The sequence below is a fragment of the Pontibacter chinhatensis genome (assembly GCF_900113285.1).
Taxonomy (GTDB): domain Bacteria; phylum Bacteroidota; class Bacteroidia; order Cytophagales; family Hymenobacteraceae; genus Pontibacter; species Pontibacter chinhatensis.
The window spans coordinates 576,717-634,387 of the sequence record NZ_FOOT01000001.1 but is presented as its reverse complement, the minus strand read 5'-3'; the positions used below and the strand labels follow the sequence as shown (position 1 = coordinate 634,387).

General features: G+C 49.1%; 52 protein-coding genes (1 of these 52 only partly in view). 18 read left to right on the top strand and 34 right to left on the bottom strand.

Annotation, left to right across the window (positions count from 1 at the left end; all coding sequences use genetic code 11):
* Positions 1–109: 109 nt before the first annotated feature.
* From BM040_RS02770 to BM040_RS02750, 5 genes are all read right to left on the bottom strand, one after another.
* A complete protein-coding gene (locus BM040_RS02770; protein WP_092098784.1) occupies positions 110–898 on the bottom strand; it encodes a metal ABC transporter ATP-binding protein in 789 nt (262 codons plus the stop codon).
* A gap of 13 nt (positions 899–911) precedes the next feature.
* Positions 912–1,841 (bottom strand): metal ABC transporter solute-binding protein, Zn/Mn family, encoded by a 930-nt coding sequence (locus BM040_RS02765; RefSeq protein WP_092098783.1) that lies wholly within the window; start codon positions 1,839–1,841, stop codon positions 912–914.
* Positions 1,842–1,859: 18 nt separating this feature from the next.
* Positions 1,860–2,519, bottom strand: a complete 660-nt coding sequence (locus BM040_RS02760; RefSeq protein WP_092098781.1) for a metal-dependent transcriptional regulator — start codon at positions 2,517–2,519, stop codon at positions 1,860–1,862.
* Between the two features lie 91 nt (positions 2,520–2,610).
* Positions 2,611–3,609, bottom strand: coding sequence for a 3-oxoacyl-ACP synthase III family protein (locus BM040_RS02755; RefSeq protein ID WP_092098779.1), 999 nt, complete (start codon positions 3,607–3,609; stop codon positions 2,611–2,613).
* Between the two features lie 67 nt (positions 3,610–3,676).
* On the bottom strand, positions 3,677–4,822 hold the full coding sequence (locus BM040_RS02750) for a glycosyltransferase (protein WP_092098777.1): 1,146 nt from the start codon (positions 4,820–4,822) through the stop codon (positions 3,677–3,679).
* Positions 4,823–4,874: 52 nt separating this feature from the next.
* Here BM040_RS02750 and BM040_RS02745 point away from each other — a divergent pair, with 52 nt between their 5' ends.
* Positions 4,875–5,687 carry a 2,3,4,5-tetrahydropyridine-2,6-dicarboxylate N-succinyltransferase gene (locus tag BM040_RS02745; protein WP_092098775.1) on the top strand — a complete coding sequence of 271 codons (813 nt, stop codon included), beginning with the start codon at positions 4,875–4,877 and terminating at the stop codon, positions 5,685–5,687.
* An 81-nt stretch (positions 5,688–5,768) separates the two neighbouring features.
* On the opposite strand, the gene BM040_RS02740 is transcribed toward BM040_RS02745, so the two are convergent.
* From BM040_RS02740 to BM040_RS02730, 3 genes are all read right to left on the bottom strand, one after another.
* The gene (locus tag BM040_RS02740) at positions 5,769–7,175 is read right to left on the bottom strand and encodes a T9SS type A sorting domain-containing protein (protein ID WP_092098773.1); all 1,407 of its coding nucleotides are present in this window, start codon (positions 7,173–7,175) and stop codon (positions 5,769–5,771) included.
* A 325-nt stretch (positions 7,176–7,500) separates the two neighbouring features.
* Positions 7,501–8,523, bottom strand: a complete 1,023-nt coding sequence (locus tag BM040_RS02735) for a glycosyltransferase (RefSeq protein ID WP_092098771.1) — start codon at positions 8,521–8,523, stop codon at positions 7,501–7,503.
* A 79-nt stretch (positions 8,524–8,602) separates the two neighbouring features.
* Positions 8,603–11,551, bottom strand: coding sequence for an InlB B-repeat-containing protein (locus tag BM040_RS02730; RefSeq protein ID WP_092098769.1), 2,949 nt, complete (start codon positions 11,549–11,551; stop codon positions 8,603–8,605).
* 1,017 nt (positions 11,552–12,568) lie between these two features.
* On the opposite strand from BM040_RS02730, the gene BM040_RS02725 reads away from it, so the two are divergent.
* The 7 genes from BM040_RS02725 to BM040_RS02695 all read left to right on the top strand — a co-directional run bounded on the left by BM040_RS02725 (position 12,569) and on the right by BM040_RS02695 (position 23,252).
* Entirely contained in the window at positions 12,569–14,233 is a 1,665-nt protein-coding gene (locus tag BM040_RS02725; RefSeq protein ID WP_092098767.1) for a polysaccharide lyase family 20 protein, read from the top strand.
* A gap of 257 nt (positions 14,234–14,490) precedes the next feature.
* Positions 14,491–15,204, top strand: coding sequence for a polysaccharide lyase family 20 protein (locus BM040_RS02720; protein ID WP_175490955.1), 714 nt, complete (start codon positions 14,491–14,493; stop codon positions 15,202–15,204).
* Between the two features lie 240 nt (positions 15,205–15,444).
* Positions 15,445–16,422 (top strand): polysaccharide deacetylase family protein, encoded by a 978-nt coding sequence (locus BM040_RS02715; protein ID WP_092098763.1) that lies wholly within the window; start codon positions 15,445–15,447, stop codon positions 16,420–16,422.
* A gap of 112 nt (positions 16,423–16,534) precedes the next feature.
* The gene (locus tag BM040_RS02710) at positions 16,535–17,683 is read left to right on the top strand and encodes a DegT/DnrJ/EryC1/StrS family aminotransferase (protein WP_092098761.1); all 1,149 of its coding nucleotides are present in this window, start codon (positions 16,535–16,537) and stop codon (positions 17,681–17,683) included.
* Positions 17,684–17,741: 58 nt separating this feature from the next.
* Positions 17,742–19,433, top strand: coding sequence for a GNAT family N-acetyltransferase (locus BM040_RS02705; RefSeq protein WP_139217747.1), 1,692 nt, complete (start codon positions 17,742–17,744; stop codon positions 19,431–19,433).
* Between the two features lie 83 nt (positions 19,434–19,516).
* Positions 19,517–21,181, top strand: coding sequence for a GNAT family N-acetyltransferase (locus BM040_RS02700; protein ID WP_175490953.1), 1,665 nt, complete (start codon positions 19,517–19,519; stop codon positions 21,179–21,181).
* 685 nt (positions 21,182–21,866) lie between these two features.
* On the top strand, positions 21,867–23,252 hold the full coding sequence (locus tag BM040_RS02695; RefSeq protein WP_092098755.1) for an exopolysaccharide biosynthesis polyprenyl glycosylphosphotransferase: 1,386 nt from the start codon (positions 21,867–21,869) through the stop codon (positions 23,250–23,252).
* Positions 23,253–23,491: 239 nt separating this feature from the next.
* Here the strand turns inward: BM040_RS02695 and wecB are convergent, their stop codons facing one another.
* The 17 genes from wecB to BM040_RS02610 all read right to left on the bottom strand — a co-directional run bounded on the left by wecB (position 23,492) and on the right by BM040_RS02610 (position 43,326).
* Positions 23,492–24,586 carry a non-hydrolyzing UDP-N-acetylglucosamine 2-epimerase gene (gene wecB, locus BM040_RS02690; RefSeq protein WP_092098753.1) on the bottom strand — a complete coding sequence of 365 codons (1,095 nt, stop codon included), beginning with the start codon at positions 24,584–24,586 and terminating at the stop codon, positions 23,492–23,494.
* Positions 24,587–24,650: 64 nt separating this feature from the next.
* The gene (locus BM040_RS02685) at positions 24,651–25,397 is read right to left on the bottom strand and encodes a WecB/TagA/CpsF family glycosyltransferase (protein WP_175490952.1); all 747 of its coding nucleotides are present in this window, start codon (positions 25,395–25,397) and stop codon (positions 24,651–24,653) included.
* A 164-nt stretch (positions 25,398–25,561) separates the two neighbouring features.
* The gene (locus BM040_RS02680) at positions 25,562–26,512 is read right to left on the bottom strand and encodes a glycosyltransferase (protein WP_092098749.1); all 951 of its coding nucleotides are present in this window, start codon (positions 26,510–26,512) and stop codon (positions 25,562–25,564) included.
* Positions 26,513–26,524: 12 nt separating this feature from the next.
* Entirely contained in the window at positions 26,525–27,406 is an 882-nt protein-coding gene (locus tag BM040_RS02675; protein WP_245756071.1) for a glycosyltransferase family 4 protein, read from the bottom strand.
* 363 nt (positions 27,407–27,769) lie between these two features.
* Entirely contained in the window at positions 27,770–28,900 is a 1,131-nt protein-coding gene (locus tag BM040_RS02670; protein ID WP_092098745.1) for a glycosyltransferase family 4 protein, read from the bottom strand.
* An 87-nt stretch (positions 28,901–28,987) separates the two neighbouring features.
* Complete coding sequence (locus BM040_RS02665; protein ID WP_175490951.1) at positions 28,988–29,944, bottom strand: glycosyltransferase family 2 protein; 957 nt, start codon at positions 29,942–29,944, stop codon at positions 28,988–28,990.
* A gap of 95 nt (positions 29,945–30,039) precedes the next feature.
* A complete protein-coding gene (locus tag BM040_RS02660) occupies positions 30,040–30,807 on the bottom strand; it encodes a hypothetical protein (protein ID WP_092098741.1) in 768 nt (255 codons plus the stop codon).
* A gap of 152 nt (positions 30,808–30,959) precedes the next feature.
* A complete protein-coding gene (locus BM040_RS02655; RefSeq protein ID WP_139217745.1) occupies positions 30,960–32,402 on the bottom strand; it encodes a nucleoside/nucleotide kinase family protein in 1,443 nt (480 codons plus the stop codon).
* 34 nt (positions 32,403–32,436) lie between these two features.
* On the bottom strand, positions 32,437–33,729 hold the full coding sequence (locus tag BM040_RS02650; RefSeq protein WP_092098736.1) for a hypothetical protein: 1,293 nt from the start codon (positions 33,727–33,729) through the stop codon (positions 32,437–32,439).
* A 41-nt stretch (positions 33,730–33,770) separates the two neighbouring features.
* The gene (locus BM040_RS02645) at positions 33,771–34,925 is read right to left on the bottom strand and encodes a glycosyltransferase family 4 protein (RefSeq protein WP_092098734.1); all 1,155 of its coding nucleotides are present in this window, start codon (positions 34,923–34,925) and stop codon (positions 33,771–33,773) included.
* A gap of 6 nt (positions 34,926–34,931) precedes the next feature.
* Entirely contained in the window at positions 34,932–36,485 is a 1,554-nt protein-coding gene (locus BM040_RS02640; protein WP_092098732.1) for a lipopolysaccharide biosynthesis protein, read from the bottom strand.
* An 89-nt stretch (positions 36,486–36,574) separates the two neighbouring features.
* The gene (locus tag BM040_RS02635; RefSeq protein WP_092098730.1) at positions 36,575–37,654 is read right to left on the bottom strand and encodes an NAD-dependent epimerase; all 1,080 of its coding nucleotides are present in this window, start codon (positions 37,652–37,654) and stop codon (positions 36,575–36,577) included.
* Positions 37,655–37,693: 39 nt separating this feature from the next.
* Positions 37,694–38,200, bottom strand: a complete 507-nt coding sequence (locus BM040_RS02630) for a UpxY family transcription antiterminator (RefSeq protein WP_092099446.1) — start codon at positions 38,198–38,200, stop codon at positions 37,694–37,696.
* A 180-nt stretch (positions 38,201–38,380) separates the two neighbouring features.
* On the bottom strand, positions 38,381–40,705 hold the full coding sequence (locus BM040_RS02625; RefSeq protein ID WP_092098728.1) for a GumC family protein: 2,325 nt from the start codon (positions 40,703–40,705) through the stop codon (positions 38,381–38,383).
* An 11-nt stretch (positions 40,706–40,716) separates the two neighbouring features.
* Positions 40,717–41,505: a polysaccharide biosynthesis/export family protein gene (locus BM040_RS02620; protein WP_092098726.1), complete on the bottom strand. Its 789-nt coding sequence runs from the start codon at positions 41,503–41,505 to the stop codon at positions 40,717–40,719.
* 521 nt (positions 41,506–42,026) lie between these two features.
* On the bottom strand, positions 42,027–42,419 hold the full coding sequence (locus BM040_RS02615) for a VOC family protein (protein ID WP_092098724.1): 393 nt from the start codon (positions 42,417–42,419) through the stop codon (positions 42,027–42,029).
* A 13-nt stretch (positions 42,420–42,432) separates the two neighbouring features.
* Positions 42,433–43,326: a 3-hydroxybutyryl-CoA dehydrogenase gene (locus tag BM040_RS02610; protein ID WP_092098722.1), complete on the bottom strand. Its 894-nt coding sequence runs from the start codon at positions 43,324–43,326 to the stop codon at positions 42,433–42,435.
* Positions 43,327–43,736: 410 nt separating this feature from the next.
* Here BM040_RS02610 and BM040_RS21535 point away from each other — a divergent pair, with 410 nt between their 5' ends.
* On the top strand, positions 43,737–43,889 hold the full coding sequence (locus BM040_RS21535) for a lmo0937 family membrane protein (RefSeq protein ID WP_108212983.1): 153 nt from the start codon (positions 43,737–43,739) through the stop codon (positions 43,887–43,889).
* Between the two features lie 64 nt (positions 43,890–43,953).
* Positions 43,954–44,103, top strand: coding sequence for a lmo0937 family membrane protein (locus tag BM040_RS21530; RefSeq protein ID WP_115566706.1), 150 nt, complete (start codon positions 43,954–43,956; stop codon positions 44,101–44,103).
* 74 nt (positions 44,104–44,177) lie between these two features.
* On the opposite strand, the gene BM040_RS02605 is transcribed toward BM040_RS21530, so the two are convergent.
* Both BM040_RS02605 and BM040_RS02600 read right to left on the bottom strand, forming a co-directional pair.
* Positions 44,178–44,876, bottom strand: coding sequence for a hypothetical protein (locus BM040_RS02605; protein WP_092098720.1), 699 nt, complete (start codon positions 44,874–44,876; stop codon positions 44,178–44,180).
* 33 nt (positions 44,877–44,909) lie between these two features.
* Positions 44,910–46,535 (bottom strand): ABC-F family ATP-binding cassette domain-containing protein, encoded by a 1,626-nt coding sequence (locus BM040_RS02600; protein ID WP_092098718.1) that lies wholly within the window; start codon positions 46,533–46,535, stop codon positions 44,910–44,912.
* 333 nt (positions 46,536–46,868) lie between these two features.
* On the opposite strand from BM040_RS02600, the gene BM040_RS02595 reads away from it, so the two are divergent.
* Together BM040_RS02595 and BM040_RS02590 are read left to right on the top strand one after the other, a co-directional pair.
* Positions 46,869–47,342, top strand: a complete 474-nt coding sequence (locus tag BM040_RS02595; protein ID WP_092098716.1) for a DUF4199 domain-containing protein — start codon at positions 46,869–46,871, stop codon at positions 47,340–47,342.
* Positions 47,343–47,402: 60 nt separating this feature from the next.
* Positions 47,403–47,861: a DUF4199 domain-containing protein gene (locus tag BM040_RS02590; RefSeq protein WP_092098714.1), complete on the top strand. Its 459-nt coding sequence runs from the start codon at positions 47,403–47,405 to the stop codon at positions 47,859–47,861.
* Between the two features lie 76 nt (positions 47,862–47,937).
* Here the strand turns inward: BM040_RS02590 and BM040_RS02585 are convergent, their stop codons facing one another.
* Positions 47,938–48,177 carry a hypothetical protein gene (locus BM040_RS02585; protein WP_092098712.1) on the bottom strand — a complete coding sequence of 80 codons (240 nt, stop codon included), beginning with the start codon at positions 48,175–48,177 and terminating at the stop codon, positions 47,938–47,940.
* A 308-nt stretch (positions 48,178–48,485) separates the two neighbouring features.
* Between BM040_RS02585 and BM040_RS02580 the strand changes: the two genes are divergently transcribed.
* Entirely contained in the window at positions 48,486–48,881 is a 396-nt protein-coding gene (locus tag BM040_RS02580) for a hypothetical protein (RefSeq protein WP_139217744.1), read from the top strand.
* A gap of 22 nt (positions 48,882–48,903) precedes the next feature.
* Here the strand turns inward: BM040_RS02580 and BM040_RS02575 are convergent, their stop codons facing one another.
* Entirely contained in the window at positions 48,904–49,323 is a 420-nt protein-coding gene (locus BM040_RS02575) for a hypothetical protein (RefSeq protein ID WP_092098708.1), read from the bottom strand.
* 268 nt (positions 49,324–49,591) lie between these two features.
* On the opposite strand from BM040_RS02575, the gene BM040_RS02570 reads away from it, so the two are divergent.
* Positions 49,592–50,416, top strand: a complete 825-nt coding sequence (locus tag BM040_RS02570; RefSeq protein ID WP_092098706.1) for a murein L,D-transpeptidase catalytic domain family protein — start codon at positions 49,592–49,594, stop codon at positions 50,414–50,416.
* Positions 50,417–50,499: 83 nt separating this feature from the next.
* Here the strand turns inward: BM040_RS02570 and BM040_RS02565 are convergent, their stop codons facing one another.
* Positions 50,500–50,697 carry a hypothetical protein gene (locus BM040_RS02565; RefSeq protein ID WP_092098704.1) on the bottom strand — a complete coding sequence of 66 codons (198 nt, stop codon included), beginning with the start codon at positions 50,695–50,697 and terminating at the stop codon, positions 50,500–50,502.
* 251 nt (positions 50,698–50,948) lie between these two features.
* Between BM040_RS02565 and BM040_RS02560 the strand changes: the two genes are divergently transcribed.
* The gene (locus tag BM040_RS02560; RefSeq protein ID WP_092098702.1) at positions 50,949–51,761 is read left to right on the top strand and encodes a M48 family metallopeptidase; all 813 of its coding nucleotides are present in this window, start codon (positions 50,949–50,951) and stop codon (positions 51,759–51,761) included.
* Between the two features lie 63 nt (positions 51,762–51,824).
* Positions 51,825–52,736: a diacylglycerol/lipid kinase family protein gene (locus tag BM040_RS02555; RefSeq protein ID WP_092098700.1), complete on the top strand. Its 912-nt coding sequence runs from the start codon at positions 51,825–51,827 to the stop codon at positions 52,734–52,736.
* Positions 52,737–52,878: 142 nt separating this feature from the next.
* Here BM040_RS02555 and BM040_RS02550 read toward each other — a convergent pair whose 3' ends face one another.
* Positions 52,879–54,060 (bottom strand): metallophosphoesterase, encoded by a 1,182-nt coding sequence (locus BM040_RS02550; protein WP_092098698.1) that lies wholly within the window; start codon positions 54,058–54,060, stop codon positions 52,879–52,881.
* Between the two features lie 23 nt (positions 54,061–54,083).
* The gene (locus BM040_RS02545; RefSeq protein WP_092098696.1) at positions 54,084–54,725 is read right to left on the bottom strand and encodes an LON peptidase substrate-binding domain-containing protein; all 642 of its coding nucleotides are present in this window, start codon (positions 54,723–54,725) and stop codon (positions 54,084–54,086) included.
* A 140-nt stretch (positions 54,726–54,865) separates the two neighbouring features.
* Between BM040_RS02545 and mtgA the strand changes: the two genes are divergently transcribed.
* Together mtgA and BM040_RS02535 are read left to right on the top strand one after the other, a co-directional pair.
* Positions 54,866–55,600, top strand: coding sequence for a monofunctional biosynthetic peptidoglycan transglycosylase (gene mtgA / locus BM040_RS02540; protein WP_092098694.1), 735 nt, complete (start codon positions 54,866–54,868; stop codon positions 55,598–55,600).
* A complete protein-coding gene (locus BM040_RS02535; RefSeq protein ID WP_092098692.1) occupies positions 55,590–56,054 on the top strand; it encodes a YybH family protein in 465 nt (154 codons plus the stop codon). The genes mtgA and BM040_RS02535 overlap by 11 nt, the downstream gene beginning before the upstream one ends.
* Positions 56,055–57,035: 981 nt before the next feature.
* Here BM040_RS02535 and BM040_RS02530 read toward each other — a convergent pair.
* Both BM040_RS02530 and BM040_RS02525 read right to left on the bottom strand, forming a co-directional pair.
* Positions 57,036–57,551 (bottom strand): GreA/GreB family elongation factor, encoded by a 516-nt coding sequence (locus BM040_RS02530; protein ID WP_092098690.1) that lies wholly within the window; start codon positions 57,549–57,551, stop codon positions 57,036–57,038.
* A 44-nt stretch (positions 57,552–57,595) separates the two neighbouring features.
* A protein-coding gene (locus BM040_RS02525; protein ID WP_245756070.1) for an alpha-amylase family protein crosses the window boundary here: on the bottom strand, positions 57,596–57,671 show its final stretch. Its footprint extends 1,637 nt past the window's final position; the window shows 76 of its 1,713 coding nt (coding positions 1,638–1,713); its start codon lies beyond the right edge, outside the window; it ends in the stop codon at positions 57,596–57,598.

Below are 57,671 nucleotides of genomic sequence, written 5' to 3'. Positions count from 1 at the left end.
ACTGTTTAGATTTTGTCAGACGTACTCCTATACTCTCTAACTCCAAAACTTCCCAACCTTCTAACTTTCTAACTCCCAAACTCTCTAACTCCTAAACTCCTAAACTTCCTCAGCTTTCCCGTGCCGGAAACTCCTGCTTGCGCAGCAGTTCGCCTACTTTGGTGAGCACGGTTAGCTTGCCACCGTAAGTTTGCTCCAGCAGTTGCTGCGTTAGCACCTGGTCTGCAGGGCCGGAGGCAACCAGGCGCATGTTCAGCAGCACTACCCAGTCAAAATACTCCGTGGCCGACTGCAGGTCGTGGTGCACGACAATAACGGTTTTGCCTTGCTCGCGCATAGTGCGCAGTAGCTCGATGATGGCTGTCTCCGTGGCGATGTCTACCCCGGCGAAAGGCTCATCCATAAAGTAGATGTCGGCGTTCTGAGCCAGGGCGCGGGCCAGGAACACACGCTGCTGCTGCCCCCCGGACAGTTGGGAAATCTGGCGGTTGGCAAAGCTTTGCATCCCGACTTTCTGCAGCGCGTCCATGGCGGCGTCTTTGTCGGCCTGGCGCGGCCGCTTAAACAGCCCCAGTTTGCCGTAGCTGCCCATCAGCACCACATCAAAAACCGAGGCCGGAAAATCCCAGTCCACCGACTCGCGCTGGGGCACATAGCTGATGCGGTTGCGTACCTCGGCAATCGGTTTATCAAATATTCTTACGTAGCCACTGCCAGCTGGCAGCAGGTCCATCATGGCCTTTATCAGGGTCGATTTTCCGGCACCGTTCGGACCGATAACGCCTACCAGCGAGCCGGCAGGCAAGGTTAGGTCGATGCCCCACAGCACAGGCTTGCGGTCATAGCTTACCGTCAGGTCGTGCACTTCAACTACCGGGTTCTCTACTTGTATAATCATAAAGTTTATACTTTTACCTTAAGGCTGATACTATGGTGGTGACGTTGTGCCGCACCATGCCCGTGTAGGTGCCTTCCGGCGTTCCATCCTCTCCCAAAGCGTCGGAGTATAGGGTGCCGCCAATTTCTACTTCATGGCCTCTTTCGCGGCATCCTACCACCACTGCCTCAATGGCTTTCGGAGACACTGACGACTCCACAAACACAGCCTTTATTTTATTCTCCACGATATACTTCACCAGCGAGGAAACGTCCAGCAAGCCAAACTCCGACACCGTAGAAATGCCCTGCAACCCGCGCACTTTTATACTATAAGCATCCCCAAAATAGCCAAAGGCATCGTGTGCGGTAATCAGGATGCGCTGCTGCTCCGGTATGGTCTGGATTTGCTGCGCCACCCACTGGTTCAGCTCGTCCAACTCCTGCAGGTACGCTTGGGTGTTCTGTTTGTATACTTCGGCGTTGGCCGGGTCTTTTTCCTGCATCTGCTGGCTGACGTGTTTGACTACTTCCTGCCAGAGCTGCACATCAAACCACACGTGCGGGTCGTTGCTGTTGGCATACTGCGCGGAGGCCCTGAGTTTGTCCTTCGGTATACTTGCCGTGGCCGTAACCACTGTTTTCTGCCGGCTGAGCTTCTCCAATACCTCGCCCATCTTACCTTCCAGGTATAAACCGTTGTACACAATCATGTCCGCGTCCATCATTTTCTGCAGGTCGCCTTGGGTGGCTTTGTAGAGGTGCGGGTCCACGCCGCTGCCCATCACCGATTCCACCTCGGCCGCGTCGCCGGCAATGTTGGCCACGGCGTCTTTAAGGATGCTAGTGGTGGTGAGTACTTTCATGCGCTGGCCTTCGGCCATCGTGCCTCTGTTGTCGGTTTGGGTACAGGCGCTGGCCAGCAGGGTGAAGAGCAGTATAGCCAGAGAATATAGGGTTTTCATAGTTTCTGTAGTGCCTGATTAAGCGGAAATAAAGATGTTTCGGGATACTTCGCTGGAGATGAGCAGGCTTTTGCTGTCCTCCAGGTGTATCTCCAGGGAGTTGTCGTAGGGTATCTTGTCGATTACTTTTATACTTGTGCCAAGCGCGATGCCCATCTTATCAAGGTACTGCAGGAAGAGCGGCTGCGAGTCGTTTACGCCCACTACTATACCGGCATCGTTCACGCCCATCTCAGCAAGGAGCCGTTGCTTTTTCTGCTTCATCTCGCCGGTTTCGGATGGGATAGGATCGCCGTGCGGATCGAATTTGGGGAAGCCCAGAAACTCGTCGAGGCGGTTGGTGAGCAGGGTAGAGGAGATGTGCTCGAGTTCCTCGGCTACCTCGTGCACCTCATCCCAATTAAACTTTAGTTTCTCCACCAGGAACGTCTCCCATAGCCGGTGCTTGCGGATGATTTGCAGGGCCACGCGCTCGCCCTGCGGGGTAAGCGACACGCCTTTATACTTTTTGTAGTTGACAATATCTTTGGCGCTCAGCTTGCGGAGCATGTCGGTTACCGAAGCCGCTTTGGTCTCCAGCACTTCGGCAATGGCATTAGTGTTTACTTCCTGCGTACCGTTAGCCGAGAGCTTGTAAATGGCCTTTATGTAGTTCTCTTCCGTGTAACTATGGGACATGGTGCAAATGGGTGAATGAGCGAATGAGTGGATGAGTGAATGTGCAAACTTATAATTCACGCATCCACTCATTCAAGATTCAGAATTATACTTACCAGCGAATCAGGGCAGAGCCCCAGGTAAAGCCGCTGCCAAAAGCTGCCAGGCATACCAGGTCTCCTTCTTTAATGCGGCCTTCTTGGTAGGCTTCACTCAGAGCGATAGGCACCGAGGCCGCCGTGGTATTGCCATACTTTTGGATGTTGCTCATTACCTTCTCAGCCGGCAAGCCCATCTTTTGCTGTATGTAGGAGGTGATGCGCAGGTTGGCCTGGTGCGGCACCAGCAAATCAATATCCTCCGGTTTGTAGCCGTTCTTGTTCAGGGCCTCCTCAATTACCTCCGGGAAACGGGTCACGGCGTGCTTAAATACCATGTTGCCGTTCATGTGCGGGTAAATCGAGCCCGAGTCGATCATCTCGTGGGTGAGGCGCTCTTTCTTGTTGCTGCCCGGGTCAAGCACGGCCAGTTCCTCGGCAAATTCTCCGTCCGCGTGCAGGTGCGTGGAAAGGATACCTCTGTCGTTGCTCTCGGATGGTACCAGTACCACTGCGCCGGCACCATCACCAAAAATCACCGATACTCCACGGCCGCGTGTAGAGAAGTCGAGGCCTGAAGAGTGAATCTCAGAGCCCACCACCAGCACATTGTTATACATGCCCGTTTTGATGAACTGGTCCCCTACGGACAAGGCATAGATAAAGCCCGAGCATTGGTTGCGCACATCCAGGGCGGGTATTTCCTTCAGGCCCAGCTCGCGCTGCAGCAACACACCGGAGCCGGGGAACACATAGTCTGGGCTAAGCGTGGCGAAAACAATCATGTCAATATCCCCGGGTTGGAGATCGGCCATTTCCAGAGCTTTGCGTGCAGCGGCGGCACCCATGTTGGCGGTGGTGTCCTTGCCCTCCTGGAAGTAGCGGCGCTCCAAAATGCCGGTGCGCTCGCGTATCCACTCGTCCGAGGTGTCCATCAGCTTTTCCAGGTCCTTGTTTGTTACCACATTTTCTGGTACGTAGTGACCAACGCCTGCAATTCTTGAGTTACGCATGATGAGGTTCTGTTTAGTTACAAATATACTGCTATTTTTGAGATTTAGATTCGTCTAAAAATAAAATTTATACTTTGGGGTCCTGAATTAAGGTCTTTTTAACTATCTGCAGCAGTTTTACCTCCTCTTCCTCCCAAAAGATATGTGGCGGAATTCCGGAAGTATAAAAAGGCTGTTGTCGTATACGTGCCAATAGCTGCTCCGGACTTACCTGCTTAAAATCGATGGATAAGCCTGCCCTAGCCGCCTCTGTTTTACTTTGCCACAGTGGGTTTTGCTGCACCAGCACCGGCAGGGCATAGGCCATGTACTCGTAAAGCTTGGTGGGGATGCAGCGCTCGGTGCTGGGGTGCGGCCGGTAGGGCAGCAGTCCCAGGTTGCTCTCTTTTATACTTTCCAGGATCTGCTGATGCGGCACCAGTTTGTCTCCGCCAATCAGCCTGATGTAGGCCTTGCTTTTTATCCGCTCCTGTAGCTGCTCCAAGGTATGGCTGCGCGCGCTGTAGCCGATGATGGTAAGAGTAGTAGAAGGATCTAACTGATGCAGTTGCTCGGCCATACTTACCGCCTCAAAAATACCGTAAATCTCGGCAATGGTGCCGGAGTAAAGCAGGCGCAGCGGCTGCTGTGCCAGTTGCACCGGGGTGGCCGGCAAAGTATAATGGGGCGCCGGTTTATACTTGTTGCCGATGACCGTATACTTCCCCGCAGCTAAAAACTCAAGCTCGTGCGCATAACTTTCTTCGGCCAGCAGGAAGTGCGCTACACTTTCGGCAGCCTTCTTTTCGGCCCGCGCCACGCCCAAGGCCAGCAGCTGGCGCAGCAGGGGAGGGTAGTTTTGCTGGGTGGTCAGGTTCAACGTATAATTTTCCTGCACATCGTAAATGAGCTTTGCGCCATACTTCTGGCAGTAGCGCTGGCTGGCCAGCAGCAGCTCGTGGGTGCAGGCGATAATCAGGTTCGGCCTTAGCTCGTGTAGCAGTTGCGCATACTTTTGCTGTGCCCGGAACCGGATTATACTTAGTCGCCGAAACTGGAATGCCGGGTGAAAGTATACATTTTCAGGAGCGTCAGCAGGAACGGGTGCCTGGAAACCAACTATGTGAATTTTAGTTTCTGGCAGCTTGCTTAGCGACAGGCCCAGTTTTTCGTACATGCGCGTGTCGTTAACTGGCTTTAGCAGCGAGGCTAGGAGAACTCTGGTTTCAGACATCCATCAAAAATACTTACTTTTACGCAATATTGGGTAACAAGCATATTTCGAAATGGAGCTAAGACAAATTATAGAGCAGGCATGGGACAACCGTGAACTGCTGAAAGAATCTGCCACAGTAGAGGCAATCCGCTCAGTTATTGAGGACCTGGACAAAGGTGTGCTGCGTGTGGCCGAACCGTCAGGGCAGGAGTGGACCGTGAACGAATGGGTAAAGAAGGCGGTGTTGCTATACTTCCCTATCCAGCAAATGAAAACGATAGAGGTTGGACCTTTTGAGTTTCATGATAAAATTGCGCTGAAGCGTAACTACGAGCAGCTGGGCGTGCGTGTGGTGCCTCATGCCGTGGCGCGCTATGGTGCTTTCTTGGCCAGTGGCGTGATCATGATGCCGTCGTACGTGAACATTGGCGCTTATGTGGACTCTGGCACCATGGTAGATACCTGGGCAACAGTAGGAAGCTGCGCGCAAGTGGGTAAAAATGTGCACCTGAGTGGTGGCGTGGGCCTAGGCGGTGTGCTGGAGCCAGTACAAGCTGCCCCTGTTATTGTAGAGGATGGCGCCTTTATCGGATCCAGAAGTATACTGGTAGAAGGCTGCCGCATCGGCAAGGAAGCGGTGATAGGCGCTGGCGTGACTATTACAGGCAGCTCCAAGATCATCGACGTGACGGGCTCCGAGCCGAAGGAGTACAAGGGTTACGTGCCGCCGCGTTCGGTGGTAATTCCTGGGTCGTATACCAAGAAGTTCCCGGCTGGTGAGTTCCAGGTGCCGTGTGCCCTCATCATTGGGCAGCGCAAGGAAAGCACCGACCTGAAGACTTCGCTCAACGACGTGCTGCGCGATCACGCGGTGGCGGTGTAGGTTTTATACTTGGTAAGTATAAAAGCCTCTCTCTTGCTGATGCTGGCAGGAGAGAGGCTTTTTTTATTTAATTCAGGGCGATTACTTATTCAGTATCACCTTAAACACCCTCGATTTTTCTTCCGTCTGTAGCTTTACCATGTATAAGCCCGATGCGAAGCGCTCCCCAAGGATCTCAATCCGGTTCATTTCACCGGCTCTTGCATCACCAGACAGGGAGGTTATCTTTTCGCCTGCGCTGCTGTAAATGGTGAGGTGATACCTGCCGTCTCCCTGCGTGGCAAAATAGAGGGAGGTTGTGTCGTTGAAGGGGTTGGGGTAGAGCGCCCAGTCACAGCATTCCTCTTCCGGAAGTTCATCAAAAGCTATCACGCCCGCCGTTTGTGTGCCGTTGGAAGCCAATATGACCACGCCTTGGTCAAACTTATCTTTTGCGCTGGTCGCATCTGTGTAAGGACCTTTGAATAGGAGCGTTTCCGGAGTAAAGGATATATCGCTGGATGGCGACTCCTTGTACACAATATCATTGTTGTTTGCCATGGAGGTGTTGTAAACAACCCTGATTTTTCTGGCTTTCTCGTTTAGAATCACAATGGGCCTGTCACCGCTTGAAGACACCGGGTATAGATCGTCCCAACTACCGGAGGGGCGCCTAATTAGCAGGGCCAACCGGGGGTGCCCCGCCGTGTTGAAGCTTGTTTTGATGGCGGCATACAAGGTGCCATCGCTGGCAGAGACAAGGTTCAAGGTATTGCCTACCATGCCGCCACCTACTTCCAGGGCGGACTGTGATGAGGGAACCTCGTCCTCTGACCAGGAAGCGGGATCGGCATCATCCGTGTGAACCTTAAACCCGTAGCGCTTCTTGGTTACGTCCGTCCACATGACGCCAATTTTGCCCGATAGCGCCACAATAGAGCAGATGTCGTCGTTCGTCAAGCCTTCTGCCAGCCTTACCGGCTCGCTCCAGGTAGTATAAGGCGCGTCGCTCCAGCGCACATCAACACTGGACGCTGCATCAGAGGCAAGCCACATTCTGCCTTTGCTATCCACCTCAATGGTTGCCGTAAAGGCGTCTTTCCCTATGTTTATGTCTACTTTCTCCGGCCGCTTTGACCAGAACTTATAGGAGCCCGAGGCATATTCCAGCGAAACCATGCTGATGATGTCCCGCCCTCTGAAGAGCAGCACGTGCACCTGGTTGTCGACTACCTTACAGTCGGCCTTAAAAAGTGTGTCTGAGATTTTAAGTTGCTTTACCCAGGTATCCCCGTTAAGCTTCCAAACGTGCGTGCCTGAGGCATCGGGCAGTATGGCCCAGTAAGCGCCAGCGTAGGACCATACTTTGGATTGCGGTGTCTCGCCTGTGTCTTTAGTGGCAGACAAGGGCTTAAGCTCGTTCACTTGCAGAAAGCCTGTCGACTCCTGCGCTGCGGCGAAGATGTGAGATACCAGTAAAAGGCTTATAACTGTAAAAATTCTGATCATAAGAGTAGGGTTTTTTCTGCCAAACTTTCAAACCTTTTTAATTGCCGGTTATACTTTGATGTGCCAAAGTATAAGCTATGCCTCTTAGCTTCGAGCGTTGCACGATTAGTAATATGGGAATGTGTAATTAGGAATTATAATGATATTATATGGTTTAGACGAAAAAAAGTTTTACTTAACAAAGGAATATTTGTGTTTGAGACAAGGTTGCGACTATAATCCTGTTTTTACTATATAGGGAAGCATTTTTTGGTGTTAATCTTTAGGCAGACAGTGCATCTGTAGCTGTGCCGCTGGTGCAATCAATCATAACCTGTAAAAGGACTTATAAAAGCCTGCTACTATTTAACCTTCTCTCCAGGTCCAGTACTTTCCTGAAGTTCTGCTTCATGGAAGTATAGTTTCTCAGAGCGTAAAGTTTGTACACGAAGGAGAGGAGTTTCAGCTTAAGGTAGGTGGTCTCCTTTTTCCGGAAAGCCGAGGTTGTTTTGGTTAGCAAGAGCATCACCAAGCCTCTAAAATAGAAGATGACTACTTTCAGGAGGTGGATGTTGAAGTATAGCGCGTCTTTGCAGTTCTGATTAACCCTTAGCCGGTAGGGGATTAGTACCGCGAGGCTTTCGGCGCCTTCCTTCATCAGGCGGTCGTAATAGGCTGCCGAGATGCGTTGCTGCGGAATAAAGTGTTTGAACCGCAGCCTTTCGTCGTACCAGATTTCATACCCCGCCAGGGCGGCGGCATAGCATAACTCATAGTCTCCGCCTGCGCTGAGCTTTTTCCCTCTTCTATCAGACAAGAGCGGATGGAAACCGGCTTTCCTTAATTTCTCAAACACAGCTTTGCGCATGATACAGCCAGCGCCGTAGACGGCATTATACTGCGTTTTACCGGAGGTTACAGCCTGTGGGCCACTGGCCAGCCCAGTGAGATAGTGCATCCAACCTGGCGGCTCCTGCTCAAACACCAGCTCCCCAAATCCGCCCAGTACGCCTATACCCGGATTTTCCTGCATCAAGTCATAGGCAAGGTCCACATACCCCGGCGACAACCAGTTATCATCATCACAGAACAAGACAAACTCGTAGGCTGCCTCCTGCATGGCTAGCTCCCGGGCATAGGTCAGGCCTTTCTGAGGCTGGTGCAGCACCTTGAGCGGGGCAGGGCAGCTGAGCTTGCGCCATGTTGTGGCTGCAAGCTCAGCTGAGCCGTCGGAGGAGGCATTGTCTACGACCAGAACTTCCCAAGCCACGTCCGGCTTTACCTGCTGACAGGCGATGTGCCGCAACGTCTCCGGTAGCCGCGGAGCTCCGTTATAGGTACAAATTATAATGGTGATACCTGTGTCCAAACTTTAAGGGCTATAAAAGTAGAATCAGGGTAAGTATGTTGCACAAAGTATGCTCCGTCTGCAGTTACGTCAAGGCTCCTTACTTTTTCAGGATGACCTTTTGTGTACTGGAGCCGGAAGGCGTGAGAAGCTTAATAAAGTAGAGTCCGCTCGAACGGTTGGTCAGCTCCACTTCCATGGTGACCTCTTCGTGGCGGATGCCCTGCCCATGCTTAACTGCCTCTACCAAAGAACCATTCGCGTCATAGATGGCTATAGTATAAGAGCCGCTTTCAGGCATTGTAAAGCTCAACTTAGCCTTGTCCTGCATTGGGTTTGGATAAACTGACAGCCTGTAGCCGTTTTGCTCCGTAACTGCCTGTTCCGGTGAAGAAGTGACCACGGAGGCTACATCTGTGGCCAGTACAGAGTATGCCTGCTTGCCGGTGGAGGAAAAAATCACTATCTCAGAAGTATAGTTTTCTTTGCTGCTGGTGGCATAGTCGCTGCTTTCCTTAATAAGCGAGAGTTCAGACCCAAATTTGATGCTGGAAGTGGAGGATTCCTTATAGAGGATGCCTCCGGCGCTTGGAGCAGCATAAATAACCTTTACTTTGCCTATTGTTTCATTTAGAATGACAATAGGACGGTTTCCGGCTTTCGATACTTCGTAGAGATCGTCCCAGGCACCCGTTGGCCGTCTGACTAATAAAGAGATCAGTGGTAGCCCGGTTCTGTACCCTGTCTTAACAGCACAGTATAGGGTGCCGTCAGAGGCTACTGCCATATTTAGGTGATCGTCCGCCATGCCATCGCCGCTCTCTATAGCCGACTGAGAGGCTGGAACTTCATCAGCAGACCATTCGGTAGGCGCAGCTCCATCAGCATGGGTTCTGAAGCCAAACCGCTTAGTGTTTTGATTTGACCACAGCAATCCGATCTTCTTTAATGCAGGAAGGTAAACCACAGCGCAGATGTCGTCATCTGTAAGGCCGTTGGCTACCGCTATTGGCGTACTCCAGGTGCTGTAAGGAGCATCACTCCACCTCACGTTCGCATTCCTGTCTCCGTTGGAGGCAAGCCACATCCTGCCTGTTCCGTCTATGTCGAGGGTCACGGTTTTAACGCCTGCATCCAGAGGGATTGTTACGGCAGTGTTTCGCTGAGACCACATGGTATAATTGCCAGCGGCTGGGGCATACTCTACCGAAACCAGCAAAGAGGGCAGTGCTGCGCCTCTGAACAAGACGATATGCACCATGTTGCCGGATACTTTACAGTCTGCTCTTGTGAAAGCGCTCTCCGAGATAGTCAGTGCTTTTGTCCAGGTCGTTCCGTCTAGTCTCCAGATATGCGTACCCTCGCCCGTTGTAGGTAGCACCGCCCACCACTTGCCGTCGTGCTTCCATACTTTAGATTGAGGCTGATCGCCCAGGCTTGTATGTATAGGGAAAGAGCTTAATGGAGTGATGGAAATAAAGCCCTCCTTGCCTGAATCCGGCTCGGGTTGTATCTGGTACGTTTCTCCGGTGGTAAAGCCAGTGGCTATGGCATTTCCGGCTCCATCTGCAATGCCTGTGCCGCTGCTCTTCAGGTCCAGCCTAAACGTACCTGTTCCTCCTATGGGGCCGACTGTCACGTCATATGCCACCCCATCTGAACTGGCCGCAACAACTGCAGACACGGTCGCTGTCAGGTTACCCGACACAATGGAAGTTGTAAAGTCTGAAGCATCCACGCCGCTGACTTTTTCTGAAAAGAGAACACGGTAGGTAACGGAAGTGGCACTGGTAGTACTGCTTACCGGTATGTGGCGACTTATACTTGTTACCACTGGCGGCGTCTGATCTGATTGCGGCGCTGCTTCTGCAGCGATGGTGAACGTAATGGTCAAGGGGGTGCCTGCATCACCTGTCCCTTTGCTTCCCGAGTAAGGGGTTGCCTTTAAAGTATAAGTGCCGGTGGCTGGCGGGTTCCAGCTGCCATAGTAGTAATTGCCTTTGCCGTCATCGCCGTGCAGGGCATAAGGTGCACCATTGTCAGTATAGTTTTGTGTCTGTGCCCCGCTCAGCTCAAACTTCACGCTGCCAACGGTTGCCGGAGAGGTGTTTGCCCTGATATTAAGTTTGGTCGACGGTAAGGATGAAAGGCCTATTACAGTTCCTTCGGTAAGGGCTTGTATATCCTGTTCGTTGGATGAGTTTATGAGCGTGAAACTTGTTACCTGCTGCAGGCCCGAAGAGGGGGTAAAGTTAGCTCTTATAGACTTATTGGCATCCATGGTAACTGTTAAAGGAACTGCTGTTCCGGTTGCATCGCCACTCCAACCAGAGAATACAAACCCTTGGGCTGGCACTGCAGTTAGCGTGACGGTGCTTCCGCTATTATAGGAGGCAAGGTCAGGGCTCTTGGTAACGACCCCGCTTCCACTCACAGCTATGTCCAGAGTATATTGCTGCACGGCTTGTGTGTTGCCTACCAGTTCCAGGTCGAAAGCCAGGTCTGAAGAAGATGCCTTTGACTGATGCACCTCTACGGCTAGTACGTTGTTGCCAGTCTGGAAGTAGGAGGCAGGTATGGCGAAAGCCTTTGCTTCTTTCCCGTCATCCGCAGCGCCTGCCAGTGCCAGAGTTTGATAGGTGATATCACCTGTCGGCATGTTATCCCTGTATACTTCCTTGCCATTCAGGTACACCACCACACCATCGTCTCGTTTCACTCTGGCTGTAAATGAGGTATATGCTGACAAGTCTGCAAGGGTAAAGCTCTTTCTAAAGTAGGTGGTAATGTATTTCGGAGATGATTTTGGACCATAACTTACTACCGTAGCCGCGTCGGTTATTCCGTATCCAAATTTGCCGTTTCCGCTTTTCCAGCTCCCATCATCAAAAGCTACAGCCCGCCATGCCTGTCCCTGGTTAGAGCCATTGTCAAGGTACTTCCAGCTGGAGTTAAAGGTGAAAACCGGGCTCTGGTTATCCTGCGCGCTGGCTTGAGCATAAATTGCCCAGAGGAAAGAAAGAAGAAGGAGATGAGTAAAGTTCTTCATAGAGCTACTTTTGATCTAACAAATGGACACAGATTTCTTTAGGCATTAGACAGTTGCTGGCGTGGTTAGGTCGCCAGTTACAGAAGCTTATACGGGGTATTTATAATTTATATAGCTATTGTACTAAAAAAAAATACAAAATGTGCTATAGCGCGGTATAACAAGAGCAAAGCCCTCAATCAGTAGTTCCATTGGGTACTTGCAACGCAGCTAAATTTTGTTATTGCTACTTTAAAAACGGCTGGTTATCTCACCATTAGCACTCCCATTCAAGCTGTATCACCGGTCGTTAGTTTCAGAAGCGTTCTTAACATCTTGAGTAGTGCTTGCCGCTCCTATCTTTCACCTCACACCTTACTCTATAAGTAACATTTTGTTTATGTAAATGATTGATAATTAGTTGTTTGGGTGTGTGTTGTACTTATCCGTGCCATAGCTTATCAGCCTTATGCCCTGTAAATTGCTGTATTTAAGAATAGCTGATTTAGTATCCTGGGCTTCACGCGAGCGAGGGTGGGTATTGTATTTATTAGAAACTGCTTAAAGCTATATAAATCAGCATAATGCTCAATCATCCCCGGAATTACAATAATATTAGTTGTAAAGTATTTTAGCATTAATATAAATAATTTAATTCCACAGGGTGTAGAAATTATAAACTTAAAAAGAAGTTGTGGTTATTTATAAGGTTTTTTAGGGTAAAATTGGTAAACGGCTTTTAAATCTGAAACCAGCCCGTTTATCTTTGTCGAAGTCAAGTGAAGGAAAATATCCAAAAACATGTGTTTCTGCTGTTTAACTTGATAATGGGTATGATGTTGAATTTTAGTGAGTTGAATTGCCTATGAAGAAACCTTTAGATTTGCGAATATTAGTTTTATTTAATATTAAATCTACAATTAAAATTTAAAACCAAGTCGCTATAGAACTCAATATAAATTAGGATAAATACAATAGGTTTCTATAGCATCAGACAAAAATTTCACCTTTTAGCCAACATACTTTTAGCCAAAAAATATGAATTCAAGATTCAAGTACATCCTTATGCCCCTACTTGTGGGCACAATCACTATGTCATGCGAGAAAGAAGAACTGGAAGACATGACACCAACCGCTGAACTTGGCACAGAAGCCACTGATTTAGCAACCTCTGCAAACCTGATTTTCAACGAGACTTTCGAAAGCGGAAACGGCTTTAGCGGTATCAAGCACCAATCAAGCACCAACTATGGCTTTAGCGTGGTATCCAACCCGGCCTTTGAAGGCTCAAAAGCTGGTCGTTTCGAACTGAGAGACACTGACGCTGAGGCTAGCGGCGGAACAAGAACCGAATTCCTTTTCCCTGAAGATACAAGAGCCAAAGAGGGCTGGTATTCATTTGCCGGTTACTTCCCATCTTCTGATTACGCTGACGAGAAAAGCAGAGACATCATCACGCAGTGGCACCAAGGTGGTGGATCAGGTTCCCCGCACACGGTACTGGTAGTTGAGAACGGCGAATTTATCATGCACGTGGGTGAGGCCCGCCTGCCACTTGGTAAAATGACGAAGAACGTATGGCACAAGTTTGTGATCCATATGGTACACTCAGGAGGATCTGACGGTTTGATTGAAGTATGGTTGAACGACAAGAAAGTGGCGTCTAGATCAGGTGCTACGATTAAGTCAGGATATGAGCTTCCTCGCTGGAAAGTAGGTATCTACAAGTGGGACTGGAACGGAAGCGAGACTACTAACACGAAGAAGAGAGTGTGGTACATCGACAACGTAAAGCTGGGCAACAGCAAGGCCTCACTTAGCGAGATGTCTTCTGGTTCAGGTTCAGGATCAGGTTCCGTTACAGAGCCAGCTCCAAGCCCATCAGAGCCAAGCTCTCCTGACGCTGGTACTTCTGCTCCATCATCCAGTGCCGACATTTCAGGTTTTACCCTGATTGACTCTCACTATGAGAAAGGTGTAATGCCAATCACAAACGGTGCCCAAATCAGCCTTAGCCAACTGGAGTACACTAAGCTGAATGTTCAGGCCAACACGTCTTCTTCTGTGGAGAGCGTGAAGTTTGAACTGAGCGGTGCCCAGAGCAAAACGTTTACTGATAATGCGGCTCCGTTTGCCCTGCACGGCGACGACGGAAAAGGCAACTTCTACTACGGCAACTGGAACCCACCTGCAGCCGGTACTTACACGCTGAAGGCCACTCCTTATAAGAACGGCCAGGCTGGAACTCCGGTATCTGTTACCTTTACAATCGTAAACACTGGTGAGCACATCACTCCAGAAAATGGCGGTTCTACTTCCGGAAGCAACGAGACGGCTCTGCCATCAACTAGCTCTGATATCACTGGCTTCACCCTGATCGACTCTCATACTGAGAAGGGTGTGCAGTCAATCGCTGATGGTTCTGTGATTAAGCTTAGCTCACTGGCTTACACCAAGCTGAACATCCAGGCTAACACTGCTTCTTCTGTAGAGAATGTGAAGTTTGAGTTGAGCGGCGCCCAGAGCAAGACCTACACTGACAAAGGTGCTCCGTTTGCCCTGCACGGCGACGACGGCAATGGTAACTTCTACTACGGCAACTGGAACCCACCGGCTACTGGTACTTATACCCTAAAGGCTACTCCTTACACAAATGGCCAGGCCGGAACTCCAGTAACTATCAAATTCACAATCCAGAAGTAAGGATTTTAAATACAGAAATTTTTGCTTAGTGCAGTTTATCTACTGCTTCTAAGTATAAATAATGAAGCAAAAGGGCACAGGTATTACCTGTGCCCTTTTCTTATTCCTATCTAAACCTAGCTGGCAAACTAACAGAATGATAAATAGCGCGTAGTATTATAAGTGTAAAAAGTTGATACCTGCCAATCTATCCTATGGTCGCAAAGCTGCAGCTCATCCTTTACTCCTTTTTTATATATGGGGCACTAGGCCTTTTCATGGCACTAGCGGACTATGGCAATCCAGAGCTTCTTGTTGAGGAAACGTTTGAAGGGGAATCATACTTTCAGGGAGCTAAGCTACAGGCTGCCACCGCCTATGGATTTAAGGTAGTAGATTCCCCCGTTTTTGAAGGAAGTAAGTCCGGGCGGTTTGAGTTAAGGAACACAGATCCGGAAGCTAGTGGGGGGACCAGGGCCGAGTTTCTGTTTCCGGAGGAGACAAAGGTGCGGGAAGGCTGGTATTCCTTTGCCGCTTACTTTCCCTCCGGCAAGTATAAAAGAGACTCAAGCTATGATCACATAAGCCAGTGGCACCAGGGAAAAGGCTCGGGGAGCCCGGCCCTGCTTCTGGTAACGGAGGATGATCAGTTTAAGATGCTGATAGGCGGCGAGGGGCGAAAGCACCAGCGCTATGTGCTAGGAGATCTGGAAAAAGACAGATGGCACGCCATTACCATACACATCATTCATTCAGCAGGGGAGGATGGAGTAGTAGAAGTCTGGCTGAATGAGGACAACGCACTACGGTACGAAGGACCAACGATGTATGCAAAATTTGGGTATCCACGATGGAAAGTCGGCCTCTATAAGGATGATTGGAACCACAGCCGCACGACAGATACGGAAGAGCGGGTATACTTTATCGATAACGTGAGATTAGCCACCAAACACCGGTACCATCGCTTGAAGAGTAAGTATGGACTATATTGATTCGGGTTGTATTCCTGCCAAAATCTACGTGATAAATTAATGCTAGAAGTGCTCAACATTTTGCCACGAAACGCAGAACCTTTAGATGTTAGTAATAGTATATGGTATAAATAAAAGATAATATTTGATTATAGAATCAAGTATAACCTCCTCTTAACTAGTAACGAAGCTAATTGACTTCTAATAACCGGCATCAGCCCATTATTAGAAGCAGGAACCACTTTATCTAATGCTTTACTAATGAAGTTGACGTTAAGGAACATATCGGGGTGGCTGTTGGCATGTATCCTGATCCGGTTGGGCTATGTGAGAAAAGCACTGAACCGCACTTTAAAAGGGGAGCAGATACTGTCTGTATACTTCCACAACCCTACCAGAAAAGAGTTTGAATCGAGCGTTCAGTGGCTGCAGAAGCAAGGGCTTAACTTTCTAAGTATAGCCGACCTAGAGCGTATTGTTCATAAGCGTTCTGACTTTCCAAAAGGAGGTGCTATTATCACAGTAGACGATGGCTGGCAAGCAAATGAGAAAAATATAGTAGAAACGGCGGAAGCATACAAAGTGCCGGTAGCCATCTTTGTCTCTACACAGCCAGTGCAGGATGGAGCTTACTGGTGGTCGTACCTTGAAGCGGCAAAAAAAGCCGGACTTTCTCCTCCTGCCGTACAGGCGCTGAAAGATCTTCCCAATGAGGAACGTTTGCTTAAGCTGGAGGAGTATAAAAGAACCATTCATCTTCCCAGAGAGGCAATGACCGTGGGGCAGGTCCAGAGACTGTCCAGATCGAAGTATATAACAATAGGTGGACACACCCACTCACACCCTATACTTACCAACTGTGAGGACGACCAGGTGTACTTTGAGCTACGGCATTCCAAAAGGACTTTAGAGAGCTGGACCGGGAAACTAATCTCTTACTTTACTTACCCGAACGGAAATTTCAGTGGCCGCGAAGTGCAGGCTTTGGAGGGACTGGACTACAGTATTGCCTTTACCTGTGAGCCCAAGCCCATCAGGGTGTTGGATACACAACATAGGTACTTACTGCCCCGCCTTGGGTTTTTAGAAGGTGCCTCTTTTGCGGAAAATATGTGCAGGATGACAGGTGTATGGCAAGCGGCGATGCAGCGATTTAGAGCTCCTCTCCGGAAGAAAAGAAGAATACCCACAGATATTGGCACTACGCCTGTGGCCACTAAAGATGTAGCCTTTCAGTAATACTGCTAGCAGTGCCTGATAGGCCTGATAATCGATTGCTGCTGGTAAAAATAGTAATAGATGATGGGTTCTCCCTTAGTTAATAGATTGTTAGTTGGTTTTGAGGTAAGGTATGAAGAAGTTCTCCTCTGTTATTGTTCCCAGATTTGCCATATGGCCCACACTCCCCCCAAGTATACATCTCAAAGAAGGTAGCGCCTGGCTCCCTTTTCCTTTGAACCAGGAGAGCTGCAGGATTTTCTCCCGTGCACGACAGGCCATTTGGAGCGCGTGCAAGGCGCTGGAACTAGGTTCCGGAGATACCGTGCTTGTACCAGCCTATCACCATGGCTCCGAAGTGGAAGCGCTTGTACTGGCGGGGTTAACTGTGAAGTACTACGAGATTAATGATGCCTTAGAACCGGATGAGGTTACATTGCTGCCGCTCCTGGATGAAACCGTAAAGGCTTTGTACCTGATCCATTACCTAGGCTTTCCGCAGGATGGCGCTTTCTGGCGAAAATGGTGTGATGATAGAAATCTTTTATTGATTGAAGATGCAGCACAGGCCTTTCTAACCACAAAGGATGATACGCCGGTAGGCGCCTTTGGGCACATGGCAGTATTCTGTTTGTACAAAACTTACGGCATACCAGATGGGGGGGCGGTGGTGTCCATTAAGCCGCCACAGCCGCCGCAGTTACGTGCCGAGTCCGGGTACTGGCGCATGGTAAAAAGGCATTTGAACTGGATTGCCACCAGAAGAGGGGAGGTAGGCTTTTTTCATTCCCTTGTAAAGCCGGCAATTTCCTGGTGGAAACGAACTAACGACAGGCCACATGCGGAGTTTGACATGGGCAACCCGGATACGCCGCCCTCTGTTATGAGCAGCAAGTTGTTGCCCAAACTTCTTTGCCAGGACACGGCACGGAAGCGGAGAAGAAACTATGAGTTCCTACTTGAGCACCTGTCTGATATGGTGCCAAGGCAGTTTGCGTACCTGCCGGAAGGCGCCTGCCCCTTTGCCTTTCCGCTGGAGGTACAGGATGCACAGCAGTTTCTGTCAAGGCTGCGGCGCCGGGGAATTCTGGGCTTGCTCTTCTGGATCAATCCGCATCCTTCCCTGCCTGTAGAAGACTTTCCCCGCAGCCGATTCCTCCGTGAACGGGTACTGGCACTGCCGGTCCACCAGGAGCTAACCGAACGTGACATGCTAAGAATTGTGCGGGCTGTGCGCGAATGCAGCGCTTCCCTGCCGACCCAGTTTGCTGCCGTAGTTTAACGCAGCCGCATACTTTTATACTTTGCTCCGATACGTAGGCACGCTTAAGTTCTACACTATGAAAACGGTAATTAAGAATGAAGAAGACAGAGAACACTACAAGGGGGTAAAAGAGGAAGCCTCTTTGAAGACAGAATTACATGTTGGTGAGCGGGTATATAGTCTACTCTTGGAGCCAGCATTTAAAGCAGAATGGGACCTGCTCTATGAAGCATGCGCATGGTGCACGGTATTTCAAAGCCGTGTTTTTGTGGAGACCTGGTATAAAGTGTTTAAGGAAGAGTACCTGCCCATACTTGTAACAGCCACTCATGAAGGGCACCTGGTTGGGGTGCTGGCTATGGCCTTGCCAAGAACCAGCGTAGATGATCACGAAGATTTACTAAAAGCTGGCCGAATTGTAGGAGCCGGCCAATACGATGCGGAGTATCAATGCTGGCTTTCGGATGCGGAGTACGGTGAAGCGTTTATCAAGGCGGCCCTTAGAAGTATAATCCGTAAGTATCCGGGCTGCGATATCCATTTTAGATACCTGCCGCCGGCAACTCCCTTGAACTGGGCAGAGGCAGACCCTTATTGGCGAAACAAGGTTGTGCTGCAGGCGGTTCAAAGACCTTTGATGGCCATGGGGTCTCCTGAATTTCCAAAGCTGTTTAAGAAGCCTGAGTTCAAAAATAAAGTGAATCGTTTAAGGCGCCTCGGAAACCTCAGCTTTGAGGTCGTTACAGATAAGAGCTACTTCGAAAAGATTCTGCCAGAACTCGTTGTCCAGTATGATTTTAGGCAGGGGGCGATGTTTAATAAGAATCAGTTTTCAGATAATCCCCCTAAGACTGAGTTTTTATTAGCCATTTTCGAGAAGAAGCTCTTGCATGTATCCGTGCTTAAAGTGAACGAGGAGTTAATGGCGGCGATTGTTGCTGTGGCCGGCAAAGGATGGGTGCACTTGGGCGGGATAAACACGCATACTCCTTACCAGGCAAATTACTACTCGCCGGGCTTTGTGCATTTCATTATGTTGGGTAAACAGCTGGCCGATAGCGGCGTTGAGGTGTTTGATCTCACGCCCGGAGGTGACGCCTACAAAGAGCGCTTAGCCACGGACCATGATCAGGTATATGAAATGGTAATTCCGGGAAGTACCATAAGCGGAGCCAAAAGGCGTATCAGAAGGCATTTGTACAACAGGTTGGTGCAAGCAGGTAAAAGGCCAATGAGCGTTGAGCTGGCAATCAGGAAAAAAGCTTACCTGTTAAAGGCAAGACTGAAGTCAGCTATAAATCCGCGCCACGCTATGGCTACATTGTTTCGGCTGCGATCATCGGAAAAGAAACCATCAGTTGGAACGCCTGCAGAATTGCGTTATGCAGACGGAAGTATACAGGTTCAGGAAAACGATTTAAAGCACCTGCTGGCATACAAGCCAACGAAGCATGATCTGACTCGATGGGAGTTCCTGGAGGCGGCCATGCGCAGCTTAGAGACAGGAAAGTGCTGCTATACCTGGTGCGATGATGGGCAACTGCAGGCATGCGCCTGGCTTAGCAGTTCAGAAACGGTATCCTTAAAGCAGGCTCTTCCCAAAGGGTCGTCAGTGCTGGAGCTTACGTACTATTGCAAAGCGATTAAGAGAATGGTGCCTGCTTTTCTGATTGAGGCTGCACGTCTTGTCCGGCAGCAGAGAGGCACTCCAGTGTATTTTGTGGATAATGGCCATGGCACGATATATCTTGATAATGTCTCAAACTAGCCTGGCAAAACTGATAAGGTAAGTACCCTATTATATAATTCTAACTAAAGCTTCATCACAAGCAGCACTAAATGCACAAGTCTATGTTCCGGTTTACAACTTTGGGTGTTAAAACAAAGCGTATTAGCTCTGGTGGAAGGGCTAAATTGGAAGTGCTGGTAGGGGAGGAGGTAAACGACCTGCTGCAGGAGGATGATTTCAGGCAGGAATGGGAAGCCTTATATGAGGCTTGCCCCTGGGGTACTGCCTTTCAGAGCTACACCTATGTAGCTACCTGGTATGAAGTATACAAAGAAGTCTATAAGCCCATACTTATTATTAGCTATAACCGGGAGGGAAGGCTCGCTGGCGTGCTTGCCCTGGCAGTGGATGGGCAAAGGCTGATTGTGGGTGCAGGCGCTGAGCAGGCAGAGTACCAGGTATGGATCTCCAGGCCTGAAGAAGAGGAGGAGTTCGTGAGCAGCGCCATGCAGGAGTTAATGGAGCAATTTCCTGGCAGTAATATCCGGTTAAAGTACGTGCCAGATGGCGCTAACCTGAACTGGACAAACCGGAATTCCTATTGGAGAAGGCATAGCCTGGTGCGCAGCGTGAAGCAACCGTTAATGGTCATAGACGAGGAAAAGTTAAGTGCAGAGCTTCGGAAAAAGAACAGAAGGGAAAAGATGAACCGTCTGAAAAGGCTTGGGGAGCTTACTTTCGAGCGGGTAAATTCACCTGAGCGTTTCAGGGAGGTTATTGACGAGTTGACGCTGCAGTATGACTTTCGGAAGGGTGCCATGTTCAACAGGACACTTTTCCGCACAGACAGCCTGCGAAAACAATTCCTGACGCTCTTGTTTGAGAGAGACCTGTTGCATACTACCTTGTTAACCGTTGATGAAAAAGTAATAGCCTCCAATGCCGGGGTTACGGGCAAGGGGTGGGTGCACTTACAGGGCCTGAATACCCACTGCCCCACCTTTGCAAAACACTCTCCTGGCATACTTCACTTCTTGCTTTTAGGACAGCTGCTGGCAAAGGAAGGGATATCTGTTTTTGATCTTACGCCCGGAGCTGATCCCTATAAAAATATACTTGCCACAGACTACGGAACAGCGCACCAACTTGACATTGTCGGAGGCTACTCCAAAGTTATCAGGGGACTTACATTGGCCATGAGGCAGCAACTTATGCAGGGAGCGATGGCTGTTGGAGTGAGGCACGAAACCCTCAGAAAACTCAAGAAGAGGTTTATGCAACTACAAGGCAGGGCTGGCATAAGTAAACTGAATCCCGTTGCAGATAATGGGGCTAACCAAGGTCAACTCATACTTGTTTCAGAACCCGGCATGCAGCAAGACACAAGTATAGCGATACAATACTGTAGCCTGAAAGACCTCTTAGACTATGTGCCAGATGCCGACCTAACACGATGGGAGTTTCTGGAGTCTTCCATGAGGCGCCTGGAGGCAGGAGAGCGCTGCTATACCTGGAGTGATAAGGGCATGCTGCTCGCTTGCGGGTGGGTTGGTATACCTCCGGCTACCTTGAAGGTGGCATGCCAGGAGCAGGTTGCTGATGGTTCTATACTTGAGCTAACTTACTACCATGCTTCGGCAAAAGAAGGGCTTGCTGCATATTTGCGCGCCGTTGCCAAGCAATTGCAGCAGGAAAATCCGAAGCCTGTCTATGCCTTGGTCAGTGGTAAGGATTCTGCTACACTTTCTGTTCAATTAACTTCAGAAAAATCTCATTACAAGTTGTAACATTTTTTAGCCTCATATATGAGCAAAGAGACTCACATTATGTTCTATAACATAAGGTGTATTAAGACTTGGAGGGATTCTAAGTTAGGACAAGAAATAATTTTATAAATATTTAATTCAATTTTTGGGCCGCTTAAGTAAGCTTTTTATCTCACAATAAAGTCTTGTTTGCACTTTTACTGCCAAGGATTGTTCATCTACCCCCAAAAACGATTTATTAACCCAAATTGCATAAAATATAGATAAAGTAGGTAATAGATTGAAACCTAATTTAAAAGTATTTTTAGTGAAATTTATAAATATCTAATATTATCCTTCTCTATTATTGCAACGTACAAGGAGTGTGAGTAAGATTAATTGTTTTATTTTAATTTGATTTAGGAATATGTAATATTTTATTTATACAAAGTCGGATATACAGGACATATATTAGTGTTGGGATAATTCAGCTCATCAGGCCTAAATGGCTAGAAGCTGATGGTAGCCGCTTGTTCTAAAGTAAAGCCGATCCTACCTTATATTACTCCACTGAACTTATGATTAATCAGATTAGAAGGCAGGACGTATTATGCTTCACCCTCCTCTATAAGCCCAGATAACTGATTATAGCGCTGGTTTCAACGTCCTTTAAAAGCGTGCGACGAGTATAGGAAAAATTTAAAGGTTTGTAATTAAGTGCAATACTATGATAAGAGCTAGACACAACTCTTCGGCAGCTTCCTGGGAAAAAGACATACTAACCTTTGTACTTACTATTCTGATACTTTTTAGTGTAGCAGAATTAGTAACTTTCGTAGAAACACACTGGCTCATTATCATTAATGTGTTCCTGCTGTGGGTGCTGATAGGCTATACAAGAACTAAGTCATCTATCGGGCTGTCAGAGTCCCGCCATATCCCCAGGCTTACTAACTTTATCAAATCATACCTGGTATTGCTGTGCCTTACAAGCATGCTTTACTACCTGCACCCCGAGTTTCTGACGAAGATTTTTTCAGACAAGAAGGTGTTTGCGGCCTTTGCACTTGGCTTTCCGATTCTGGGTATCCCGCTAAACTTTATTGTGGGGGGGATAATCAATCAGATTAAATCAAGCACAACATCAGGTAGCCATACTTTAATTGCTGGCGTTGGGAATCTGGCAAAGCATGTGGAGGAGGAAGTGTGCGGCAACAGCGTGAAGGGATTTATCAAACTCAAGGAGGAAGAGGAGTGCCTGGTTAGTCAGGAAAAGGTGGTGGGCAGCGTGGAGGGTATACATGATTACCTGCAGAACAACACCGTAGATGAAATTGTAATAGCCATTCCTGTTAAACCCTCCAAAAAGGTTCGCCAGATACTCTCGGTGGCAGACCATTATGGGGTACGGGTTAAGTATGTACCGGATTACCAGAATTTATTCGGAAGCCACTACCGCACCAAACGCTATGGCCACTTAGAGGCCGTGCATGTAAGGCAGCTGCCTTTGGATAATACCTACGCCTCCTTTGCTAAGAGCATGTTTGATATCACCTTCTCCACGTTTGCTCTGTTAGCCCTGCTGCCGTTGTTTCTGGTACTCGCGATTCTGATAAAGCTGGATTCACCGGGGCCTATTTTTTACTGCCCGGCCAGGATAGGCAAAGGAGGTAAATCTTTCAGAGTCTTTAAGTTCAGGACAATGACGGTGTGCGATGATGTGTTTGCAGGCGTGATGTCTACGCAAAAAAATGACCCCCGCATAACCCGTCTTGGCCAGATCATGAGAAAGTATAGCCTGGATGAACTGCCACAGTTCCTGAATGTGCTGCTAGGGGAGATGAGCGTGGTTGGGCCGAGACCGCACCGCAGTTTCCTGAACAGGCAGCTACAGGAAACAGAGGACAAGTACATGATCCGGCACTACTACAAACCCGGTATAACAGGGTGGGCGCAGGTTAACGGCTGGCGTGGACCAACCGACACAAAAGAGCAGAAAAGCCAGCGCACGCTGCATGATATCTGGTATATGGAGAACTGGTCCTTTGCTCTTGATTTAAAGATAGTCTTTATGACCATTTTCGGTACCAAGACGCATCACAGTGCTTTTTAGCTGAAAGCTAAATATTATACACCTCGGAGTTTAATGTAGAGCTGAATTTTATACTTCCTTAAAGTATAAAATTCAGCTCTCTGCCATAAGTATAAACCACCTTCATGAGTTAGAAGCTTTTGTACTTCGGGACGAGACATAAAAAAAGCTCAAGATTACATCTTGAGCTTTTTTTATTCTATTTCAACTTAGAAGGTCCGAGCTTTCAAATCGGTAGTTGCTTGCCTTTTATACTTCTTCTAAGCATATAGTTGTACCAGCTTCTGAACAATTCGCTCTGATGCCTTGCCATCCCACAGCGGGGGGACACCGCCTTTCTTCCATTCACCTTTCAGGAGCTTGTCCAGGTAAGGCTTCAGGTAGGAGGGATTCGTTCCGATCAACTCATTTGTGCCAATGGTAACTGTTTCAGGTCGTTCTGTATTATCTCTGAGTGTGAGGCAAGGTACGCCCATCACGGTGGTTTCCTCAGTTATCCCACCCGAATCGGTGATAACGCCTTTGGAGTGCTTTACCAGGTAGTTGAACTGCAGGTAGGATAAGGGCTCCACGAAGTGAAGGCGCTCATCCGTAATACTTAGTTCCTCCAGGTATCTGGCTGTCCGTGGGTGCACCGGGAAAATTATAGGGTATTTATCGGTGCCTTCGATGATGGCGTTCATCATCGAACGAAGCTTGCTTTGTTCATCCACATTGGCGGGCCGGTGTAGGGTCAGGGTAAAGTATGATTGTGCCTCTAGCCTGGCTCCCCTAACCGTAATCTCCGGATCCTTCAATCTCCCGATATTAGAGAGCAGGGTATCTATCATCGTATTACCCACAAAGTGTATCCTATCCGGCTCAACACCGCTTTTTAGCAGGTTCTCGTTGGCAGTTTGCGATGTCGTAAAAAAATGGTCACTGATACTGTCTGTTACAATACGGTTGATTTCTTCGGGCATTGTCATGTCGCCTGAGCGTATACCTCCCTCCACGTGCGCTACATCTACCCCAAGCTTTTTGGCTGTGATAGAGCAGGCCATGGTAGAGGTAACGTCTCCCACCACTATCACCACGTCCGGCCGGTTTTGCTGAAGTTCCTTCTCGAAGCGTACCATAATCGCGGCGGTTTGCTCTGCCTGTGTGCCGCCGCCAGCCTCCAGATTCACCTCGGGAGCAGGGATGTTCAGCTCTTCAAAAAAGCTCTCCGACATTTTCTTGTCGTAGTGCTGACCTGTATGCACCAAACGGTAACTAATGTCTTTGCCGGTTTGCTGTACTTGCTCGATGGCCTTTATGATCGGGGCGATTTTCATGAAATTAGGCCTTGCTCCGGCTACTATCGTAATTTTCATGCTGTTAGGAAAAAGAGTGAAGAATCCTGACGTTTTCTAAAGAAAAGTATAAACAGTGCCTCGCTTAATAAGCACTTCTTCTGCGGCTATAGAGCATCTCCCGTATCAGGGCATACAGGAAGTAGGAGTTACACACAGCGTACCTTTTGGCAAGCCGTGCGGGGTCCTGCAGCGTTCTTACCAACCACCTGAGGCCTAATTTTTTGGTGAGCGGATCCAGTTTCACATCGCCTACAAAGTATTCATAGCTTCCGCCCACACCCATAATTACCTTAGCATTGAGCCTGCTATGGTATTTGATGATAAATTCCTCTTTTCTGGGTGAGCCGAAGGCTACGAAGAGAAAATCCGGTTCGAAGTCAGCGATCTTGCTTACAACCTCTCCCTCATGCGCTACATCATAATAGCCATCCTGAAATGCCACTTTGTCTTTCAGTTGCGGGTAGTCCTTTTCAATCTTAGCGCTCACCCGGTCGAGCAGCTCCCGTGGCGAGCCGAGGAAGAAGATCTTATAGCCGCAGCGGGCCGACTCCTTAATTAGCTCTACCATCAGCTCAGCGCCGGAAATGGCTGAGATTCTGTTGCCATGCACCAGGTACTCGGCCAGGGCAATGGACTGGCCATCTGGAATAATGTGGGTGCCGGACTGAAATAATGACGCCAGATATTTGCTCCTGGAGCCCTGGTACAGCTTTAAGGTGTTCAAGGAGATAACCGTACTTGTCTGCCCAAGCGCTATGTTGTGCTTTAGTTCTTGTATTAAGGTCGCCCTATCCTGAAGGTAGAGGTTGTACCCGAACAGCTTTTTCATATAGTAAATCTTATAGTATGACCTGATACTTGTGGAGAGGTATCCATCAGGAGATAGATAACCTGTATTTGTGAAAGGCCTGAGATACATGCCTGTACTGTCACAGCGCAATGCATCCGGAAGTATAAGTATGGACTGTTGTAAATGCTGAAGCAATCCGCGCGTTAGGTATGAACCGGCTTGTATAGCACGCGCTGGTAAATGCCTAAAATTTTTTCAGCGATATGCTGGTTACTGTATTCTGCTATAACCGGCTCCCTGTTCTGGATCCGCGGATAGGTGTTGCTGAGGAAGTGAAGGCGCTCCACATAGTCTTCTACACGTTTAGGAAGAATGTAGCAATGATCTACGTGCCTGCAAATTACCCTTACATCGCCCACATCGTTTGAGATAACGGGCAGGCCATTCACGATGGCCTCCTTTATCACTTGCGGACTTCCTTCCGTTTTGCTGCACATCAGAAGTGCATCTGCCGCCTGCATCAGTTGGGTAACCTGATCCCGGCTGTAGCCTTTCAACTCAATAAATTTTACCGACTTAGTGGTTGAGGCCCTAAAGGTTTCCATCACCTGAAAGGCAAACTCCGGATCTTTTACACTTATATTAAACCTGGAGGCAAAAAGTATAACAAAGTCATTTTCACCCCAGCCGTAGGAAGCGCGGGTTTCACTTCTGTGCGTTAGTGCTACGTCTGTGTTTATGCCACAAGGTATAACAGCACGATTGTGGTTAAAGTACCGAAGCATTTTAACGGAAACCAGAATGTTGAAGTCTGCCAGCCTGGATGCCAGTAAGGACAGCCACCGCTCTGATGCTTTGTTAATGTCGCTGCCGTGGTAGGTGATGATGACCTTGAAGCGGTTACCAAATATAACTTTGTTTAGAACAGCCGTGAGCCCAGACAGGCCATAATGTGCATGTATAAGATCAACAGGGGTACGTTTGAGGAGCTTATACAAGCGACAGGCAGCTTTGATGTAGCCTACCAATCCACTGCTTCTCACCAGGTAGTGCTGGATGCGGATGCCGCCAGTGCTCTCCAGTGCCGCTGCCTGTTCTTCTACAAAAGGGTGGGGCTTGCCCGTTTTAGAGCGGCTAACGAAAAGTACATTCATACTTTGGCTGGATTAGACGATGGTGTTTGACTCTAGCTTGGGGGTGGCGTTTTGGAAACTGGGTGCGTGCCCCACTACCTCGCCGTAAATGCGCTCGAACGACTCTCCCATTTTGCTGATGGAAAAGTTGTCGACTATAATTTCCCTGCTTCTGTCTCCAAGCTTTTTCCGCTTATCAGGGTTATCAATAAGGTCCAGGATGATTTGGGCAATGCCTGTATGCGGCAGGTCTTTTACTAAGTAGCCGTTTTCATTGTGGCGTACAAGCTCTTTGTTTCCGCCTGTGTCATTGGCGATGACAGGCTTTGATAGGGCCATGTATTCAATAATGGAGTTTGAAATTCCTTCTCCGTTCGGAGAGAATAATACGCCGATATCACTCGCGCTCACGAGCGCCTCCACATCGTCTATCCTTCCCGGCAGCTTGATAAGCGGCTTGTTTTTGATCATTTCCCGGTACCTGTTAAAGTTCAGGTCATCATGGCTCTGTCCCACTCCAATAAAGGTTATATCATCGCGAAGTTGGGTAATGTGATCGGCGATCCGGTAAAAGAGGCCATAGTCCTTGTTAGGGGAGAAGGAGGCGCTCATCACGACGGTGTAGGGGGTAGTGATATTATACTTTTGTTTTACCAGCAAGGCATCCGTCAGGTTTTCAAAGCGACTCATACTTACACCATTATAAATAACCTGGCTTTTATGGAGCGGAGGCTTAAACGAGTCTATACCTGCAGCTGAGTTGGAAAGTATAAAATCGGAAAAATGGAAGTTCAGCTTATCTACTAAACCCTCCCAGGACCAAAGATTAAAGTTGGGTGGGGCAGAGGTTATCTGGTTATTGATGATTGGTATACTTTGCAATAAGGCTGTTGGCAGAGAGTAAAGCGTTTGCATGCGACCCCAGGTATGAATAACATGGGGTTTAAACTGCTTGCATACTTTGAAGAAACTTGAAAAGACAGTATACCTGGGCTGGCCAATGACTTTATAGGGAATGCCCAAGTTATAAAACTCAGGATAAAAAATATCCTCTTTCGTCATGAGCAGCAGCATCTCATACCTGCCTTGGCTTTTGAGATAATTTAATAGTTCTAAAAGTCGTCTCTCCTTGCCGCCAGTTTGAAGGTTACCAATGAAGAATAAAACTCTGATTCTATCTTTATTAAAAGGAAATTCCATACTAGAGTATACCGATGAAGCATTATGAAGAAATAGGGTCATGGGTTTGAAGGAGGAGTACGCAGCTGATTTTATACTTCAAGTCACAGCTACCTTTTCACGCTTTTCCAGAAAGTATAGTAGCCTGTTCGCGAGCGCCTCGTGGTCGTGGTGCTCTACAACATAGCCAAGGGCGTTAGCCGACATCTGGCTGTACTTTTCTGCGGAGACTGCGCGGTAATGCTGTACCAGGTCCTGCAGATCCTTATATACAATGCCCAGGTTATTATTTGAGATAAAGCCATCCGGGTTTACCTTGTCGCTGCTGATGATTGGCGTACCCACAGTCATGGCCTCCAGAAATGTGTTGCTGAAGCCCTCATAGTGTGACGTGTTTAGCAGGTATTTGGCCTTTGCCAGAAAAGATGGAATTTCGTCCCTGCTCAGAAACCCGACAAACTCGACATTGGGCAGCTCCTTCAGCTTTGCTAAGTATAGCTTCGTGTCCGCGTCATTTCCATAAAGCTCCTTGCCAGCTACTTTAAATTGTTCATCTGTTAGCGTACTTGCAATTTCATATAGGAGCTTCAGGTTTTTCTGGTACTGGAACAGACCTACCCAGGCGATGTAGCTTCTGTCTTGAGTAGTATCAGTGTAAGGGGAGTGGCTCAGGTAAATGGGGTTGGGGATTTTAAGTGCCTGCTTCTGCGGGTACTTCTTTTTAACCTGGCTCAGCTGGTACTCATTCTGGCATAAAACGCAGTAAGCCATTTTTATACCCATTTCCAGAAAGAAGCGCTTGAACCCTGAGTGCTGTCTATTGATACGCTCATCCAGCAGGTTGTCGTTAGAGATTCGGAGTAGGTATTTTATGTTAAGTAGATAGCAGACAGAACCCATCAGAAACGAGGCCCAGCCGGGCACACTTTGATAGAGGTAGTCGGGCTTCACCTGCTTTACCTTGCTATAGAGGTAGGGCAGGCGGTAATAGCCCCACCGCAGCCACCTTACGCCTTTGTTGTTGTCGTACAGCGGAATGATTTTGTAGTCTCTGCACTCTTCTTTTAGTATGGCATTTTTATCGGCACCAGTAAGTATAAAAACATCCTGCCCCACCTTAGTTAATCCCCTAATCCAGCTAAACGTCTGCACAGCTGCACCCCCCGAAGGCTTTTCATGTTGCTGTAGAATATTAATTAACTGATCATCATAGAATAGAAATCTGGCCATAATGGTATTCTCAATAAGCTATTTTCCGCTTTCAGCGCAGCAGCCATTCTTCAGCGGGTAATGATTTATACTTTCTTGCAGCTCCGTTCAGACCAGCTGCATCACAACTCTGTGCACCAGCGACTTACTAGCCTTGGCAAACTCTGATTTACTGCTTTTATAGGCTGGAATCAGCTGGCGGAGTAGCGGGATAAGGAAGTATGGGAGCCTGTTGAGGACGTACAGTTGCCGCCACTTCCGCTTGTACATAGTCGTGTATTTTGTCTTCTTCTCTATTTCGAGGCTCTTCCGTTGAGGAGAACCGTAAGCATAGCGGATACCCGCCGTCAGGGCCTTTAGGGCCACAAACTCGTTTTTGTAGTAATTCCCAGGCTCATACAGATCCAGCCAGGATTCGTGGCAGGAGTCCGGCTTTCCCATGCGCTGGAGATAGGTGCTGTTCCTGTTGTCATAGACAACCAGCACTTTTGGCGTAAAGGCGATTTTATACTTTATGGCTATTTGCGCAAAGGTATAATCATCCTCGCCTCCCACCATCCCAACCGGGAATCCCTTGAGGGCTTCCATAACCGATCGATGGACCACCACCGCTGAGGTGCGCATGATATGGTTCCGGGTCCTTTCTTCGAAGAAATCCCCGATGACTCCTTCCGGTAGCCCATCGCATTTAATAGAAGTCCTGTTTTGGGTGATGGTTCTGTAGGCACAGGTAAAAGCGGCGCATTCTTTATACTTTCTGATCAGCTTCGTCATCTCCTTCAGATAACCAGGATCCCAGATGTCGTCTGCATCCAGGAAGGCCAGGTAATTGCGGGTCGCTTTTTTTATCGCATTGTTTCTGGCTGCAGACACTCCGAGGTTCTGTTGGGAATAAATCCGGATCCTGTCATCCTTAAAAGACGCAGCAATCTGGAGGCTGCTGTCTGTAGACCCGTCATTCAGGATGATAACTTCAAAATCACGGAACGTTTGGTTTAGAACAGAGGTTAGTGTGTCTGCTACCGTTATCTCTTTATTAAAGAGCGGGATTATAACGCTAAACAAGGGCTTAAATTTGCGTGTGTTGATTTACATAACGTATGGCATCTTTCAAACTTTAGCGACTCCGTAGCGGGTCTACAACCCCGTCTTCCTTAAAACTAGGGTGCTGGCCTTAGGCTGTTTAAAAGGCTGTTTATATAGAATATATTTTCTTTGATGGGCTTTTCTCCATCAATCCTGGCAACAAAAACGTTATAGTTCTGTGCTTGCTCCACAAGAATCTGCAGCAGATTTTGCCACCTGCCTATGTCTACCAGAATTTCTCCGTCATCCTTTCCCAGATGGGAGGCTATCACCTTTTTCCTTGACTTAAGGCGGCTAAAAATAGTGTTCCTGTTGTCTGTATCGATAAAAAGTATGGCGTGCGGCAGCGGCAACAGTGCCAAGTATGTGGATACCAATTTCGACACATACTCCTCGTCATCGTGTATGAAAAACGACTTCTGTAAAAGTCCTTCATTGATGAGGCAGGGCTTGGGGCAGTTGCTCTCCAGCACTGCCTGGTATCGGCAGAAGTCGCGGAAAAGCAAGTATGCCGCCCTGAAGCGTTTGTCTATATCCTGGTAGTTATACACCCTGTTGTCGGAGAGGAGGTTCCAGAAGAAGTCGGCCAATTCGGGATGGTTGGCCACAAACCGAAGGCCATAATCCATCGGGATAGTCCTTCCAGTTTTTCTTCTGAAAAGCTTTCTACCATAATGCAGGAGGTACTCATTCAAATCAGCAATGGACGGCTGCTCAGGCTCCAGAAGCGCCTCCGGGAAAATCCAATTACAGCCTGGCTCCCATATATCGCATAAGGACTGGTAGATAGCTGTTTTGCCGATACCGGGCGGGCCGATAATTTCAATTATTTTTGGGGGCATCTCGCTTTAGGTGGTACTCACTGTTCAACATCGCCAGAACTGCTAAGCCTGGATTATCTTTAATTATAACTATATAAAGTTATACGTTTGTTTGGTGCTTGTGTTAGCCTGATTTATACTTATATAGCAGTTTTTTAGCAATATTGATGGCGCTAGAGCCTTCGCCATATGTGCCGCTTTAGCTGGAGCAGCACCTCCTCGTAGGGGGCATCCGCATCAACGTCTACCACTGTAACCGGTGAGGCCGATTGGAAGCGCATGCTTTTTATACTTTCACACTTCCGCCGGATATCCTCAAAGTTATGCTCCGGCTTTCGCTGGTGCGCAGTTTCCGGAGAAACGATTAGCCTGAAGATGATGTCGGCACCTGTTTGCAAGGCCTGTTCAAAGTACTTCATTTCCAGGCGGGCAAACGTACTTTGCGGCGTGTCCTGCAGCCTCGGCCCGTCGTTATAACCGAATACTTCCTGTTGTGGGTAACGGTCGCAGATAGCAATGCTTCCCCCGTTTCTAAGCTCCCTTGCCTGTTTCAGCATACCTGCTTTTTGTCTGATGATCAGGATGTGATACAAATTCCCGATAAGCTTTTTTGAGACTCTGGCCAGTAGGTTTCTGGAGCCAAGCAAGTCTGTATAGGAAAAGAGCCGTGTTTGGTAGCTTTTGATGAAGGGTAGCTTTCCCATGTAAAAGTAGTGGGTGTCTATTTTATAGGTAAGCCAAGAGGTTATATCCTGGCTCAGCGTGCTTTTGCCGGAACCGTCGCTGCCCACCAAAGCAATCACGCGGCCCCCGGTTTCCACACGCTTTTTTAACCTGATTGGCTTTACGAGAGGTTTGTAATGTTTTAACGTCTTGAGGTAGTATTTGTAGTACAGCGCCCTTGGAGAGTGATGGGAAGCTGCGCTTTTTATACTTTCCGGTAGCTGCCTGTATATGAAATCAGACAGCGCCATTATATCTCCCAATCTTTCCTTTGTAAGTATAAGGCTGATTCTTTCTGCCACATCTACAGGGGCTTGGAGCTGCAATGCGGCACAGCATGCGGCAAACCTGTCTGCCTCCGTTTTGCTTAAGAGAACCAGGAGCTCCTGCTTTTTTTCCTGGTGCACCTCGTGGAGTTTATACGCTGGGTTTTGCCCCTTTATCTGAAGGCGAATCAGAAGTATAAGGCTCTCCATGGCAGGTTCAGGTATGGGCCAGCCGGTCGCCTCATCAGTGGTGAGGTGGTTGAAGAACTGCTCCTCCCAGGGTAAAGGCACATAATCGCCATAGGAGGTGGAGACAATCAGGGCGTAATGGGTATGCAGGTGTAGAAGCGCCCCGGTTTCCTCATCAAACCCAAGCCAGTCCTCCACCTTTGGATACCTGTTCCAGGGCGCACTTTCCGCTTTCTTGAAGTTCAGTTCAGCCATTGTTGCTTCAAAGTCCTCCCGGTCTTTTGGCCTTAGCAAAAGCTCAATATCCGTTTTGCCCTCCAGCGACTCGAGCAGGTGTACGTTGCCCTTCCAGTGAGCAAATATTATTTTCTTTTGCTGCAGGCGCTCCAATAGATAAGTTGATAACTGTAAGCCCTGTGTTAGGTGTGCAGCCAGCATAGGTGTTCAGGCTTTTGGGTTAAGCAAAATAATATTAGTAAACATGGGTAGTTAACGCATTGCTGATGGCTGGCAAGTCCTCCTGTTCTTCCTCCACCTCCTCCTCGTCCGTCTCCTTATCGTTGTTAGAAAGGGGCAACAACAGCACAAGGTATAGCATCATCATAGAGCCTATCTCGGTATAGCGTCCCGTTAGTGTGTAAGCTGCAAATGAAATGGCGCTGAACAGGATGATGAGCAGGTCTGTGCGTGTCTCTGCTGCTCTCCAGGCGCTCCTGAAGGCCGTAAAGACCATTAAAAGGTAAAGGCAGAGCCCAATTAAACCGCTGGAGTGGGTAATGCTGGTTAAGTCTCCATGAAGGCTTCTGTCTTCGAGCGCTCCTCTGCCATAGTTTCCCCAACTGTTAAAGGGTTCGTAGCCTATTAGCGGGCTGTAGTCATAATAAACGAACATGTCCTTGTACAGGAGCTCGTATTCCAGAAACCGCGACTCTTCTTCTAACTCCCGCTCGTCCAGTTTTCTTAACTCATACCGTTCTTTAAAGCTGTCTGCCAGGTCGGTGGCGGAATATAGAACAGTGCCGATGGTAAAAATCAGAACGCCTGCCAGCACAAACATCTTTGCTTTCTCCCTTGTGAGGAGTGTAAAGTAAGCAATGGCAACACCTAAAAAGCTCATGCCAATAACCGAGCGCCGCAGGCTAAGCAGCAGGAAGGAAACCGCAGTTACCAAAACAACAAGATTGAAGAAGCTTCTATGGTGGATGGAGCTCAGCGCAACTACAAAGATGCAGTAAGTCAGGATGTTGAAGCCCGCTGCATAAACGTTCCCATACAGGATCCCGGTCGTGATGCCATACATCTCCGTTGGCGAGAAGCCCTTGAGGGTGGAGACGACCACGTTGGCGATGAAAAGTATAAGTATGAGCAGGGCCGCGTTCTTCAGCTCATAAAAGATCTCCTCTCTTGAGTGTTTCTGGTAGATGGTGCTGATCATCGGCACCAACGTAAATAGCCATAGCACGGAGAACACATAGGGGCGTATGAACTCCAGGTTTGTTGACCGGGGCAGCAACACCAGAAAGTATAAAAACAATAGAAACGCCGGTACATTCTGCTTAAAGTAATAGGGGTTCCGGAAAACGAAGGAGAACACCAGGGCTGTCATGGAGAAGTAGAACGTGATTGCAGGCAAGACAGGGTCAATGACACTGCGTGTGAAGAAAACCACAGGCAGGTAAAGTATAGCCAGGTCTTTCTTCTTCAGAAACAGATAGACGATGAAAGCATAACTTAAAAGTTCTAACAGCAGGAAAAAAGGAGCCATGGTTTTGCTTGTTAAGTTATTTCTAAATTTTCTTCACCCGGTTAGCGGGCTAGTGCAGGTGCTTCAATATCAGTGGCAAAGCGATCGGCCATAATTTCCCGAAGCCGCTTGTAGCATACATCACCGGATAAGTTCTCCTGCACATAGGCCAGGGCATTCCCACTCATTTCGCTTATTTTCTCATCGTCTGAGATAATTTCAGCGATGCCATTTGCAAGTGCATCCAGGGAGGCTGCTTTCACAATGTAGCCATTCCACCCGTCTTTGATATGCACCTTTGAACCGCAGGAGTCTGTGCAGATAACCGGAAGGCCATAAGCCAAGGCCTCCAGCACGGAAATGCTGTAGGGCTCATTTATTGAGGGCAGAACAAACACATGGTGACTGGTGTAAAGTGCGCTCATTTCATGGTAAGGCACATTAGCCTTCAAGCTTACCCGATCGCCAATGCCGAGTTGTTCTACCTTATCTTCCAGTATTTTATACTTGCGCTGTTGCTCTGCATTAATGCATTCTCCCACCATGGTCAAACGAAAATTAAATCTAGACCTCAGCCTGTGTGCAGCCTCCAAAAGCAACAGGTGCATTTTCCTGCTCTGATGGTATTTGCCAACCATCAGTAAGGCGGGCACCGGAATAGGAGCTTGTTTATGCACCTCATCTATAGGCGGCAGTGGAATAGGCAGCGGGAAGTAATACATATACTTTAAAGTTCTGGAGTTACTTCGTGGGCTTTCTACTATGGGCGTAATCCAGGCAGCTTTAAAAAACTGGATGGTGAGTTGTTGCTTTAAATGGGTAAATAGGGTTCGCTTTCGGTAGAGATCCTCCTGTGTGTAGAAAATAGTTTTGACACCGAGAAAATAGGCGCAGAAGGCGGCTATTATCGAAAACAGCGTGTAAGGATCACGGATGATGACTAGCTCAGGTCTGAGCCTCTTAAACCCTAACCAGTATTCGCGTATATTCGGGAAGTAGAAATAGTAGGGTCTTCTGATAATTCTTTTGGTCAATATGTTCTCTATCGCGACAGATACTTTGCTTTGCCGGAAATTAGTCGGGGTTAGCAGACTATAATCTTCAGTTGGGCCCAGGTAGCTGACATGAAAGTATACCTGGTGGTGGTGGTCCTGAAGTGTTTTTACTAACTCATACTGGTTGGTGTGGAAGCGTGGGGCAACAAATAAGATTTTCATAGGACGCTATTCAGTCTTCAGGAACTTTATGGCAGATACAAGCTCCACAAGTTCGTTTCTTTCCTGTTGCTGCATTCCTATCCAAAAGAAAATGCAGAACGGAACCATGAATGCAATAGGTGCCAGGGCGGCCATTTGCAGCAGGCCTAAAGGCTTTAAGAACGAAGCCAAGTAGCTTGCCCCTGCCAGCAAAACCAGTGCAACAATCAGTGGGCGCAGGTTTGATATGTTTCCTGCCTTAGAGGCGTAGTGCAACTTTTGGTAAAGTATCCGCTGCTGGCCGACATAAAGTATAAACTTGCCCACTATCATACTTATGCATAGGCCAATGATGCCAAATTTATCTGCCATAAAGTACCCAATCAGTAGAAAAGCCACACCGGCTACCAAAGTAAGCAGCACCTTATGTTTTAAGTCCAGCGTGGCACTGATGATGTAGGAGTCGTGCTTGATAAAGGTATCCTGCATGATCATCACCATAATCAGCAAGTTGGCAATGGTGCCAGCATACAAGCCTTCTCCAACCCAGATGTTCAGGAAGGATTGGTTCAGCAGAATAATGGCAACACCGGAGGCAGTCGTTAGCAGGAAAGTGATGTTGTTGATGTTAGCCGTGACCTTTCTGACTTTATCATACTCCTCCAGCCCTAACAACTTGCCCACCCCGGGTATAATGCCCATCACCACGCGGTTGATCAAGCCTTGCAGGGCAATGGGCAGGAACTGTGTGAGCGTGTAGTATGTCACCACCACCGGGCCGGCTACAATGCCCAGCAGAATTTTATCGCTGTTTCCGAGCAACAGGTTGGCACCGGTATCGGCCAGGTACCAGCCACTAACCTTACTGAAGCCTTTTATTTTTGCATAGCTTGTGCGGCCAAACCCAAACCAGCTGATGTTATTTCTTACAACCACATAGTATGAGATGCCGAGCACCAGCGTGAGCAGCACCTGAACAGCCGACAGTCCTATTAACCCATAGCCCAGCGTAAGCACCAGCACCTTTAATCCGCCACCTACAACTACTATGGCGGCCCGGAGCCCCATCCGCTTGAAAGACAGGTTCATACCCCTCAACACAGACTCATACAGATCAAAAAGCTTAGTGATGACCAGGGAGAGGATAAGGAGCGAACAGGTAATCCGGATAAGGTTGTAATAGGCCTCCTCCGCTTTGGTTATCACCGGGGCGTACCAGGACAAGACGGCACCCACGATGAGCACAAGCGGGACGATAAACATAGTGATGATGAAGGCACTTGTTACATCGCTGCGCAGTTCCTCTTCGTCTGCTATATCTTTTTTCTTGGCAACTGTCCACTTCAGCACCTGTGTTGCCCTGGTATCGGCTATTTTCGCGTAGCCCGTCATTTGTCCAAGCATCTGCCAGATGCCATACATGGAGCTGCCCAGGGTGCCTACAATGAAAGGACTGACTATGAAACCGGTTAGCTGGGTAGCACCAAAGTCCAGTATGCTGGTGAGGGAATTAAGGTATGCCCGCTGCTTAAGATTTTCTTTCTTCTTAAGAGTGGGAGAGGGTAGAACTTCTCTTTCCAATGCAAGAAACGTAATAGGTACATGTAGGACCGCTCGCCTTTTAGGCTAGTAAATCGCGGTATGATTTGGTTCCAGGTTCAAACCTGAACTCACCCGCTTACAGCGGCTGGTTCTACTTGCACGGCATAATATTGTTTGTACCAGTCGGTAAATTTCCGTAGCCCCGCCTGAAGGCTAGTGGCCGGCTTATAGTTGAAGTGCTGCATCAGCTCGTCTATGTTGGCCCAGGTGGCAGTCACATCGCCTGCCTGCATCTCCTTCATTTCCAGGATAGCCTCTTTCCCTACACAAGCCTCAATTTCACGGATGAACTGCATCAGCTCCACAGGTTTGTTGTTGCCAATGTTATAGATGCAGTAAGGTGCCGTGGAGTGGGAGGGGTCCGGCCGTTTGGGGTTCCAGCTAACGTCTGGTTCAGCTGGCTTATACATCACATTCACGATTCCCTCCACAATATCATCGATGTAGGTGAAGTCACGCTTCATCTTGCCCTTGTTGAAGACCTGAATCGGCTTGCCGTTGCAGATGGCTTCGGTAAAGAGGAAGTATGCCATATCGGGACGCCCCCAGGGGCCATACACTGTGAAGAACCTCAGGCCGGAAGTCGGGATTCTGTAAAGGTGGCTGTAGGTATGGGCCATCAGCTCATTTGCCTTTTTACTGGCTGCATACAAGGACACTGGGTGGTCGACACAGTGCTTTACAGAGAAAGGCATGGTTCCGTTCAGCCCATACACGCTTGACGAGCTGGCGTACACCAGGTGTTTTACCTGGCAATACCGGCTGGCTTCCAGCACGTTCAGAAAGCTGATAAGGTTGGACTGGGCATAGGCATCGGGGTTGGTAATCGAGTAGCGAACGCCTGCCTGGGCGGCAAGGTGCACGATTACCTCAAACCCTTCCCGCTCGCACAAGGCCAGCAGGCTGTCCTTATCCTCCAGGTTCATCCTGATAAACCTATAATTAGGGAACTTGACGCTGGTTACTTCCTTGTTCCACGCTACAAGATCTTCTGCAATACCACTTTCCTGTAGCCTGGCGTACTTTAAGCTGGCATCATAGTAACTGTTGATGTTGTCAACGCCCACCACTTCTTCTCCCCGGCGGAGCAGGTTCTCAGCCAAATGAAAACCAACAAAGCCTGCAGTACCTGTAACAAGAACTTTCATACCCAGAATAAATTAAATGGAAATTATACTTTACTAGCGTCAGGCTTGGATGCTGCTTACCTTAGCGACATCAGATTTTTCAACCTCGGCAAACATGATATAGTGGAGAGAGGGTAGCGCCACCTTAACTGTATTGTTCTTCACGGCCACTACAGTTCCCTCTTTATCTGAGAGCAGGCCTGAAGTCATTTTGACTTTATCGTTTACCCGGAACTGCGCTTTTTCCAGCTGCACATTCTCGTATCCGGCTAGAAACTGCCTGATGATTTCAATCTCCTCATCCCTAATAATGGCCGGCTTTCCGAGCCAGTACACCAGGTTTATCACGCCTTCCACCTTTTTGGCATCGGCAATTTGCTTTTCTGTGATCCGCACAAAAACATAGGAGGTAAATAGCGGGGCATGAATGATTTTCTTTCTGTCGCTCCACTGCCTCACGACCCTGTTAATTGGACAATAGGCCTGAATGCCATGCTGTGTTAAAGTCTGTGCGACCTTCTTCTCCCAGCGTGGCTTTGTATAGACGGCGTACCAGTTTTGAGTCATCTTCTGAGGGTTTTTTAAGTAGCGGGAATTCATTTTGTATAAGGCTTCGCCTACCTCAGTCACATTGGGTAACCGGGAACGAAGGTTTTGGGATATGAAAGCACCTTATCGGAAGAACCAACAGCTGCTCTTAAATTGCATTATGTGAGGGTGGATGCAGTAGCCTGCGGCTTGTTAATGTTAAGAGTTTACAGCAATACCTCTTGGTTTATAGCTTTTGTTACCATACTTACTCTCGTAGCCATAGCCATAGCCATAGCCATACTGTCCCTTCACGAAGCCCCTAGGCTTCACTCCGTTAAACACGATGGCCACATTGTTTAATTGCTTGAGCTTGTTGTCCTGCGTCAGGCGCAGTACCAGGCTCTTGGGGGTGTAGGCATGCCTTATAATCAGTAAGGTAATATCACAGAACTCAGAGAGTAGATAGGCGTCCGAAACCAGGTCTAGCGGAGGAGTGTCGATGATCACGTAGTCGAATGACTCTTCCAGGATCTTGAACAACTCTTCTATCTTGCCGTTGAGCAGCAACTCGGTATGGTCCCCGATGTTGATGCCTGCAGGAAGTATACTTAAGTTCTGGTAAGGCGACGGCTTTATGATTTCTCCTGGCTGGGCATTATCCATCAGGTACTCAATTATACCTGGCTCATTCGCCTTCTCGAACAGGACAGAGGTGTTGGGGTTTCGCAGGTCAAAATCTACCAGGACTACCTTCTTAGAAGAGGAGGCAAGGCTGATGGCCAGGTTGCTGCTGACAAAGCTTTTGCCTTCCCCCGGTATACTTGATGTAACCATAATTTTCTTCCTGGTGAAGGTCCTGCCATATAATCCCATGGTTACCCTCATCTGCCGGAACTGCTCTACCTGGGCAACATCGTCCGGACCCAGCAGCGTTTTCTTGCCTTTATACTTTGCCGCAGATAGTTCTGCCACAATGGGAGCGTTCGTGCAGTTTTCTATTTCGGACCTGAACAACACCTTGCTGTTGAGCAGCTCCTTACCGGTCACCAGGGCTATGCCTGCCCCCAGCGCTAATACCACTGAGGTTAGGTATATGTAGAGTGGTCTTGGGCTTACAGGGCCTCTCGAGGCCTCTGCACGGTCCACCACCTTCACATCCTCCGCGGACGGCGCATAAGATAGCACTGTCTCCTCGCGTTTCTGAAGCAGGAAGCTATAAGCGTTGTTCTTGATGGCCTGCTGCCTGCTTATCTCCAGTAACTCGCGCTCTTTCTGTGGTATACCTTGCAGCACATGGCTGTACTGGGAGGAAGTGGAGGCGACTTTGTCGCGGCTTGCCAACAGGTTGCTACGCTGGTTTCTGATATTTTCCAGTACCCCAGGGCGCATGTTATCTATCTCCTCCCGCAACGAGATGAGCAGCGGGTTATTTTCAGCAGTGGTTTTCTTAAGCTGCTGATATTGTATCTCAGCTTCATATAACTTCTGCAGTAATTGTGAAAGCACCGGGTCGCTCACACCCAGGGTAGATGGAACAATACCTATATTTTCCTCCTTCGACAACACATATTTTTCAACGTTATCTAAAACAGCTAACTGCAGGTTAATTTCATTCATCCTGCGGTCGTTAAAGTCCACACTCTGCAAGTATAGTTTTCCTTGCTCGTTCAAGTTAACCGCTCCGTTAGAGGCTCTATACTTTACAATCTGCTCCTCCAGCACCTTCAGTTCCTTTTCGATGAGTTGGATGCGATCCTCCACAAAGGCCAGTGTCTGCGACACCAAGGCATTCCTGTCTACTTGTGCGGCTTGCAGATAGGCGTCAATCAAGGCGTTTAGGATGTCCTCGCCTCTTTCAGGTACATTGTCCTCGATATATAGGTTTACGACACTCGATGCCTTTCCGGGTGATTCTACATAAATCCTGCTGATGAGCTGCTTGGCAACTGCTTTGGGGTTATTGATGGAGAAGAACAGCGGATGTTGAGCACTGCCATTCTGTAAGAGGTTCTTTTCAAACAGCATCTCGCCGTAAGGAGTAACAACCCATGTGCTGAGCGGGTATTCCTTGCCGTCTATTTGCACCTTTTGGGTAGCCTGATCATATGTGAAGTATACCGCAGGATACTCTACGGCAGTCTCCGGTGACTTAAGTGAAATGGTAATGGGTGAGGTATTATAAGCGGGAATGGACTTGAACCTGTCCTCCTCATAGATGGGTGCATACAGCTTAAGCTTATGCACCACCTGAGACATTAGCGCGCTGGAGCGTAACACATTCAGTTCGTTTTCCACTGTCTTGTTGGTGCTGAATGCATCTATCGATTCCATTATCTTAGAGGCATTCACGCCCTTCTCCTCATCCTTAATCAGCAGCGAGGCAGTGACTGCATAAGAAGGGATAGTATAATATTTTATATAGGCCCAGGCGCCAGCCATTCCCAGCAACAGCAAAACGAGGAACAACGGCCAAAATGGTAAGAACTTGTACAGCAGTGCTACTGCCAGGTTATCTTCTGAGTTTGTTTTGTTTTTGTCCATACCCACTTTAATTATCTTGCTAAACGATCGATGCTGACAACAACTAGCGTAAGGGAGCTCAGAACAAGCGGAAGCCACTGCCGGGCAGCCCCGGACGCCGCTATTTTGTTCTTGTTCGGCTCCACATAAATAATGTCATTGGACTTGAGGTGGTAATATGGCGAGGTGAACAGGTCATCCGATGTTAGGTCTAATCTGATAAGCTTCTTCTTGCCTTCCTCCTCTCTAATCAATAGCACATTATGGCGGTTTGCATAAATTGTCAGGTCTCCTGCAAGGCCGACTGCCTCCAGAAGTGTTATTTTCTCATTCGGTACCGTGAGCACAGAGGGGCGCGCCACCTCTCCGAGTATCGAGACTTTATAGTTCAGATACCTGATGTCGACGCTTGGCTCCAGGAGCAGTCTGCGACTAGCTAACTCTTTCTCGATATTTTCCTTCAGGGCTTTCTTGGTTAGCCCCTGGGCCTTAATATTGCCAATTAGCGGAAACTGAATATACCCACTCTGGTCTACCAGGTATCCGGTGGCCGGTGCGACGGTGCTGGAGGCTGTGGCACCCCTGAAGTCGGTAGAGCTATTGACGTTGAAAATCTGGGACGCCTCCGGGTTAAGGCTGGTGACCGAGATGCTCAGCAGGTCGTTGTTCTGGATGACGGGTTCCAGGTTCTCACTGGAGGCGTTAAACTCAGCTTCGCTAATGTTACTAAAGTAAATAGCATTTTTCGTGTTGGTGCAGGATGCAAGCTGGCTTATAAATATGGCTGCTAAAATGTAGGCAAATGCATTTCTAAGTTTCATTGCAAGAATTTTAGGGTGTGTTGAAATAGTTAGCTAGTATAGGGCAATCGGTTCGTCATTAATTGTATTGATATTAGTATTGTCAAAGATGATTTTCGATTATTACAATACGTTCAGCAGTATAACAAGTTGTTATGTACTTATTCTAATTATAGCGCAGTTCTAATCGAAATTGTATTGGAAATTCTGGGAGGAAGAAGCAGGACAATGGGAGCGTAGTACAGAGCTTGGTACTATTTGGGACGTAACTGCTTTATTACTAGAGCTGTAATTGCACTTTTTAGGTCCATCAAGCAGGAGAAGTAATTCAAGAAATATAACAGATGGTGTCTTAAAAAATAATAGTATTGTTAAAAATGCACGTTCGGCATGCGGAAAGGGCCATTTACTGCAGTTTATATAGCACCACGAACAGCTGAGTCTGCAGAAAAATGCCAGCTACGGGCAAGGTATAGGGGCAGGATCACAAAAGCCGCTACGGAACCGCAGCGGCTTTTATGCTAGTGGGCGATATATAACGCTTATTTTCGGGAGTGGATAGCGATACGATTGCCTTCAGAGTCCAGCAGCAGGCACATGTAACCTATCTTTTCGGTGATGAGGGTTTTCTGCTGCAGCACTTTACCGCCTGCTGTTTCTACTTTGTTCAGCTCATTAACCAAGTCACCGGAAGGGGAGGAGAAGTATACAATCGTGCCCTGTGCTGAGGGTTGGTAAAGCTGCTCGTGCTTCACCAGCGATCCTGACGCGCCTTGGCCATTCTCCACCCATGGGAACCAAGCCATCTCTTCGTCGCCAAACTGCTGGCTCTCCAGCGCATAGCCAAACACGGCGTTGTAGAACTTTATAGCACGCGGCATATCTGTTACTGGTATCTCAAACCAGCCAACCACATTGTTCTGCTCCTGACTCATATATAAGTATAGGTTAGTGTTTCTTAAACCTGTCAGCTACTACCAACTCCTTGGTGCCGTGTGTCCAGCTATAGAAGCCCTGTCCGGATTTTACTCCCTTATGTCCGGCCTGCACCATATTTACCAGCAGCGGGCAAGGCGCATACTTAGGGTTGCCAAAGCCATCGTGCAGCACGTGAAGTATAGACAGGCAAACATCCAGCCCGATAAAGTCGGCCAGTTGCAACGGGCCCATCGGGTGCGCCATACCCAGCTTCATAATTGTGTCGATCTCTTCCACGCCGGCCACACCTTCGTAGAGACTGTAAATGGCCTCGTTGATCATAGGCATCAGAATACGGTTGGCCACAAAGCCAGGGTAGTCGTTGGCCTCAGCAGGCACTTTACCCAGTTGCTTGGACAGCTCGACAATCTGCCTTGTCACCTCGTCGGAGGTAGAGTAGCCACGTATCACTTCCACCAGCTTCATAACCGGAACCGGGTTCATGAAGTGCATGCCAATCACCTTGTCGGGGCGGTTGGTAACAGAGGCGATTTTGGTGATAGAGATAGAGGAGGTATTGGAGGCAAGGATGGCTTCAGGTTTCGTGAGGCTGTCCAGGTCGCGGAAGATCTTTAGTTTCAGGTCTGCATTCTCGGTGGCAGCCTCTACTACCAGATCCACGTCCTTAACACCTTCCTGCATAGAAGTAAAAGTGCTGATGTTTGCCAGCGTCTGCTCTTTCTGCTCCTCAGTCAGGTTGCCTTTGGCGATGATGCGGTCCAGGTTTTTCGAGATGGTGCCGATGGCTTTCCCGAGGGCATCCTCCGATATATCAATTAAGGAAACTATAAAACCATGCTGCGCAAACACGTGGGCTATTCCGTTGCCCATTGTGCCCGACCCAATTACGGCTACTTTCTTCATAAGTATAAAGTATAGTTAGTCAGTTTTTAATCCATACAAAGCTAACAAGTTTATACTTATCCCAAGTTTTTTGAGGAGGAATTCTTTGAATACTCATATAAACCAGTTGGCACTCCCTTTCTTGGGTTTACCCTGCATAAATGGAAGTCACGAGGAAGCAACAGTTGGAGCGAGTGCCTGAGGTAGCGGCTTATAGGTGCTATAATGGGTTGTAAACCTTATGTTTTATAAAGTATCATAACTAGATGTATATAGATAAAACTACCTATTGGAATAGAAAATTATTGCATAATATAAATCCTTTGTAAAGAAGCACCGTAAAAGCTAAAAATTAAAAACACAATACCTATGAGCCCGGCGGGTGCTGGTTTGCAACTGCGGCTCTAAGGCTGAAAAATAAAGATACAACTATGGGAAATTTACTTTATATCATCGCCGTAGTGCTGGTGATTTTCTGGCTTATCGGATTCCTGGGCTTCCCTGATGCCGTAGGCGGAATCATACACGTGTTGCTGGTATTAGCTGTAATTGCGGTGCTGTTGCGCCTGATACGCAGTGCCTAACCAACAGCGTGCATTTACGTTAAAAAGATAAAAACAACTCGAACACTATTTAACCGACAAAACTATGGGAAATTTACTTTATATTATAGCTGTAGTGCTCGTGATCATCTGGCTGATTGGTTTCCTGGGATTCCCTGATGCTGTGGGTGGTCTGATACACATCCTGCTTGTAATCGCCATTATAGTGGTACTGCTTCGCCTAATACGGGGATGATAGCGTACTCTTTAAAACAGAAGGGCTGCCGTTTTCACGGCAGCCCTTTTTGCTTTTATACTTTATACTTATACTTAGCGACTGGTAAAAGGGAAGTTAAATCCTGCACGTATCACCGGGTTATTGTAAGGGTTTATCGGATCGCCGTTCCCGTTGTAGAGCACCAGCAAATCGAAGGAGCCCTTGCCGGAGATGCGCTGCCTGTACCCCAGGCCCACCAACGGAATACTTAATGCCGAGCGGTCGGTACGCCGCCTGCCATACACATCGTAGAAGGGAACCGCTATACTTAGCGTTTCCACTTCCCCGTGGGCCAGCACAGTGCCGCTTCCTACATCAAACATCTCCAGTTGCAGAATGCCGCGCCCCCCGTAGTGGTGCATGTTAAAGCCTCCTCCGCTCTGGTAATGGTATACGCCTCCCACGCCTGCAAAGAACCGTGGCGTAATGGCGTAGCTGATGGTGGGCAGCAGGGAGATATTCGTATATGTGCCAAACTGAAGGCCAAAACTGCCGCCAAAGTATAACTTATCGATAAACCGCAGTTGCTCTTCTGGCTCTTCCGCCACCTGCTCCTTAACAACCGTAGGTTCAGGCTGCGGCCGCTCTACAACACGGGGTTGTGGCCGTGGCTGCTCCACGGGGGCCGGTGGGCCGGTGGGAAGTTCCGGTTTACGGTAGGTGGTGTCCGGCACCTGGGCAAGCGCTTCGGTGCCAAGCAGCAACCCGAACAACAGTAACAGAGGAGTACAGAGGCGCGATGGCTTCAGCATAGGTTCTTTCAGTATTTAGATGGAACTATATACTTATACTACGGCTGTGGCATACATTTTCTTGCGCAGTTCCTTAATCGCCTCATCCGACAGGTACTCCTCATAGGTCATGCGCTTATCGATAATGCCGTTTGGTGTAAGCTCAATAATGCGGTTGGCAATGGTGTCCACGAACTGCAGGTCATGCGATGAGAACAGGATGGTGCCGTCAAAATCGCGCAGGGCATTGTTCAGCGCCTGGATAGACTCCAGATCCAGGTGGTTGGTCGGCTCGTCAAAAACCAGCACGTTTCCGGACTGCAGCATCATTCTGGAGAACATGCAGCGCACCTTCTCACCACCCGACAGCACGTTTGCCTTCTTCAGCGATTCCTCGCCGGAGAACAGCATGCGGCCCAGGAAGCCGCGGATAAAGCTCTCGTCTTTCTCCACCGAGAACTGACGCAGCCAATCCACCAGGTTCAGGTTGGTGTCAAAGAACTCCTGGTTGTCTTTCGGAAAGAAAGAGGCAGTAATGGTCGTGCCCCACTTAAACTCGCCTGTGTCTGCTTTCTCTTCGTCAAACAGGATTTTAAAGAAGGTAGAAGCGGCAATATCGTTGCGGCCTATTACGGCAATCTTGTCACCCTTGTCCACCATAAAGCTGATGTCGGTAAAGACAGGCTGGCCATCAATAGCCTTGCTCAGGTTCTCTACGTTCAGGATCTGGTTGCCGGCCTCGCGCTCCGGTTTAAAGGCGATATAGGGGTATTTACGGGACGATGGCTGAATGTCCTCCACGGTAAGTTTCTCCAGCAACTTGGCACGGGAGGTAGCCTGCTTCGATTTAGAGGCGTTGGCGCTAAAGCGACGGATAAACTCCTCCAGTTCCTTACGCTTGTCCTCGGTTTTCTTGTTGGCATCCGAGCGCTGCTTGAGCGCCAGCTGGCTAGACTGGTACCAGAAGCTGTAGTTACCTGCAAACATCTTGATCTTACCAAAGTCAATATCAGCCACATGCGTACACACCGCATCCAGGAAGTGGCGGTCGTGGGATACCACAATCACGGTGTTCTGAAAGTTATCCAGGAAGTTCTCCAGCCACATGATTGACTCGGCATCCAGGTGGTTGGTAGGCTCGTCCAGGAGCAGGATATCCGGGTTGCCGAACAGGGCCTGCGCCAACAGCACACGCACCTTTTCACTACCGCTCAGGTCCTTCATCAGGTTGTGGTGCAGGTTTTCTGTAATGCCCAGACCGCTCAGCAGTTCTGCCGCCTCATACTCTGCGTTCCAACCCTCCAGGTCAGCAAATTCGCCTTCCAGCTCAGCAGCGCGAATGCCGTCTTCCTCGTTAAAGTCAGGCTTGGCATAGATGGCATCCTTCTCCTCCATAATGCTCCAGAGACGCTTGTGGCCCATGATTACCGTTTGCAGGGCAGGGTATTCGTCGTACGCGAAGTGGTCCTGCCGCAACACCGCCAGGCGGGCATTGGCCGGAATCTCCACCGTGCCGGTGTTCGGATCTATGTCGCCGGCTAATATCTTCAGGAAAGTTGACTTACCCGCACCGTTGGCCCCGATAAGGCCGTAGCAGTTGCCGGGCGTGAACTTAATGGATACATCCTCAAATAATGTGCGCTTGCCGTACGACAGGCTGACATTGCTGGTACTAATCATAATAAAGTATAAGTATGATGTTTGACTTGCCTGCAAAGCTACGAAATAAAAATGTGCTTTTGTGGGCCCATTTATGCCGTAGCAGCGTAGACAGTGTAAGTTTAAAAAGCGGTGCAGGTAGCTTATAGCCAGTAGCTTCCGGCTTCTCTGGTTAAAAAATCATGCCCGGAGCACAACGCTCGGGTGCAATCTTTAGTATATAATTTCAATAATATTGATGGACACGGCCCCGCTGGTTTGATAACATGCCGGAGGGAGTCTTAGTTCTAACCAAGGCACCGTTGGAACTGTTCATTTTAACAAATAGATCATTAACAACAAATAAGATAAGACATGGCTTCTACTAATAAAGTTTCTTTCCAGAATATTGGGATAAAGTATGGCTTGCTGGTAGGGGTGGCGCACATTGTGTTCTTCCTGATAATGCGAATTATCGGACTTACAGAAATTGTGGAGCTTTCTTACCTGAGCGGCATCTTTCTAATCATTGGTATTGTTGTGGCGATATCCAAGTTCAAACGTATCAACCGTGGCTTTATCCGGTACTTCGACGGGCTGGGTATTGGCGTAGTAACGGCCTTTGTTTCCTCGTTGATTCTGGCCCTATTCCTGGTCCTTTACGTTACCGTGTTCGACAGCTCGTACCTGGAGATGATGCAGGCAAGCGCCCTGTTCCCGGCAGGACTGTCGGTGCTGGCCATGTTCTGGATAACCATCGCGCATGGTACCTGGCCAGGCTTTATCATCGGCTTTATTGCCATGCAATGGTTTAAGAGCCCGGAGCATACCATGCCAAATCAGGTTTAGCAGAACTGCTGTATTACCTTACTTATAGCGATTAAACCCTAGAACCTTACTTTACTAACTATGGAGAAGATTGGCCTGAAGTATGGCCTGCTTACCGCAGTGGCACTCTTTGCCTATTTCTTTCTGATGAAGCTGGTCGGGCTGGTGCATATTGTTGAACTGCGCTTTCTAAACGGACTCATTCTGGCAGTAGGCGTGGTGTTGGCCATCAGAGGCTACAAAAAGATGGTATCGGGAAACATCTCGTACTTTAAGGGGCTGGCCACCGGCATTATAACATCTGTTGTAGCTTCGGTGGTGTTCTCCGCCTTTATGGTCGTTTACATTAAGACGGCAGGACAGGACCTAGTGGAAGTGCTCTCTGCTGAGAGATATTTTGGGGAGCGCATAGAATCTACGCCCGGCGTCGTAATCTTTTCGGTGCTGCTGCTGGAGGGTGTTATCTCGGGGCTGATGATCTCGTTTATTGCCATGCAGTGGTTTAAGCAGCGACAATACAAAGTGCCGGGGGCGCCATAGCAGCTTTATGATATGTTATTTATAAATGCCGGAGCGCCAGCTATACTTTAGCTGGCGCTCCGGCATTTATTGTTGGTTATTCCTGTTTCACTAAGTTGTCTGGCCGCTGTATAAATTGTACCACCACTTCGTGCAAGTCACCTTCCTTGTCCTGTAGCTTAAAGATAACCATCGGGTTATCAGTGTTGTGTATAGATTCCGTGTTGATTACTTTCTCGCCTTCGTCCAATTTCTTCTCCAGCTGTTGGGTTAGGTCCTTTATTGCCCTTGCAAAGTTGACCTCCAGTTTGCTGGGATTGTAAAACCTGGTTCTCATATCAAATAAGTATAATTAATCCCTGTATAATAATTAAAAATTAGTAGCACCTGTTTAAAAAAGTACTATAACTCAAAGTGCTTATATTAGATATACACGGGGCAGGCAGTAGGGTTACAAAAAGCGGAATGTATTTAGTAAAGAGGTTTTAGATAGGCTAAGACAAGTAATATTTTGTCCTAAATGTGATAAATGTTAAAAAAAATAATTTAAAAGTATAATATTTAGATTTTTTACTAACTTGCATCAGAATTGTACGTTTAAGACAGCTAAAAAGAACTTTAACTACTAACACGTATCAAAACCCAATGAAAAAATCTTTACTTATACTTGTTATGGTGCTGATGGGAACGGCCGGTTATGCCCAGCGTCTAGGCTCTGCTGATGACGGACTGGATATAGTAGTGCTGTCGATGGAGCTGGACGGACCTGCCATGGCAAGTATGGAAATGAAGCAGGAGTTAAGCTTGACAGAGGAGCAGTACCTGATGGTAGATAAGCTAAACAAGAGCCGCTACCAGCAACTGCAGCAGGTGGAGGCGAGCTTCGCTCATGACGCGCTCTCACGGGCCAGGGAGTTCAGAAGCGTACAGCGCCAGAACGACGAGAACCTGAGAAGTGTGCTGACGGCACAACAGCTGCTGAAATACCAGAAGCTGGAGGGCAGGCTAGATGCCCATCTGATTACAGAGCATGAGGAATAAGTATAAAACGAAGGCCGGGTGATTACTCGGCCTTCGTTGTTTCTGCTACTACGGGTCGGTAGTAGGTCACTTCGGATACTTTGCCCACCGAGTTAAGGCGCACCTGCACGCGGTTCGCCTCCGACATTTGCGTACGGCGCTGATCGGTTTGCTGGCATTGGTCGCCTGGCTCTATGTAATAGAAGTAAATGCGCTGGCTGCGTTCCATTAGCTCTTCGCTGTCTGGCTTGCCCAGCAGGTTGCGCACCACATACTCTTTCTTGCCGTAAAGCTCCTTTCTTATCAGTTCAAAATCATCTACCAGCTCGGCGCGCTTGTTCTCGCAGCCGTTGCGGTCGCTTTTCCAGCTATCACTATCAAAGTCTTTCAGGGTATCGGGCACAGAACAGGCTCCCAAAAGCAGCAGGCCCAGCAGGTGTGTGGCTATAATACGTTTCGACATGGCATTGCTTGTTGGTATAAAGTTGCAGCAAGTTATGCTGCGAAGCAAAGGTAACCCGAAAAAAACACCGTTCCGCTTCTTTTGTTTGGTGCCACTGCACAGGAGCTACACGTTTTTGCAGTAAACGCCTGGGGTATTGCACAATTCAGAAAAATCATGTAATTTAACTATAGTTTTCTCTGTATAGTTTGGGAGCGGCCGGAACAATTTGTGCAATTGAGCATGTTGTTTTACCGAACTCTAAAAACAGTAAGCTTAATCTAATACTATGGTAAGAGTGTTTCTGACTGCAATCACCCTGGGACTTCTTTCTTTCAACTCGCCTGCCTCTGCACCGGAGCCGGCCGCAGCCAACCCCGCAGCCTTGGAGGCCAGGGCAGATGCGCTGTTAGCTCACGGCGGGGCTGAGGGCGCTGCTGCCGCAGCCATGGAAGTAGCTTTCAATAATCATGTAAAGGAATTATACGACGCTGCCAGCCTGGCACAAAAAGGCCTTTCCTACGATGTGTTTGAGAAGGCCGTGGTGGGCTTCCAGAACTTCAAGCGGCTACAGATGGTCGCCCCGGAGAAATCCATACTTTCTGTGGTGGACTTCACTAAGTCAAGCACCCAGAAGCGCCTCTGGATAATTGACCTGAATAACAAGAAGGTCCTGTTTAACACGCTGGTGGCCCATGGGCGCAATACAGGCCAGAATACTGCCACGCAGTTCTCCAACGAGTATGGCTCTAACAAGAGCAGCCTAGGCTTTTACATAACAGACGCTACCTATTACGGCAAGCACGGCCTTTCGCTGCGCCTGCAGGGCATGGACGAGGGCTTTAACCACAAAGCCATGGAGCGGGCCATTGTGGTGCATGGCGCAGACTACGCCACTGAGGCCTTTGTAAAGCAGAATGGCCGGTTGGGTCGTAGCCTTGGTTGTCCTGCCGTTCCAACAGAAGTGTCTAAGCAGGTGATTGAGACCATTAAGGACCAGTCCGTGCTGTACATCCATGGCAAGGATGCAACGTATACTTCACGTTTCCTAGACAACAGCAAGGCTATAGAATACTTTGCCGCACAGACTTTAACAGACGTGCTGAACAGCTAATAGTAAGTATAAATCCCATCAATATAGAAGCCCCCTGTCAGCTTTCCTGGCAGGGGGCTTTTTTGTGCTTATTGGTTGCTGCGTTATGCTTCGTCTTTTGTGGTTTTGATCAGGTTGATCCCGGCAAAAAAGAAGATCAAGCCCACCACAAAGGGTACGGCGGAAGTATACTTGCCAACCGCAGCACCGTCGCCACCCATCAGGAAAGCATAGGCTCCCCAAATGATACCCACTATGCCTAGTACGGTCAGGATGGTGCCAAAAGTACGTTTCTGGTTCATGGTTCTAATGGTTAGTTTAACTTTGCCTGCCGCTTTATACTGCAGGCAAACTTTTCTACGAGTCTGGTTACATAAAGTATACAAAGTGCCTAATATTTACGTGCCCGCCTCGCTCTCAATCCCACAGAAACGTATAATTACAGGACCTGTGAAACGGCTCTAGGAACAGGCCGGATGGCAGCAACCAGTACCTGCCAAGGCACGTTCACTCAACACTTGCCTTTTAGGGCAACAGAACAAAAAAGTATAAAATGAAAGCGATCATAAAATTTATAGTAGCCCTGCTGATTGCGGCGGTGTCGTTGGTGACATACTGGTGCAGCTCGGAGGAAAATGAGTTTACAGGCGAGGAGCAGCGCGTGGACATGACCGTGGAGCAGGAAATTGCCCTTGGTCTGCAGGCAGCACCCCAGATGGCCGAGCAGTACGGCGGTCTGCATCCGGACCAGCAGGCGGCACAGGAGGTAAAAGCCATCGGTCAGCGCCTTGTGCAAAATACCCGCGTACGAGATACACCTTATAAATTCGACTTCCACCTGCTGGCCGATGAGCAGACCGTGAATGCCTTTGCCCTGCCCGGCGGGCAGATCTTTATCACTGCGGGACTGCTGCGGCGTTTGGAGTCGGAAGGGCAACTGGCCGGGGTGCTGGGGCACGAGATAGGGCATGTGGTGGCGCGGCACTCGGCACAGCAACTGGCCAAAGCAAAACTGACCCAAGGACTGACAGGCGCAGCAGCTATTGCCATGTATGACCCGGACAACCCCTCCAGCAGGTCGGGCGCGGTGGTGGCTGCCATGGTAGGGCAACTGATGAACATGCGATATGGCCGCGAGGATGAGCTCGAGTCGGATGCGCTGGCAGTGCAGCTAACGGGCGCAGCCGGCTACGATCCCAATTCTATGAAGCGGGTGATGGAGATTCTGCAGGAAGCCAGTGGCGGTGCTAGCGGAGGGCCGGAGTTCATGCAGACGCACCCGAACCCCGGCAACCGGATTGCCCGGATAGAGGAGGCCATACAGCAGGAGTACCCGAACGGGGTGCCGGATAACCTTGTCAAGTAAGCCCCCATAACTTCCCTTAACCAACAAGCCTTAACAGAGGCAAAATGTATAGCAGCAAACTATATGAAAAAGGACGAACAGAAGCTCCATAACCTGCTTTTCGTGCTAAACCCTATCGCAGGAGACATCGAGAAGGACGACCTGAAAGAGGATATCCAAGCCATTTGCCAGGAGCATGGGATAAGATATGAAATTTATACCACCACCGGAGAGAATGACGCCGAAAACCTGAAAAAGCAGCTCGGGGAAAACAAGTATGACGGGGTCTTTGCGGTTGGCGGCGATGGCACCGTCAGCCTCGTGGGAGCCCTGCTGATTGGTACCGGCACCCCACTTGGCATCATCCCTCTTGGCTCCGGCAACGGCCTCTCCAAAGATCTGGATATCCCGCAGGATACCGAGGAGGCACTCGAGCTTATCCATTCGCACGTGGTGCGCAACATCGATACCATCACCCTCAACGGCATGCCTTCCATCCACCTGAGCGATTTAGGCTTCAATGCGCTGGTAGTGGAGCGTTTTTGCGAAGGCGATACCCGTGGCCCAGGTTCCTACGTCTGGATTGCCTTACAAGAATACCTTGGCTACGAGCCTAAATCATACAAGATAGAGACTGAAAACGGAAATTTTGAGGGGAAGGCTTTTATGGTAACTGTGGCCAACGCCAATGCCTGGGGCTCCAACGCCAGCATTAACCCGGATGGGGTGCTAAACGATGGCCGGTTTGAGATTTGCCTCATAGAGCCTTTCCCGAAGGCTGCGAGTTTGGGCATACTTTACAAGCTGTATACCGACAGCATCGACAGCAGCGTGTATACCAAAATTATACAGTGCAGGCGCGCCACCATCTATAACCTGGACCAGGAAGTGATGCACATCGACGGGGAGCCGGTAGAAGCCGCAGAAAAGATAGAGGTGGAGATGCACGCCAAAAGCCTTAAGGTTATACTTCCTATACCTGACACAAACCAATAGGAAGGCCTGAAAACAGGTAGCAAAGTATAAGCCGGTATGTTCTATACTTTAAAGTATGGCTTTATACTTCAGAAGATTGGAACTGAGAGTATAAAAACTGGGTATGCGCGTAGCGTAGATATTTCCCCGGTCATTTATACTTTTATACTCGCTTTCGGAACACTAGCAGACCAGTTTCCGAAGTGTCTGACGTAATACGGCATTCCATCCATACCTGCCCGTTGCTGTAGTAGTTGATTACAAAATAGCCCAGCGCCTCTACCGCGAAGGTGGCCCGGCCTCCTTTTTTCACGAAGGCCAGTTTGCTGCCCGAGCCGCTCACGATGTAGTGGTTTCCCTGCACCTCGAAATGCTGCAGGTTGTGGTCGTGGCCCCCCACGTAAATCAGGTTGTCGAACTTATGAAAGATGCGGAGCAGGCGCTTGCGCATCTTTTTATACTTGCGGTGCGACATGTCCTCGTAAGCGCCGAACATCTTCCGGTAAAAGGGGTACACCGAGCCAAAAATGGGAAGCGGAATCAGGAAGCGCTTGTGCAGGGCCGTGAGCGGAAACAGGTGCTGCTTGATGGTAAACTTGCCTCCGTGCAGGGCGTTGCTGTACAATGGGTGATGCCCCACGATGAGCACCCGCTGGTGGGTATTGCGCTTAAGTAGCTTGTTCAGGCTCAGGAAAAACTCTTCGATATCGGAGTAGGGGCAGCCATACTTGCTGCCAAGCGGCTTAAACCCACGCTGCACAAACCACTGCGTGTTAATCACTACCAAGAGCAACCCTTCGGCCAGCTGCAGGCAGGAGGGGCCCGGGCAACCGTTGGGGGGGAGGTAGCTGTTGGGCTGTTGCAGGTGCTCCAGCACATACCGCTCCTGGCGCAGCAGCTGCTCATGGCCACCCTCGCGCCCTTTCAGCCAGTCGTGGTTGCCGCCTAGGAAAATGCCCTGGCCGGGATAGCTTTTTATACTTTGGAGCAGCGTATTGAGCCTTGCTTCGGCGGTGTCGCGGTGGCGGTTGCCCACCTCAGGCAAGCCGATGGGGTAGATGTTGTCGCCCAGGAAGACCATCGTTCCCTTTTCGCCCGCCTGCTGCTGCCAATGCTGCACCATGCGCATTACCGGGTCGGTACCGTCGGTCGCAACAGCGCCAATATCGCCCAGCAACGCCACGGAGTGCAGCAGTTCCGCGTCCGGAGGCGGGACATGCCGCTGCCAACCCACGTCCGACAGCCTGTAAAAAGGCTTGCGCCTGTATGCCCGTTCCTGCCAATAGCTGAAGGCCATAAACGAAAGCGCCAGTACCGGAACTATGATTAGAAAGTATACCAGCATAAAGTATAAACAGCGCAGGTAATCTAAAAATTTGGAGGCGTCAGGTTTTTAAAGTGCCCGTTCAGCCGCACCCGCTCCTTCAGCTTTTCGGTTTCGAGCAGCAGGGGCATGATGTGCTGCAGGTGAAGCAGTATCAGCTCCTGCCGGTCTGCTTCGCTGTCCAGCTGCAGCAGCGCGTACTCCTGCTCCAGGTTTAGGCCCAACTGGTGCCCAATGTCGTAACTGGTGAAGTCCTCCGGTAGCTCCAGGTATAAATTTCCCAGCCCCAGGGTTTCATACAGCTGCTCGAGCAGTTCCCTTATTTTTACCTTGGTTACTATGTCTTCCTCGGTGCCGTTCTGCAGCATCTCCACCTCGCCACCGGCATACAGCCTACCCGGTGCCATTTTGTCAAAGTTACGGATCTTGAAGATATGAAGCCCCCTGGTGCGGATGTCCATTTCTCCGTTGTCATACTTTTTCTCGATGTTCAGAATCTCCACCTCCGTGCCGTACACGCCCACGCCGCCCTGGATGTAGGTAGGGATGCCGAAGGTCTTTTCATTCTCCACGCAATCGAGCACAAGCTGCTTGTAACGGGGTTCAAATATGTGCAGGTTGAGTTTTTCATTCGGGAAAACGACGATATTGAGCGGAAACATCGGCAGGTACTTCGTGTCGGACATAGGTAGTGATTTTATTCTTGATGGCTCGGAATTCGATGGGTATCTGATCTTAGCCTACGCGCCAGGCCCGGCTTACGTTGGCGGGAGTAGGAAAATATGGCAAACTCCTTACCTTTGCGGGCATTAAATTTTGCACCTGAATGGCTAAAAACAGACTGGGGCTTCGGCAGCTGAAGCTGCTTTTCGTGAAACTCATACTCAGCCTTTTCCTGATAAGCGTGGCGTGGGTGCTGGTGTACCGCTGGGTAGCGCCGCCGGCCACCTTGCACATGCTCAAGCGCCGCGGTGAGGCGGGAACTACCGGCAAAGACGACCCAAGTATAAAGTATAAATTCGTATCACTGGAGGAGATGTCGCCGCAGTTGCCGCTGGCCGTGGTCGCTTCCGAGGATCAGAAGTTTCTGGAACACAATGGGTTCGATTTTGATGCCATCTCGGATGCCTTTGAGCGAAACCAAAAGGGGGGAAAGGTACGCGGCGGCAGTACTATCAGCCAGCAGGTGGCCAAGAACGTTTTTCTCTGGCATGGGCGCAGCTACCTGCGTAAGGCTGTGGAGGCATATTTTACCGTATTAATCGAGGTGCTGTGGGGTAAGCAGCGCATCCTGGAAGTATACCTGAACATTGCCGAGATGGGAGATGGCGTTTTTGGGGTGGAGGCGGCCTCACAGGCATACTTTAAAAAGCCGGCCAGCGAGGTTGGTCGCTGGGAGGCGTCGTTGCTGGCAGCCGTACTGCCCAACCCGGTGAAGTACTCCGCCAGAAGGCCATCAGGTTACGTTTTGTCACGCCGTGTCTGGATTGCCCGTGCGATGGGCCGCCTAGGGGGCACCACCTATATCCTGGAAATTTTACCCGCAAAAGATGAAAAATAAGCTTTACACCCTGCTGGCCCTGGGCATGCTAAGTATAAGTGCCTGCCAGCCAAGCCAGCGTACAGAGGTTGCCACTACCCAGGATATCGATGCAGCAGCGGTGCGCCAAGTACTGGAGGAGCAGGCCGCCTGCTGGAGCGCCGGCGACCTGGAATGCTACATGCAAGGCTACTGGAAATCCGATTCGCTGCTGTTTATCGGCTCGCGGGGCCTAACTTACGGCTGGCAGCAAACCCTGGACAACTACAAACGCGGCTATCCCGATGTGTCGGCCATGGGCAAGCTCGCCTTCGACCTGAAGGAGTTTCGCCAATTATCGCCGGAGACGATGCTGGTGGTAGGAAAATGGCACCTGCAGCGTGATGCCGAGAAGGGTGATTTGGAGGGCCACTTCTCTGTTATCTTCCGGAAATTCCCCGAAGGCTGGAGAGTCATTGCCGATCATTCGAGCTGAGTCGTTGTAGTGCTATAGTGGCTGGACGCTGGGTTTATACTTGTGCCCGTGGCCTTAATTTTGCGCTGACAAGCATCGAATGTTCATCTCCTGAACGTAGGGTTTCTGCAATACCGGGTTCAACCACCCCTAGCCCTTCCTTGTCTAAGGCGGGGAGCCTGTCACTACGTTTGCTGAAGTATAAGTTTCATAACTAAGTCCTCACACGGACAGGTCGCGGCCTGTCCCTACCTGTATAAACCTAGCAGTCGATTATCACCCCCCGCCCCCTTCTAAGGGGAACTTTGACTGTTAAATTCTACAGAAACTGTCCCCTTGAGGGGACCATAGGGGTGTTTACTTTTAGCGAAAAATTTTACCACTGGCTTTACACCCCTGTAGTCCCCTCAAGGGGACAGTTTAAACTTGTTGCATAGCAAAGGCCGTGGCTATCGACCTTATCCCAGCCTTTGGGTTGAGCGCCTTGTGAGATCCGGTGCCCGTCAAGGGCATGCCGAGCACGAGCGAGGCAAGGAGGGAACACAGCGCGATGCCCTTATCGAGGGCCCCTACCCCCAAGACGAGGCCTCCCGGCCTTGAGGGCTCCGATGTCAGAGATGGAACAATAGGTTGGTGGGAACTAGAGGATGAACGGTGGCTAATAAGGGTAGCTTGGCTCCGGCTGCAGGAAGCAGTAACTCAAGGAAGTACAAAACGGCAAGTATAGAAGTATAGCCAAAGTATAAAAGTATGGCTTCCCAAGCCAGTTGGGTTGCAAACCCAACATCATAGGTAGGCACGAGTTACAAGCCCGCGCCAGCGGTGGGATTGCGATGAAAGTATAAGCCGGCAAGTATGGAAGCATAATTTACGCGGACTTGGAAGTCCGCAACAGGATTAGGTCCGGACAAGGATGTCCGGAACAGCGTGTGCAGGAATGAGGGGGGAGTGGCGCGGTCTCAAAGTATAAAAGCGCTTGCAATCAGCAGAACATAACCCCTGTTAATAAACAACCCGCACCACCTCCACGAGCTCCTCATTCCTTCCTAGTTTCAGGGTTGCTGTTTCGCCAGCCTTGGTACCTATGACCGCCTTGGCAATTGGGGCTACGAACGCTATTTTGCCTGCTGCCACATCGGCCTCGTCCACCCCTACGATGGTGAATGTACGCACCATTCCTGGCTTTGGACCTTTGATTGTTTTCAGCGTTACGGTTGCGCCAAACCTGACCTCCCCATCGGGCTGATTGGCCGGATCTATCACGCGGGCACTTGCCAGTCGCTCAGTCAGAGCACTGATTTGGGCATTCAGGATGGTTAGTTGCCGGGTGCGGTTTGCCTCGTCTTCGCGGTTGCCTTCAGCTTTTGTGCGGGCTGCCTCTAGTTCAGTTAGCTCTGTCCGTAGCAGCTCTAGCCCGGTTGGGGTCACATAATTGGTTACGCCGGGAGGCAGCGCAGCGCGTGGTGGCACAATAGGCGGTTCTCCGGCGTCGTCTTCCTTTACAAATGCTCTGCTCATAGTTTGTCTGTTGCTTGGCCTGCTAGTTTATACTTTGCTTCAGCTTACCCTTTCTGCAGAAGGTGGCTCAGGTCGGCTGTGCGGAACCAGCGGTAGCCATAAGCCTCCAGGGTGATGCAG

Bases quoted from the DNA above. Each gene is read 5' to 3' on its own strand.
- BM040_RS02645 (WP_092098734.1), bottom strand. From the start codon at position 34,925: ATGAAAATCTTATTTGTTGCCCCACGCTTCCACACCAACCAGTATGAG.
- BM040_RS02625 (WP_092098728.1), bottom strand. From the start codon at position 40,705: ATGGACAAAAACAAAACAAACTCAGAAGATAACCTGGCAGTAGCACTG.
- mtgA (WP_092098694.1), top strand. From the start codon at position 54,866: ATGGCTAAAAACAGACTGGGGCTTCGGCAGCTGAAGCTGCTTTTCGTG.
- BM040_RS02595 (WP_092098716.1), top strand. From the start codon at position 46,869: ATGGCTTCTACTAATAAAGTTTCTTTCCAGAATATTGGGATAAAGTAT.
- BM040_RS02600 (WP_092098718.1), bottom strand. From the start codon at position 46,535: ATGATTAGTACCAGCAATGTCAGCCTGTCGTACGGCAAGCGCACATTA.
- BM040_RS02680 (WP_092098749.1), bottom strand. From the start codon at position 26,512: ATGAATGTACTTTTCGTTAGCCGCTCTAAAACGGGCAAGCCCCACCCT.
- BM040_RS02605 (WP_092098720.1), bottom strand. From the start codon at position 44,876: ATGCTGAAGCCATCGCGCCTCTGTACTCCTCTGTTACTGTTGTTCGGG.
- BM040_RS02750 (WP_092098777.1), bottom strand. From the start codon at position 4,822: ATGTCTGAAACCAGAGTTCTCCTAGCCTCGCTGCTAAAGCCAGTTAAC.
- BM040_RS02695 (WP_092098755.1), top strand. From the start codon at position 21,867: ATGATAAGAGCTAGACACAACTCTTCGGCAGCTTCCTGGGAAAAAGAC.
- wecB (WP_092098753.1), bottom strand. From the start codon at position 24,586: ATGAAAATTACGATAGTAGCCGGAGCAAGGCCTAATTTCATGAAAATC.
- BM040_RS02575 (WP_092098708.1), bottom strand. From the start codon at position 49,323: ATGTCGAAACGTATTATAGCCACACACCTGCTGGGCCTGCTGCTTTTG.
- BM040_RS02745 (WP_092098775.1), top strand. From the start codon at position 4,875: ATGGAGCTAAGACAAATTATAGAGCAGGCATGGGACAACCGTGAACTG.
- BM040_RS02660 (WP_092098741.1), bottom strand. From the start codon at position 30,807: ATGCCCCCAAAAATAATTGAAATTATCGGCCCGCCCGGTATCGGCAAA.
- BM040_RS02560 (WP_092098702.1), top strand. From the start codon at position 50,949: ATGAAAGCGATCATAAAATTTATAGTAGCCCTGCTGATTGCGGCGGTG.
- BM040_RS02610 (WP_092098722.1), bottom strand. From the start codon at position 43,326: ATGAAGAAAGTAGCCGTAATTGGGTCGGGCACAATGGGCAACGGAATA.
- BM040_RS02535 (WP_092098692.1), top strand. From the start codon at position 55,590: ATGAAAAATAAGCTTTACACCCTGCTGGCCCTGGGCATGCTAAGTATA.
- BM040_RS02685 (WP_175490952.1), bottom strand. From the start codon at position 25,397: ATGAAAAAGCTGTTCGGGTACAACCTCTACCTTCAGGATAGGGCGACC.
- BM040_RS02580 (WP_139217744.1), top strand. From the start codon at position 48,486: ATGAAAAAATCTTTACTTATACTTGTTATGGTGCTGATGGGAACGGCC.
- BM040_RS02650 (WP_092098736.1), bottom strand. From the start codon at position 33,729: ATGGCTCCTTTTTTCCTGCTGTTAGAACTTTTAAGTTATGCTTTCATC.
- BM040_RS02655 (WP_139217745.1), bottom strand. From the start codon at position 32,402: ATGCTGGCTGCACACCTAACACAGGGCTTACAGTTATCAACTTATCTA.
- BM040_RS02755 (WP_092098779.1), bottom strand. From the start codon at position 3,609: ATGCGTAACTCAAGAATTGCAGGCGTTGGTCACTACGTACCAGAAAAT.
- BM040_RS02705 (WP_139217747.1), top strand. From the start codon at position 17,742: ATGAAAACGGTAATTAAGAATGAAGAAGACAGAGAACACTACAAGGGG.
- BM040_RS21535 (WP_108212983.1), top strand. From the start codon at position 43,737: ATGGGAAATTTACTTTATATCATCGCCGTAGTGCTGGTGATTTTCTGG.
- BM040_RS02590 (WP_092098714.1), top strand. From the start codon at position 47,403: ATGGAGAAGATTGGCCTGAAGTATGGCCTGCTTACCGCAGTGGCACTC.
- BM040_RS02675 (WP_245756071.1), bottom strand. From the start codon at position 27,406: ATGCAAACGCTTTACTCTCTGCCAACAGCCTTATTGCAAAGTATACCA.
- BM040_RS02615 (WP_092098724.1), bottom strand. From the start codon at position 42,419: ATGAGTCAGGAGCAGAACAATGTGGTTGGCTGGTTTGAGATACCAGTA.
- BM040_RS02635 (WP_092098730.1), bottom strand. From the start codon at position 37,654: ATGAAAGTTCTTGTTACAGGTACTGCAGGCTTTGTTGGTTTTCATTTG.
- BM040_RS02700 (WP_175490953.1), top strand. From the start codon at position 19,517: ATGTTCCGGTTTACAACTTTGGGTGTTAAAACAAAGCGTATTAGCTCT.
- BM040_RS02720 (WP_175490955.1), top strand. From the start codon at position 14,491: ATGGCACTAGCGGACTATGGCAATCCAGAGCTTCTTGTTGAGGAAACG.
- BM040_RS02715 (WP_092098763.1), top strand. From the start codon at position 15,445: ATGAAGTTGACGTTAAGGAACATATCGGGGTGGCTGTTGGCATGTATC.
- BM040_RS02545 (WP_092098696.1), bottom strand. From the start codon at position 54,725: ATGTCCGACACGAAGTACCTGCCGATGTTTCCGCTCAATATCGTCGTT.
- BM040_RS02760 (WP_092098781.1), bottom strand. From the start codon at position 2,519: ATGTCCCATAGTTACACGGAAGAGAACTACATAAAGGCCATTTACAAG.
- BM040_RS02620 (WP_092098726.1), bottom strand. From the start codon at position 41,505: ATGAAACTTAGAAATGCATTTGCCTACATTTTAGCAGCCATATTTATA.
- BM040_RS21530 (WP_115566706.1), top strand. From the start codon at position 43,954: ATGGGAAATTTACTTTATATTATAGCTGTAGTGCTCGTGATCATCTGG.
- BM040_RS02530 (WP_092098690.1), bottom strand. From the start codon at position 57,551: ATGAGCAGAGCATTTGTAAAGGAAGACGACGCCGGAGAACCGCCTATT.
- BM040_RS02770 (WP_092098784.1), bottom strand. From the start codon at position 898: ATGATTATACAAGTAGAGAACCCGGTAGTTGAAGTGCACGACCTGACG.
- BM040_RS02630 (WP_092099446.1), bottom strand. From the start codon at position 38,200: ATGACTCAAAACTGGTACGCCGTCTATACAAAGCCACGCTGGGAGAAG.
- BM040_RS02550 (WP_092098698.1), bottom strand. From the start codon at position 54,060: ATGCTGGTATACTTTCTAATCATAGTTCCGGTACTGGCGCTTTCGTTT.
- BM040_RS02670 (WP_092098745.1), bottom strand. From the start codon at position 28,900: ATGGCCAGATTTCTATTCTATGATGATCAGTTAATTAATATTCTACAG.
- BM040_RS02585 (WP_092098712.1), bottom strand. From the start codon at position 48,177: ATGAGAACCAGGTTTTACAATCCCAGCAAACTGGAGGTCAACTTTGCA.
- BM040_RS02765 (WP_092098783.1), bottom strand. From the start codon at position 1,841: ATGAAAACCCTATATTCTCTGGCTATACTGCTCTTCACCCTGCTGGCC.
- BM040_RS02565 (WP_092098704.1), bottom strand. From the start codon at position 50,697: ATGAACCAGAAACGTACTTTTGGCACCATCCTGACCGTACTAGGCATA.
- BM040_RS02725 (WP_092098767.1), top strand. From the start codon at position 12,569: ATGAATTCAAGATTCAAGTACATCCTTATGCCCCTACTTGTGGGCACA.
- BM040_RS02710 (WP_092098761.1), top strand. From the start codon at position 16,535: ATGAAGAAGTTCTCCTCTGTTATTGTTCCCAGATTTGCCATATGGCCC.
- BM040_RS02730 (WP_092098769.1), bottom strand. From the start codon at position 11,551: ATGAAGAACTTTACTCATCTCCTTCTTCTTTCTTTCCTCTGGGCAATT.
- BM040_RS02740 (WP_092098773.1), bottom strand. From the start codon at position 7,175: ATGATCAGAATTTTTACAGTTATAAGCCTTTTACTGGTATCTCACATC.
- BM040_RS02570 (WP_092098706.1), top strand. From the start codon at position 49,592: ATGGTAAGAGTGTTTCTGACTGCAATCACCCTGGGACTTCTTTCTTTC.
- BM040_RS02555 (WP_092098700.1), top strand. From the start codon at position 51,825: ATGAAAAAGGACGAACAGAAGCTCCATAACCTGCTTTTCGTGCTAAAC.